This window comes from Comamonas sp. DB36 (genome assembly GCF_057914905.1).
Genome location: NZ_CP196631.1, coordinates 4,320,728 through 4,376,754 on the forward strand (window position 1 = coordinate 4,320,728; position 56,027 = coordinate 4,376,754).

At 66.0% G+C, this 56,027-nt stretch carries 50 protein-coding genes (2 of these 50 running past the window's edge); 23 read left to right on the forward strand and 27 right to left on the reverse strand.

The window, feature by feature from the left end; translation table 11 throughout:
- The 5 genes from ACSVDO_RS20225 to ACSVDO_RS20245 all read right to left on the reverse strand — a co-directional run.
- A protein-coding gene (locus ACSVDO_RS20225; protein WP_213297279.1) for an FKBP-type peptidyl-prolyl cis-trans isomerase crosses the window boundary here: on the reverse strand, window positions 1-386 show its 5' portion. It extends 85 nt beyond the left edge of the window; only the first 386 of its 471 coding nucleotides appear in the window; the start codon lies at window positions 384-386; the stop codon falls past the left edge of the window.
- Window positions 387-482: 96 nt separating this feature from the next.
- Window positions 483-1,544 carry a pirin family protein gene (locus ACSVDO_RS20230; protein WP_489594278.1) on the reverse strand — a complete coding sequence of 354 codons (1,062 nt, stop codon included), beginning with the start codon at window positions 1,542-1,544 and terminating at the stop codon, window positions 483-485.
- A 146-nt stretch (window positions 1,545-1,690) separates the two neighbouring features.
- Window positions 1,691-2,395, reverse strand: a complete 705-nt coding sequence (locus tag ACSVDO_RS20235; RefSeq protein ID WP_332538232.1) for a glutathione S-transferase N-terminal domain-containing protein — start codon at window positions 2,393-2,395, stop codon at window positions 1,691-1,693.
- Window positions 2,396-2,490: 95 nt separating this feature from the next.
- Window positions 2,491-3,057, reverse strand: a complete 567-nt coding sequence (locus ACSVDO_RS20240; RefSeq protein WP_489594279.1) for a DUF1439 domain-containing protein — start codon at window positions 3,055-3,057, stop codon at window positions 2,491-2,493.
- Window positions 3,058-3,244: 187 nt separating this feature from the next.
- The gene (locus tag ACSVDO_RS20245; RefSeq protein ID WP_442881509.1) at window positions 3,245-4,210 is read right to left on the reverse strand and encodes a Bug family tripartite tricarboxylate transporter substrate binding protein; all 966 of its coding nucleotides are present in this window, start codon (window positions 4,208-4,210) and stop codon (window positions 3,245-3,247) included.
- A 383-nt stretch (window positions 4,211-4,593) separates the two neighbouring features.
- On the opposite strand from ACSVDO_RS20245, the gene ACSVDO_RS20250 reads away from it, so the two are divergent.
- The gene (locus ACSVDO_RS20250) at window positions 4,594-5,664 is read left to right on the forward strand and encodes a porin (RefSeq protein ID WP_489594281.1); all 1,071 of its coding nucleotides are present in this window, start codon (window positions 4,594-4,596) and stop codon (window positions 5,662-5,664) included.
- A gap of 130 nt (window positions 5,665-5,794) precedes the next feature.
- Window positions 5,795-6,439 (forward strand): DUF924 family protein, encoded by a 645-nt coding sequence (locus tag ACSVDO_RS20255; protein ID WP_489594283.1) that lies wholly within the window; start codon window positions 5,795-5,797, stop codon window positions 6,437-6,439.
- 4 nt (window positions 6,440-6,443) lie between these two features.
- Here the strand turns inward: ACSVDO_RS20255 and ACSVDO_RS20260 are convergent, their stop codons facing one another.
- The 4 genes from ACSVDO_RS20260 to ACSVDO_RS20275 form a co-directional block, all read right to left on the reverse strand.
- Window positions 6,444-7,520, reverse strand: a complete 1,077-nt coding sequence (locus ACSVDO_RS20260) for an acyltransferase family protein (RefSeq protein ID WP_332538225.1) — start codon at window positions 7,518-7,520, stop codon at window positions 6,444-6,446.
- Between the two features lie 553 nt (window positions 7,521-8,073).
- Window positions 8,074-8,325: a hypothetical protein gene (locus ACSVDO_RS20265; RefSeq protein ID WP_332538224.1), complete on the reverse strand. Its 252-nt coding sequence runs from the start codon at window positions 8,323-8,325 to the stop codon at window positions 8,074-8,076.
- A gap of 113 nt (window positions 8,326-8,438) precedes the next feature.
- A complete protein-coding gene (locus tag ACSVDO_RS20270) occupies window positions 8,439-9,191 on the reverse strand; it encodes a tRNA-uridine aminocarboxypropyltransferase (RefSeq protein WP_489594284.1) in 753 nt (250 codons plus the stop codon).
- Window positions 9,191-9,796, reverse strand: coding sequence for a class I SAM-dependent methyltransferase (locus ACSVDO_RS20275; protein ID WP_332538222.1), 606 nt, complete (start codon window positions 9,794-9,796; stop codon window positions 9,191-9,193). Before ACSVDO_RS20275 ends, ACSVDO_RS20270 begins: the two co-directional genes overlap by 1 nt.
- Window positions 9,797-10,034: 238 nt before the next feature.
- Here ACSVDO_RS20275 and ACSVDO_RS20280 point away from each other — a divergent pair, with 238 nt between their 5' ends.
- Both ACSVDO_RS20280 and ACSVDO_RS20285 read left to right on the forward strand, forming a co-directional pair.
- The gene (locus ACSVDO_RS20280; protein WP_332538221.1) at window positions 10,035-10,625 is read left to right on the forward strand and encodes a ferritin-like domain-containing protein; all 591 of its coding nucleotides are present in this window, start codon (window positions 10,035-10,037) and stop codon (window positions 10,623-10,625) included.
- Window positions 10,626-10,748: 123 nt separating this feature from the next.
- Window positions 10,749-13,157: a penicillin-binding protein 1A gene (locus ACSVDO_RS20285; protein WP_489594287.1), complete on the forward strand. Its 2,409-nt coding sequence runs from the start codon at window positions 10,749-10,751 to the stop codon at window positions 13,155-13,157.
- Window positions 13,158-13,161: 4 nt separating this feature from the next.
- On the opposite strand, the gene ACSVDO_RS20290 is transcribed toward ACSVDO_RS20285, so the two are convergent.
- Complete coding sequence (locus tag ACSVDO_RS20290) at window positions 13,162-14,115, reverse strand: hypothetical protein (protein WP_489594289.1); 954 nt, start codon at window positions 14,113-14,115, stop codon at window positions 13,162-13,164.
- On the reverse strand, window positions 14,112-15,560 hold the full coding sequence (locus tag ACSVDO_RS20295) for a glycosyltransferase family 2 protein (protein WP_332538217.1): 1,449 nt from the start codon (window positions 15,558-15,560) through the stop codon (window positions 14,112-14,114). The genes ACSVDO_RS20290 and ACSVDO_RS20295 overlap by 4 nt, the downstream gene beginning before the upstream one ends.
- Before the next feature lie 327 nt (window positions 15,561-15,887).
- Between ACSVDO_RS20295 and putP the strand changes: the two genes are divergently transcribed.
- The gene (gene putP, locus ACSVDO_RS20300; RefSeq protein WP_489594291.1) at window positions 15,888-17,378 is read left to right on the forward strand and encodes a sodium/proline symporter PutP; all 1,491 of its coding nucleotides are present in this window, start codon (window positions 15,888-15,890) and stop codon (window positions 17,376-17,378) included.
- Window positions 17,379-17,421: 43 nt separating this feature from the next.
- Here putP and ACSVDO_RS20305 read toward each other — a convergent pair whose 3' ends face one another.
- The 3 genes from ACSVDO_RS20305 to ACSVDO_RS20315 form a co-directional block, all read right to left on the reverse strand.
- The gene (locus ACSVDO_RS20305) at window positions 17,422-17,571 is read right to left on the reverse strand and encodes a hypothetical protein (RefSeq protein WP_332538214.1); all 150 of its coding nucleotides are present in this window, start codon (window positions 17,569-17,571) and stop codon (window positions 17,422-17,424) included.
- Between the two features lie 69 nt (window positions 17,572-17,640).
- Window positions 17,641-18,378, reverse strand: a complete 738-nt coding sequence (locus tag ACSVDO_RS20310; RefSeq protein WP_332538213.1) for a tyrosine-protein phosphatase — start codon at window positions 18,376-18,378, stop codon at window positions 17,641-17,643.
- Between the two features lie 96 nt (window positions 18,379-18,474).
- Window positions 18,475-21,396, reverse strand: a complete 2,922-nt coding sequence (locus tag ACSVDO_RS20315; protein WP_489594293.1) for a DNA topoisomerase III — start codon at window positions 21,394-21,396, stop codon at window positions 18,475-18,477.
- A 119-nt stretch (window positions 21,397-21,515) separates the two neighbouring features.
- Between ACSVDO_RS20315 and ACSVDO_RS20320 the strand changes: the two genes are divergently transcribed.
- The 3 genes from ACSVDO_RS20320 to ACSVDO_RS20330 are packed head-to-tail and all read left to right on the forward strand — an operon-like array spanning window position 21,516 to window position 23,588.
- The gene (locus ACSVDO_RS20320; RefSeq protein ID WP_442881508.1) at window positions 21,516-22,034 is read left to right on the forward strand and encodes an SET domain-containing protein; all 519 of its coding nucleotides are present in this window, start codon (window positions 21,516-21,518) and stop codon (window positions 22,032-22,034) included.
- Window positions 22,031-22,858, forward strand: a complete 828-nt coding sequence (locus ACSVDO_RS20325) for a biotin--[acetyl-CoA-carboxylase] ligase (protein ID WP_332538211.1) — start codon at window positions 22,031-22,033, stop codon at window positions 22,856-22,858. The genes ACSVDO_RS20320 and ACSVDO_RS20325 overlap by 4 nt, the downstream gene beginning before the upstream one ends.
- Window positions 22,859-22,871: 13 nt before the next feature.
- A complete protein-coding gene (locus ACSVDO_RS20330; protein ID WP_489594295.1) occupies window positions 22,872-23,588 on the forward strand; it encodes an SPOR domain-containing protein in 717 nt (238 codons plus the stop codon).
- 62 nt (window positions 23,589-23,650) lie between these two features.
- Here ACSVDO_RS20330 and ACSVDO_RS20335 read toward each other — a convergent pair whose 3' ends face one another.
- Window positions 23,651-24,580 (reverse strand): N-formylglutamate amidohydrolase, encoded by a 930-nt coding sequence (locus ACSVDO_RS20335; protein WP_489594297.1) that lies wholly within the window; start codon window positions 24,578-24,580, stop codon window positions 23,651-23,653.
- A 215-nt stretch (window positions 24,581-24,795) separates the two neighbouring features.
- Window positions 24,796-25,761 carry a Bug family tripartite tricarboxylate transporter substrate binding protein gene (locus ACSVDO_RS20340; RefSeq protein ID WP_489594298.1) on the reverse strand — a complete coding sequence of 322 codons (966 nt, stop codon included), beginning with the start codon at window positions 25,759-25,761 and terminating at the stop codon, window positions 24,796-24,798.
- Window positions 25,762-25,901: 140 nt separating this feature from the next.
- Between ACSVDO_RS20340 and ACSVDO_RS20345 the strand changes: the two genes are divergently transcribed.
- Window positions 25,902-26,867, forward strand: coding sequence for a LysR substrate-binding domain-containing protein (locus ACSVDO_RS20345; RefSeq protein ID WP_332548735.1), 966 nt, complete (start codon window positions 25,902-25,904; stop codon window positions 26,865-26,867).
- Between the two features lie 4 nt (window positions 26,868-26,871).
- On the opposite strand, the gene ACSVDO_RS20350 is transcribed toward ACSVDO_RS20345, so the two are convergent.
- The 3 genes from ACSVDO_RS20350 to ACSVDO_RS20360 all read right to left on the reverse strand — a co-directional run bounded on the left by ACSVDO_RS20350 (window position 26,872) and on the right by ACSVDO_RS20360 (window position 29,734).
- Window positions 26,872-28,317 carry a sensor histidine kinase gene (locus ACSVDO_RS20350; RefSeq protein WP_332538203.1) on the reverse strand — a complete coding sequence of 482 codons (1,446 nt, stop codon included), beginning with the start codon at window positions 28,315-28,317 and terminating at the stop codon, window positions 26,872-26,874.
- A gap of 109 nt (window positions 28,318-28,426) precedes the next feature.
- Window positions 28,427-29,101: a response regulator gene (locus ACSVDO_RS20355; protein WP_159915342.1), complete on the reverse strand. Its 675-nt coding sequence runs from the start codon at window positions 29,099-29,101 to the stop codon at window positions 28,427-28,429.
- A 99-nt stretch (window positions 29,102-29,200) separates the two neighbouring features.
- Window positions 29,201-29,734: a MarR family winged helix-turn-helix transcriptional regulator gene (locus tag ACSVDO_RS20360; RefSeq protein WP_332538202.1), complete on the reverse strand. Its 534-nt coding sequence runs from the start codon at window positions 29,732-29,734 to the stop codon at window positions 29,201-29,203.
- Window positions 29,735-29,874: 140 nt separating this feature from the next.
- Between ACSVDO_RS20360 and recA the strand changes: the two genes are divergently transcribed.
- Window positions 29,875-31,023, forward strand: coding sequence for a recombinase RecA (gene recA / locus ACSVDO_RS20365; protein ID WP_489594301.1), 1,149 nt, complete (start codon window positions 29,875-29,877; stop codon window positions 31,021-31,023).
- A 53-nt stretch (window positions 31,024-31,076) separates the two neighbouring features.
- Entirely contained in the window at window positions 31,077-31,538 is a 462-nt protein-coding gene (gene recX, locus ACSVDO_RS20370; protein ID WP_489594302.1) for a recombination regulator RecX, read from the forward strand.
- A gap of 126 nt (window positions 31,539-31,664) precedes the next feature.
- Here recX and argC read toward each other — a convergent pair whose 3' ends face one another.
- Window positions 31,665-32,597, reverse strand: a complete 933-nt coding sequence (gene argC / locus ACSVDO_RS20375) for an N-acetyl-gamma-glutamyl-phosphate reductase (protein ID WP_489594304.1) — start codon at window positions 32,595-32,597, stop codon at window positions 31,665-31,667.
- A gap of 192 nt (window positions 32,598-32,789) precedes the next feature.
- On the opposite strand from argC, the gene sucC reads away from it, so the two are divergent.
- From sucC to ACSVDO_RS20400, 5 genes are all read left to right on the forward strand, one after another.
- On the forward strand, window positions 32,790-33,950 hold the full coding sequence (gene sucC / locus ACSVDO_RS20380) for an ADP-forming succinate--CoA ligase subunit beta (RefSeq protein WP_332549807.1): 1,161 nt from the start codon (window positions 32,790-32,792) through the stop codon (window positions 33,948-33,950).
- Between the two features lie 20 nt (window positions 33,951-33,970).
- The gene (gene sucD, locus ACSVDO_RS20385; RefSeq protein ID WP_332549806.1) at window positions 33,971-34,864 is read left to right on the forward strand and encodes a succinate--CoA ligase subunit alpha; all 894 of its coding nucleotides are present in this window, start codon (window positions 33,971-33,973) and stop codon (window positions 34,862-34,864) included.
- A gap of 304 nt (window positions 34,865-35,168) precedes the next feature.
- The gene (locus tag ACSVDO_RS20390; protein WP_489594307.1) at window positions 35,169-35,909 is read left to right on the forward strand and encodes a PP2C family protein-serine/threonine phosphatase; all 741 of its coding nucleotides are present in this window, start codon (window positions 35,169-35,171) and stop codon (window positions 35,907-35,909) included.
- A 113-nt stretch (window positions 35,910-36,022) separates the two neighbouring features.
- On the forward strand, window positions 36,023-36,619 hold the full coding sequence (locus tag ACSVDO_RS20395; protein ID WP_489594308.1) for an FHA domain-containing protein: 597 nt from the start codon (window positions 36,023-36,025) through the stop codon (window positions 36,617-36,619).
- A 212-nt stretch (window positions 36,620-36,831) separates the two neighbouring features.
- A complete protein-coding gene (locus ACSVDO_RS20400; RefSeq protein WP_489594310.1) occupies window positions 36,832-37,428 on the forward strand; it encodes a pilin in 597 nt (198 codons plus the stop codon).
- 83 nt (window positions 37,429-37,511) lie between these two features.
- Here the strand turns inward: ACSVDO_RS20400 and moaC are convergent, their stop codons facing one another.
- Complete coding sequence (moaC, locus tag ACSVDO_RS20405) at window positions 37,512-37,994, reverse strand: cyclic pyranopterin monophosphate synthase MoaC (RefSeq protein WP_489594312.1); 483 nt, start codon at window positions 37,992-37,994, stop codon at window positions 37,512-37,514.
- 123 nt (window positions 37,995-38,117) lie between these two features.
- On the opposite strand from moaC, the gene ACSVDO_RS20410 reads away from it, so the two are divergent.
- Window positions 38,118-39,656 (forward strand): M48 family metalloprotease, encoded by a 1,539-nt coding sequence (locus tag ACSVDO_RS20410; protein WP_489594314.1) that lies wholly within the window; start codon window positions 38,118-38,120, stop codon window positions 39,654-39,656.
- Here the strand turns inward: ACSVDO_RS20410 and ACSVDO_RS20415 are convergent.
- From ACSVDO_RS20415 to ACSVDO_RS20425, 3 genes are all read right to left on the reverse strand, one after another.
- Window positions 39,630-39,977, reverse strand: coding sequence for a phage holin family protein (locus ACSVDO_RS20415; RefSeq protein WP_332538345.1), 348 nt, complete (start codon window positions 39,975-39,977; stop codon window positions 39,630-39,632). The two genes, ACSVDO_RS20410 and ACSVDO_RS20415, sit on opposite strands and share 27 nt — an antisense overlap.
- Window positions 39,978-40,102: 125 nt before the next feature.
- A complete protein-coding gene (locus ACSVDO_RS20420) occupies window positions 40,103-40,546 on the reverse strand; it encodes a hypothetical protein (protein WP_489594317.1) in 444 nt (147 codons plus the stop codon).
- A gap of 109 nt (window positions 40,547-40,655) precedes the next feature.
- Window positions 40,656-41,396, reverse strand: coding sequence for a TerC family protein (locus ACSVDO_RS20425; RefSeq protein WP_489594319.1), 741 nt, complete (start codon window positions 41,394-41,396; stop codon window positions 40,656-40,658).
- 450 nt (window positions 41,397-41,846) lie between these two features.
- Here ACSVDO_RS20425 and ACSVDO_RS20430 point away from each other — a divergent pair, with 450 nt between their 5' ends.
- Window positions 41,847-42,272 (forward strand): DUF3717 domain-containing protein, encoded by a 426-nt coding sequence (locus ACSVDO_RS20430; RefSeq protein ID WP_332538348.1) that lies wholly within the window; start codon window positions 41,847-41,849, stop codon window positions 42,270-42,272.
- Between the two features lie 9 nt (window positions 42,273-42,281).
- On the opposite strand, the gene ACSVDO_RS20435 is transcribed toward ACSVDO_RS20430, so the two are convergent.
- Both ACSVDO_RS20435 and purB read right to left on the reverse strand, forming a co-directional pair.
- The gene (locus ACSVDO_RS20435) at window positions 42,282-42,842 is read right to left on the reverse strand and encodes a YaeQ family protein (RefSeq protein WP_332538349.1); all 561 of its coding nucleotides are present in this window, start codon (window positions 42,840-42,842) and stop codon (window positions 42,282-42,284) included.
- 232 nt (window positions 42,843-43,074) lie between these two features.
- Window positions 43,075-44,454, reverse strand: coding sequence for an adenylosuccinate lyase (gene purB / locus ACSVDO_RS20440; protein WP_489594321.1), 1,380 nt, complete (start codon window positions 44,452-44,454; stop codon window positions 43,075-43,077).
- A gap of 103 nt (window positions 44,455-44,557) precedes the next feature.
- On the opposite strand from purB, the gene ACSVDO_RS20445 reads away from it, so the two are divergent.
- Window positions 44,558-45,178 carry a glutathione S-transferase family protein gene (locus tag ACSVDO_RS20445; protein WP_332538351.1) on the forward strand — a complete coding sequence of 207 codons (621 nt, stop codon included), beginning with the start codon at window positions 44,558-44,560 and terminating at the stop codon, window positions 45,176-45,178.
- Window positions 45,179-45,596: 418 nt separating this feature from the next.
- Here the strand turns inward: ACSVDO_RS20445 and glnE are convergent, their stop codons facing one another.
- A complete protein-coding gene (glnE, locus tag ACSVDO_RS20450; RefSeq protein WP_489594323.1) occupies window positions 45,597-48,389 on the reverse strand; it encodes a bifunctional [glutamate--ammonia ligase]-adenylyl-L-tyrosine phosphorylase/[glutamate--ammonia-ligase] adenylyltransferase in 2,793 nt (930 codons plus the stop codon).
- A 110-nt stretch (window positions 48,390-48,499) separates the two neighbouring features.
- Here glnE and ACSVDO_RS20455 point away from each other — a divergent pair, with 110 nt between their 5' ends.
- The 4 genes in view from ACSVDO_RS20455 to ACSVDO_RS20470 are tightly spaced (at most 39 nt apart) and all read left to right on the forward strand, a layout consistent with a single transcriptional unit that may run on beyond the window.
- Window positions 48,500-52,618, forward strand: coding sequence for a YhdP family protein (locus ACSVDO_RS20455; RefSeq protein WP_489594325.1), 4,119 nt, complete (start codon window positions 48,500-48,502; stop codon window positions 52,616-52,618).
- Complete coding sequence (locus ACSVDO_RS20460) at window positions 52,615-53,430, forward strand: carbon-nitrogen hydrolase family protein (RefSeq protein ID WP_332538355.1); 816 nt, start codon at window positions 52,615-52,617, stop codon at window positions 53,428-53,430. Before ACSVDO_RS20455 ends, ACSVDO_RS20460 begins: the two co-directional genes overlap by 4 nt.
- A 39-nt stretch (window positions 53,431-53,469) precedes the next feature.
- Window positions 53,470-55,557 (forward strand): PAS domain S-box protein, encoded by a 2,088-nt coding sequence (locus ACSVDO_RS20465; RefSeq protein WP_442881646.1) that lies wholly within the window; start codon window positions 53,470-53,472, stop codon window positions 55,555-55,557.
- 4 nt (window positions 55,558-55,561) lie between these two features.
- Window positions 55,562-56,027, forward strand: the 5' portion of a protein-coding gene (locus tag ACSVDO_RS20470; RefSeq protein ID WP_332538357.1) for a response regulator transcription factor. The gene runs 164 nt beyond the window's last position; the window shows 466 of its 630 coding nt (coding positions 1-466); the start codon lies at window positions 55,562-55,564; the stop codon falls past the right edge of the window.

The window sequence follows — 56,027 nt, forward strand, 5'->3', positions numbered from 1 at the left end:
GTGAAGCGCAGCGCCATGCCGGCCAGCGGGTGGTTGCCGTCAAGCAGCACTTCGGGGCCCTTGATCTTCACCACGTGATAGATCTGCGGCTCGCCCTGGTCGTTGCTGCCGCGCAGCTGGCCACCGACCTTGACGCCCGGCGGGAATTCGGCCTTGGGAATGCTGCGCTTGAGGCTTTCGTCGCGCGCGCCAAACGCATCTTCGACGGCCAGGTCCACGGTCAGCGTGGCGCCCACGGCCTTGCCTTCAAGCGCTTCCTCGACCTTGGCGAACAGGTTGTCGTAGCCGCCATGCAGATAGGCCACGTCGCCGTCGTCGAGGCGCTTGCCCTGTGGATCAGTGATCGTGTAATGGATGGTGACCGCGGTATCTTTGCTGATGTTCATTGAAAAGTGTCCATTCAAAGGGCTGCGTCCAGCCCGGCGCTGGCATTGTCCCCGATTGCGCCGCGGCGTGGCGCAGCCGCCCGAGGACAGCCCTTCTCACTCTGCGGCGCTGGCGGCGGATGGGGGTGACTCATCCTCGGTCTGCCCGGGATAGCGCGCGAAACGCCGCGGCGCGCTGCCGTGCACCGGATCCTGTTCGGGCCAGGGCCAGCCGCCGAACTGGGTGTTGCGGTAGTCCTGCAGCGCCTGCATGATTTCCTGCTGGGTGTTCATGACGAACGGCCCATATTGCGCGACCGGCTCGCCCAGCGGTTTTCCCTGCAGCAGCAGGCATTCGACCGGCGTGCTGCCGGTATTGACCAGCTGCCAGTCCTGGCCCGCGACGAGCTCCAGCGCCGCATGCTGGTCGGCCAGTGCATGGCCGATCTGCAGCTGCTCGCCCGCGAAGAAATACAGCATGCGGCGCGTGCCTTCGCCGCGTGCCGCGGGCAGCGTCCAGGACGCGCCGGGCTCGAGCCGCAGCGTCCAGATCGCGAGATCGGAAGCCGCCTGCGCAGCCCAGGACTCGGGCGGCGGCGCGAGCGCGGGATCGGCGCCTTCGAGCGCGCCCGCGACCACCGTCACCGTGGTGCGCTTGCCGCCCGCGTCGGTATGCACCAGGCGCGGAATGCGCTCGTCCCAGAACATGGTGAAGTGCGGCGCGACCATCTTCGAGGCCGCGGGCAGGTTGAGCCAGATCTGGAACAGCTCCAGCGGATTGGGGCTGTCGGTGTTCAGCAGCGGAAACATCTCCGAATGCACCACGCCCCGGCCCGCCGTGAGCCACTGCACGTCGCCGCGGCCGAAGCGCGCCGCGGCGCCCAGCGAATCCGAATGATCGATCAGGCCCTTGCGCACCAGCGTGACGGTTTCAAAGCCGCGGTGCGGGTGGCCGGGAAAGCCGGGCACGCTGTCGCCGTGGTACATGCTCCAGCCGTCCTTGCGGCTGAAGTCGCTGCCCATCTGCCGGCCTTCGAATTCGACCGATTGCACGCCCATGCGGCCGTCGCCGGCGGGATAGCTGTCGTCATGGTGGGCACAGAAAAGGAAAGGATCGAGCGTGGGCCACAGCGGGCCCAATGGCTGGGCCTGAAGGACGGGATGGGTCGCGGTGTTCATGGGGCTCCTTGAATGCCAGGCCCGCAGCACATATGCCACCGGCCAAACTATAGATACGCCAATTAGATGCGACCACCCGGGGCAAAGAGAAGGGCCACGGATGGGACGGTGTGTCGCGCTAGGCGCGCCCCGCTGGCCGCGCGCCGCTAGCCGCGCGCCGGAATTTCCAGCCCGCGCTGGACGGCGGGGCGTTGCTGCCACTTGTCGAGCACGCGGCGCAGCTGGCCGTAGCGTTCCCAGCCGACGATGTCCGCGGCCTCGTAGAAGCCCACCAGGTTGCGCACCCAGGGCAGGATGGCGATGTCGGCAATGGTGTAGTCGCGGCCCATGATCCAGTCGCGGCCTTCGAGCCGCTGGTCCAGCACCTGCAGCAGGCGCTGGGCCTCGGCGACATAGCGGTCGCGTGGACGCTTGTCTTCGTATTCCTTGCCCGCGAAGCGGTGGAAGAAGCCGAGCTGGCCGAACATCGGGCCCACGCCGCCCATCTGGAACATCAGCCACTGCAGCGTCTCGTAGCGCGCGCCCGCATCGCGGGGAATGAACTGCCCGGTCTTCTCGGCAAGATAGACCAGGATGGCGCCCGACTCGAACAGCGCCAGCGGCTTGCCTTCCGGACCGTTGGGGTCGAGGATGGCCGGAATCTTGTTGTTCGGATTCAGCGACAGGAATTCAGGCGACATCTGGTCCTGGCTGTCGAAACGCACGGTATGCGGCTCATAGGCCAGACCGGTCTCCTCGAGCATGATCGACACCTTGACGCCATTGGGCGTGGGCAGCGAGTACAGCTGCAGGCGTTCGGGGTGCTGCGGCGGCCATTTGCGGGTGATGGGAAACGCGGACAGATCGGTCATGGGCATAGGGGCTGGGTTGCAATGAACAAACGACTGCCGGCAGGGCAGTCCCCTGGGACTGCGCCTGGCGCAGGCCCAGGTGCATGGTACGCGCCTCAGCGCGCCGGCGTCTTGCGGTCCAGCGCAATCTCCAGGCCCTGGGGCGTGACGCGCATCACGCCGGGCTGCAGGTCGAGCGAATCCATCAGCGCCTTGTCCTTTTCCTGCATCTGGTAGAGCACCATGTCGCCCAGCGCCTGCTCGGCAATGGAGTTGCCGTAGGTGTTGAGCATCTCGGCCAGCGCGGGCGGCAGGCCGTCGAGCGCGAGGCTGTGGACCTTGACGCGCTGGGCGCGCACCGTGCGATCGGCGGGCTCATAACGCAGGCCGAAATCGGCCTCCATGCGGCCGTCGTAGCCCTGCTTGAGCACCGGGCCCGAAAGATGGGCCGTGAACTGCGCCTTGATCAGGTCCTGCTGGGGCAGCAGCTGCAGCTGCGGCGCCTGCAACTGCAACTGCAGCAGTCCCGCGACGGGATAAGGCCGGGGAAAGCGCTGGGCCACGGCCTGCTGGAGCTTCTCCGCGGAAACGATCACATTGCGCGGCATGGACTTGCCCGAACAAGCGGTGGACAGCAGTGTGGCGGAGACCAGGGAACTGAGCAGGAAACGGCGGCGAAGCATGGCGAACAAACCCGTGAGAGAAGCGACGAAAACCGGCAAGGATAGCGCCCCCGCTGCGCGGAACAGGCGACTGTGGATGATTTTTCGTGCTTGAAACCCGCGCAAAGTTCCCCGCGCGCCGTAGTAACAAAAAATCCGCCAGGCCCCCAAGAGGGCCAGGCGGATCCGCGGGCTGCGTGGCCGGCGTTTATTGCGGCGCGATCTTGGCGGCTTTGATCACTTCACCCCAGCGCTTGACTTCCGAGGCGAGCAGCGCCGAAGCCTCCTGGGGCGTGCTGGGCTGGGCTTCCACATTCAGGTCGTGAAGCTTTTTCTTCACATCCGGCGAGTTCAACGCGGCGACGATCACCTGATTGAGCTTGGCAATGACCGGCGCGGGCGTCTTCGCCGGCGCGGCCAGACCGTTCCAGCTGCGCGCCACATAGCCGGGCAGGCCGGCTTCCTTGGTGGTCGGCACGTCGGGCAGCACGGCCGCGCGCTTGTCGCTGGTCACGGCCAGCGCGCGCAGCGCCTTGGACTGGATCTGCGTGAGCACCGGCGCGACGATTTCCACGGCCGCGTCGATCTGGCCGCCGCGCAGCGCGGTGACCACGGCGGGCGTGCCGTTGAAGGGAACGATCTGCACATCGACACCAGCCGCCGACTTGAACATTTCCGCGGTCAGATGCTGGGTGCTGCCGACATTGATCGAGCCCAGATTCAGTTTGCCGGGGTTGGCCTTGGCAAAGGCCAGCAGCTCGCCAAAGGTCTTGAAGCGCGAGTTGGCCGCAGTGACCACGGCCAGATCGAAGTAGCCCAGCGTGGAGACCGGGGCGAAATCCTGCAGCGTCTTGAACGGCAGCGACTTGAACAGGCCTTCGCTCACGGCCGTGCCGTTGGACATCAGCAGCAAGGTATGGCCATCGGGCTCGGCCTTGGCGACGGTGTCGCCGGCGACGATGCCGCCCGCGCCCGGCTTGTTCTCGATCACCACGGCCTGGCCCAGCGATTCGGCCATCTTCTGCGCCACGACGCGCGCGGTCACGTCGGCCACGCCGCCCGCGCCGAACGGCACGATGATGCGCACCGCCTTGGTCGGGAAACTCTGCGCGAAGGCCATGGGCGTAAAGAGCGCGGTGGCCACCAGGGCGCCGAGCAACTGCTTGAATTTCATAGCTGTCTGTCCGTGAATCGTTGAACAAGCCCGCTGTCCGCAACGCGCATCGGGGCGCGATGGACAAGGCTGAAAGCGCCGCCGAAGGTATAACGAAAGCGCATAGCGTTTGCCCAGCATTATTGGGCTTGTGTGAACAGAATTGGAAAAATTCCCACAAGTGAAAACCCTTGATTTTGGGGGTGGAAAGATATTCCACCTCTGAAATATGCAGGGCATCTGGAGGTCTCTTGCCTTTGTCACATGCGGATTCAGCATCGAATTCCATGGTCCGGCAGCTGTAAGCGGCATATCAGCTATGCCAATTTCATCTATCTCCAAGTAGAAAACGCCGACAAACTCCAACCCTGCTGTTACCCAAAATTACATCAAGGAGACACGACATGCACAAAATTTCAGCACTCGCGCTGTTGACCCTCAGCGCATCGATGCCATCCCTGGCGCAAAGCCAGAGCAACCTCACGGTCTACGGCATTCTGGATGCCGCCGTGCGCACGCAAAGCGGCCTGACCGCAGGCTATGCCGGCGCGCCCAACCGCACCAGCGTCGTCAACAGCGGTGTCGGCCCCACGAGCCGCTGGGGTCTGCGCGGCCAGGAAGACCTGGGCGACGGCCTCAAAGCCACGTTCAACCTCGAATCCACGCTGGGCGTGGACGCCGGCAGCTCCGGCTCGGCCGCAGGCTTCTTCGATCGCGCCGCCGTGCTGGGCCTGGCCGGCAACTGGGGTGCGGTGACCGCGGGTCGCCAGAACACGCTGGTCGCGGACGCCGTCATCCCTACGGACCCCATAGGCATGCGCTTCGCGGGCCTGAACCCCAACATCCAGGTCACCAGCCTCACGGGCCACCGTCTGGGCATCGAATACGGCGCGACCAATACCAACGCCGCTTCCAACCGCGTCAACAACTCTGTCAAGTACTCTGGCACTTTCGGCGGCCTGACCGCACGCGCGATGTACAGCTTTGGCGAATCGGCGGTGTCCAGCACGCGCCAGGATTCCAAGGGTCTGGGCCTGAACTACATGGTGGGCGGCATCGTGGTCACCAGCGCCTACACGCAGTTCCACGATGCCAACGGCCTGGAACTCGACGCTGCCAGCATCGGTGGCGCCTGGTCCACCGGCAACCTGCGCCTGATGCTCAACTACGGCCGCAACCAGGGCGATACGACCGGCACCACGCAAACCACCAACAAGGTGCTGTCGCTGGGCGCCAACTACGCGTTCAACAGCCAATGGAGCCTCAATGGCGGCTACTACAAGGTGGACCGCGAGCGCACCGGCCTGAACGACGACGGCTTCACGCGCCTGATCGGCTTCCTCGACTACAGCCTGTCGCGCCGCACCAAGCTCTTCCTCGAAATGGACACCACCAAGTGGAAGCGCAACTACCAGGGCGCAGGCAACAAGGCGCGCTCCAGTGGCGTAAGCCTGGGCGTCACCCACTCGTTCTGATCGCCGCCCGCAGACGGTTTGCGATGGCGCCCGGCAACGGGCGCCATCTTTGTTTTGGAGCATGACCTACGCCGACCGGCTGGCGCGGGCCGTCACAATGGAAGACCCTGCTGCTTACGGAAAACCGCCCATGTCTGACGTTTCTTCCACCGCCCTGCGCGCGGGCAACGACCCGCGCATTGCCGAAGTCCTGACCTACTGGCTTGGCGCCGCAGCGCCCACCGATGCCGATGCGCATGCGCGCCAGTCGCTGTGGTTCACCAAGTCGGCGGACACCGATGCCGAGATCGGCCGGAGATTTGGTCCTCTGGTCGAAGAGGCGCTCTCGGGCGCGCTCGATGGCTGGGCCAAGACCGCGCGCGGACGGCTGGCGCTGATCCTGCTGCTCGACCAGTTCACGCGCAACCTGTTTCGCGGCACGCCCAAGAGCTTTGCGGGCGACGCCCAGGCGCTGCAGCTGGCCCTCGACGGCATTCTTGCCGGCCACGACATGGCGCCGGACATTCCCAGCATGGCGCGCATCTTCTGCTACCTGCCGCTGGAACATGCCGAGGACGGGCCGCTGCAGGCGCAGAGCGTGGCGGCGTTCGGCAAGCTGCATGAACTCGCCGCCCCCGAACTGCGCGGCTTCTTCGCCGCAACGCTGGACTACGCGCTCAAGCACCAGGAAGTGATCACGCGCTTCGGCCGCTTTCCGCACCGCAACCCTATCCTGGGCCGCCCCAGCACTGCGGCCGAGAAGGAGTATCTCGCGCAGCCGGGCGCAGGGTTCTGAGCCTTCAGCCCGCGGTTGCCGCGACGCCGGGGCGTTGATCGGCAACCCGCTTGGGGCGGTCACGCCAGCGCAAGGCCCAGCGCTCTATCGTGTAGAACGACAGCGCCGACAGCGCCACCGAGATCGCCAGGCCGGCAACCACCACCACGGGCCAGGAGTATTCGGCGCGCAGATAGCGCACCACCGGATAGTGCCAGAGGTAGACGCCGTACGACAGCCGGCCCAGGTGCACCAGCAACGGCGCCTGGAACATCTCGTAGACCAGGCCGCGCTGCTGCTGCACCGCGACCAGCAGCACCAGCGCCGCGCATTCGACAACCGTGAGGCCCCAGACCATCACTGCCTGGTTGTCCCATTCAAGGCGCATCAGCAGGGGAATCGCCAGCGGCAGCCACATGACATGCGGCATGCGCTTTTGCAGCGCCTGTATCCATGACGGCTTTTCAATCACCAGCGCCGCCAGCAGGCTGCCGGCGAGCAGGCCCGAAGCGCGCGTGTCGAAGCGGAAGAATATTTCGTAGAAATGCTGGCCCTGGCCCACCCAGAACAGGCGCCACAGCGTGCTGAGCACCCACAGCAGCAGGATGGGCCGCCAGAGCTTTCCGGCCTGGGTCTTGCGCAGCAACAGCACCAGCAGCGGCGGCCAGATCAGATAGAAATGCTCCTCGACGGACAGCGACCACATGTGCAGCAGCGTCTCGGGGCTGTCGAAGAAGGCGATGCCGTAATCGGCAAGGTACAGCGCGGACACCAGCGCGTCCTGGTGGATGTCGTCGAGATCCGGCCACAGCAGCGGCGCGATCAGGCAATAGGCGGCAAGAAACAGCAGCAGCGCAGGCATCAGCCGGAAGAAGCGGCGCCGGTAGAAACGCCAGTAATCGAGGCGCTCGTTGCTCTGGAACTCCTGCAGCAGCAAGGAGGTGATCAGGAATCCGCTGAGGACAAAGAAAAGATCTACGCCCAGGAACGCGCCCTCGAACATCGGCACATGTGCATGGGATAGCAGCACCAGCACGATCGCCACGCCACGCAAGCCGTCGAGCGCGGGGTTGTAGCGCAGTTTGAAGTCTTGCAAAGCCAAACCGGAAATACCTTTCATCCATCCGGGCCTGGCCCGAATCATTCATTTGGGAAAGAGCATGCAAGCCGCCGGACGGCACTCAGGCACGCCCGACCAGCGCTGGCCGAGGCAGCCAGTGCAGAAAACAACGGCACAGGAGGAGACAGCGGTAGAAATCCGCGCAGCGTGCGCAGGCCCTGCAAATGCTGCGGCCCGCTCAAGCGGTGGCACAGCGTTGCAGCCGATGGATAACCCAGAGGGTACCTGGCCGGCTGAAAGATCAGCGTTTTTTCATTCTAACCACGGTTCTGCCTCAGAACCTTGCTAGCAAATTTAAGAGCAAGCCAAATGCCGGACAAGGGAAAAAAGCCTACAACGCATGTAAGAAATAGTAGGAACCCGCAGGCCTCACGGGCCAATGGAAAGCACCGAATGGGGCCGGCAGCCATCGCGCAAAACCGTGCAGATGTATCGAATGAAAAATGATGCAACGCGGGGCCTGCGGTTGCCGCCGTGCGGGCACGGGTGCCTGCGGGCACCCAAGCAGCATGGGCCTGCGGCCCATGCTGGACGTTCAGCGCTTGACTACCGACCAGCCCGCGTGCAGGTTCTGCTTGTCATTCTCATAGTCCCAGATCGTGCCGCAGCGGTCGCACTGGTAACGCGTGACGGTCACCTGGCCCGAAGCGCGCTCTTCCTTGCGGTTGCCATGCTGTGCCAGTTCGACATGGCCTTTGGCACGGCGCCAGTTTTGCTGTATTCCTTCGCAGGAACTGCACATGGGCTCGGGCGTGTTGGCGGGTGTGGAGGAGCGTTCTTGGGTCATGGGGCGGGGAATAAAAAGTGGCGGGAGTCAGCGCAGCGCACAACGACCCCAAGGGGCGTGATTGTGCCGCAAGCCCCGGCCCGAGCGCATGGCAGGGTGAAAGCGCGCCGCGCTCAGGGCGCGACCGCAGTCCCGTTCAGCGCGCGCAAAGCCCGGTGCGCCGCGCTGTCGAGGTCGGGCGCAAGCTGGTGCTTGGCCTGCAGGTAATGGTGGGTGAACATGTCGAAATAGGCTTCGAGCGTCTGCGCGGCACGCGTGTCGCCGCCCAGCTCAAGGCACAGCGCCGCGACTTCGGCGGTGCAGAAATGATCGGAGCGCGTCGAGCGCCGCAACTGGTAGCGCGACACCTGCTCGGCCAGCAGGCTCAGCACCGGGAAGCGCTCCAGATAAGGGCTCTTGCGAAACATCTTGCGCGCTTCGGGCCAGGTCGCGTCGAGCAGCACGAACAGCGGGCGCTTGCCTGCATCGGCCGCGGGCACCACGGCATGCACCACGCGCTCTGGCGCCACATACTCACCGGGAAACACCACATAGGGCTGCCACTGCGGATCGGCCAGCAGCGCCAGCAGCGCCGGGTCGACTTCGGTGCGCGCCCAGCCAAACGCAAACGTGTCCTGCACCACATCGGCCACCAGCCAGCCGGTGTTGCTGGGCTTGAGCGGTTCGATATCGGCCATCAGCAGGCACACGCCCGCCTGCGTGGGCTGGGTCGGGCGCAGTGCACACAGGCAATGGCTGGGACGCAGCCGGCAGCCTGCACAGCGCTCGCCGCGCGGTCCCCCGCGCGCCAGGAACGGCTTGACGCTGCGTGCCAGGCGCGCGCTGCGAAGACGCGAGACCGCGTGGGGCGTGACGTCCGGGGCCATCAGCGCGCCGCGCACTCGAGTTCGAACAGCGGCACTTCGGCGTCGCGCTGCAGCCAGATGCCGCCGCCCAGCTCGGTGAAGCCCTGCGACAGGCCGCGCCGGTACAGTTCCGCGCGATGGCGGAACAGCCGCGGGTCGGTCAGCGTCTCGTCAAGGATGTCGCGCTCCCAATCTTCATGCGACACCGCTTCGATATACAGTGCGCCCTGGCTCAGGGCGGCGAAGTTGTGCAGCGCGCGCTTGAGGTCGGCAGCGCTCAGATAGGGCAGAACGCCCTGGCAGATGACGAAGTCGAACGGCTGCTCGGCACGATAGTCGACCACCGAGCCGCGCTCCCAGCCAAAGCGCTCGCACAGATAGGCGCTGTATTCGACGCCATGGAACGTGGCCTGCGGGAAATGCCGCGCGATGATGTCGCGCCACAGGCCTATGCCGCAGCCGACATCGAGCACGCGCCGCACGGGCACGCGCAGGTATTTGAGGTAGCTGCAGACGAAGCTGCCCAGCCGCTCCATGTGCTGGGGGTCGACCACGCTGGTTTTCTTGTCGAAATAGTAGCGTTCGTAATACGCCTCGTCGAACCAACTGTCACTCGCAGATTTCACGCACTCTCCTCGGGCCATGCCGGCGCGCCGACAGCGGGCAAGACATTTGCCCCAGGGATTCGAGTATCGCGCAGCGCCCGGCCAGCGCGCTGGCGTCGGGTCTTTCCGGCGTGCGCGCGGCCGCGCGGCTCAATCGCGGTTTTTTCAGGGTTGGCGATGCGCAGTTTTCCCACAGACGGCCTCTGCGCCCGCTTTTAATCTGTATGCAAAGCCTTGCCGGCAGGAATGGAGACCCGACATGAAACAGTCCAGCTCGGCGCCTCGCGGTGCCTACCAGTCGCGGCAAGCCGCCGCTTCGGCAACGCGCGAGCGCCTGGCATTGGACCAGGCCGCGATCGAGGTCGCCAAGAGCGATCTGCAGGCCGGCGCCGTCACCCCGCATTTCGGCCCCTGGCGCGAAGAGATCATCGGCCTGCTCAATGACGCGCTGGCCACCGAATGGGTCTGCGTGCTGCGCTACAAGCGCCACCATTTCACCGCCGTGGGCCTGGCCTCGCCCGCGATTGCCAGCGAATTCCTGGTGCATGCGAACGACGAGGCCCGGCATGCCGACTGGCTTGCGCGGCGCATCGTGCAGCTTGGCGGCGAACCCGACTTCAACCCCGACACGCTGAGCCAGCGCAGCCATGCGAGCTACAGCGCGGCGCGCGAACTGCAGGCCATGATCCGCGCCAACCTGATCGCCGAACGCGTGGCCATCGAGGCCTACAGCCAGATGATCACGCTGATCGGCGACAAGGACCCGACCACACGCCGCCTGATCGAAGCCATCCTGGAGCAGGAACAGCACCACGCCGAAGAACTCGCGGACTGGCTGGCCCCGGCATAACGCCACGCGCGACAAGGCCAAAACGGCGCCGCCAGAGGCGCGGCCGCGCGCCTGAAGCAGCTTCGCCTTTTTTCAGCCACACTGCGCGCTTTGTATTCCCAGCAGCCTGGCCTGCTCAGCACTGTGCGTTTTTCCGTGAATGACTTGAAGCTGCCCGCCCGCGCGGCGGCCGCCTGGCAACAGGTGCAGGCCTGGCCGCACTGGCCCAGCCGCGAACGCCTGGCTGCGCTGCGCCGGCCCACGCGCAGACAACTGGCCTGGGGCCTGGCCGCCCTGCCCTTGCTGGGCCTGCTGTATGTGCTGATATTGATTCCGTTCACGCCCGGCATCAGCGACATCCGCAAGGCCAGGCTGGAGCAGCCGGCGCAGATCCTGAGCCAGGACGGCAAGGAAATCGCGGTCTTCAAGCGCAGCAACCGCGACTGGGTCGCGCTCGATCAGATTTCCCCGGCCGTGGTCAAGGCGCTGATCGCGACCGAAGACCACCGCTTCTACGCACACCATGGGCTCGACTGGCGGCGCACGGCGTCGTCGCTGGTCTACACGCTGGGTGGCGACCGCCAGGGCGGCTCGACCATCACCCAGCAGCTCGCGCGCAACCTCTACCCGGCAGAAATCGGCCGCGCGCCCACGCTCACGCGCAAGCTCAAGGAAGCGATCACGGCGTTCAAGATCGAGGCGCTGTACACCAAGGACGAAATCCTCGAGACCTATCTGAACACCGTGCCGTTCCTCTACAACGCCTATGGCATAGAGATGGCGGCGCGCACCTATTTCGACAAATCGGCCAAGCAGCTGAGCGTGCTCGAATCGGCGACACTGGTCGGCATGCTCAAGGGCACGAGCTATTACAACCCGGTGCTCAATCCCGAACGCTCGGTCGCACGGCGCAACACCGTGCTGGCGCAGATGGTCAAGCGCGAGGAACTCGACGCCGCGACCTTCGCCCAGTTGAAGAAACGCCCGCTGCGCATCGACTTCGAGCGCCAGGAAGAGCCCACGGGCCCCGCGCCCCACTTCGCGCAGCAGCTGCGCAAATGGCTCATTTCGTGGGCCGACAAGAACGACTACAACATCTACACCGACGGGCTGGTGGTGCACACCACGCTCGATGCGCAACTCCAGGCCTGGGCCAACCAGGCCGTGGCGCGCCAGGGCCGCACGCTGCAGGGCATTGCCGATGCGGGCTGGAACCAGCGCGGCGGCTGGAATGCCGACAACCCCCTGGTGCAGACGCTGGTGCGCGAGTCCGACGAATTCCGCAAGTCGGAACTCGAACCCGAGCCGGCCCTGCAGGCGCTGCTCAAGGACAAGGCCTTCATGCGCCGGCTGCGCATGCAGAAGACGCGGCCCGAGGCCGGCCTGCTGGCCATGGATCCCACGACCGGCGCGGTGCGCGCCTGGGTCGGCAGCCGCGACTTCGCAGTCGACGGTTTCGACCATGTGCAGCAGGCACGCCGCCAGCCAGGCTCGACATTCAAGCCCTTCGTCTACGGCGCCGCGCTGCAGCAGGGCCTGCACGCCGATGACAAGCGGCCCGACCAGGCCGTCGAAATCCACCTTGCCGGCGGCGAAGTCTGGCGCCCCAGCGATGCCGGCCCGCCCAGCGGCAAGGAAATGACGCTGGCCGACGCGCTGGCCTATTCCAAGAACACCATCACCGCCGCGCTGATGCAGGAAGTCGGCGTGAACAAGGTCGTGCAGCTCGCGCGCGCGCTGGGCGTGCGCCAGAGCCCGCTCGAGCCCGTGCCCGCGCTGGCGCTGGGCAGCAGCCCGGTGACGCTCAAGGAAATGGTCAGCGCCTACGGGACGCTGGCCAATGGCGGCAGCTACCGCGAGCCGATGTGGGTCACGCGCATCGAGAACCGCGACGGCGAAGTGCTGGCCGAATTCGTACCCACGGCGCCCGAACAGGCGCTGGACGGCAACCTTAGCTACACGCTGGTCGACATGCTGCGCGGCGTGGTCGACAAGGGCACGGCGCGCGCCATTCGCCAGCAGTACGGCATACGCGCCGATGTCGCGGGCAAGACCGGCACCACGCAGGGCAATGCCGACGGCTGGTTCATCCTGATGCATCCCGAGCTGGTGGTCGGCGCCTGGGCCGGATTCAACGACGGCCGCATCAGCCTGCGCAACGACCACTGGGGCCAGGGCGCGCGCAGCGCGCTGCCCATGGTCGGCGACCTGACCGCGCGCGCCTTGCGCGCGCGCGCCATCGACGCCCGAGCCAAGTTCACCGCGCCCGAGCAAAGCCACTGGTGGAGCGATCTGGGCGCGGCGCTGCGCACGCGCTGGGACAGCTGGTGGACTGCGGCCCAGCCGCAGCCCGAGGCATCGCCGCGCAAGCGCGCCGAGCCGGCACCCGCTCCCGTCGAGCCGGTACCGGCGCCCGATACCACCGCCGAACGCATCACCGTCGTTCCTGCGACGGGCCTGCCCATGCCGACGGAAACGATAGAGGAAAGCACGCCGCTGCTGCCGCTGACGCCGGGCAGCCTGGGCCAGCCGTGGACGGAGGACGGCCAGTAGGAGACTAGAACGGAATCCGCACCTGCGCCACAAAGCTGGTGTAGCGGTAGCCGTCTTCGGAGGCACGCAAGGCAGAAGCATGGTCCTGGCTGGTCTCGAAGCCGACTTTCCACTGCAGCGCAGCGCGCCGCGGTGACGACAGGAAAAGCCCTGCACTCCAGGCCGAATGACCGCGGCCGTCTATGGACTGGTGCCCGCCGTCGACATTGGCGCTGAGCACCACGCTGTCGTTCAAGGCCGTGCGCCACAGCAGACCCAGCGAGGCTTCGTTGAAGCGCTCGGGCGAGAAGTATTCGGGCCGATAGGGGTTGCTGTTGCGGTAGTGGCGCGTCTTCGCATAGGCATACCAGCCACGCTCCTCGTCGAGCGTGAAAGTCCAGCGCGTGCGCAGCAGGTCGCGCCGGTTGTCGTTCGAGAACCAGCTCGCGCCCGCGGCCACGCCCAGCGACAGGCGCGGATGGAACTGGTGGTCGAGCACCAGCATCGCCGCGTCGTAGTGCAACCCGCTCTCCAGACCGCGGCGCGAATTGACGACATCGCGCTCCAGGCTCACTCCCATTGCGGTCGCAGCGCTGACGTAATACATCGCATCGAGCATGCCCACGGTCAGCGAGTGGCCAGCCGTGCGGTTGGCGCCAAGCTGAGCCTGCCATTGGTATTGCGACGTCTGCTTGCGGTGCGTGACCAACAGGCTGCGGCCCGTGGCCGACCAGCCCTGCATGCGGTAGTCCTGCCAGCCCGCTTTCAGGCCCCAGCCCGAAGCCGCCTCGTACTGGGTCCAAGGCTTGAATTCGCTGAAACCGTCTGAATCGTCGCTGGCATCGACACCTGCCGAGACCGCCGGCAGCGGGGCTGCGATGCCCTGGGCGCCCGCCATCGCCGGCAGCAGGCCCGCGAGCCCGCCCAGCCACAGCGCCGCGCGCCAGTGCGCGGACTTCCTTGCGATGCGCTTGTTCATTTGGTCCCCCAGTTCTTGGTGCGGCTGAAAACCTCGCTCACATAGCCCCAGACACAGGCCGGCTGCAGGATGATGCTGTACAGCAGGGAGTAGACGACGAAGCCCACGGGATTGCTGCGCACTTCGAGGCCCTGCTCGGCAAACATCCGCGTCTGGATATGGAAGATCACATAGTTGAGCAGCATGGCCGCAGGCAGCACCAGCAGCGTCATCGGCCCGGCGATCCAGTAGATGCCGAACAGCGCCAACACCAGGCCGGGAATGAAGAACACGGTGTAGACCAGGTCCAGATAGGGAAACAGCAGATTCCACCAGATGAACAGCAGGCTCATGCGCCACTGGAACAGCATGGGCCAGTGCAGCTTGAAGGCTTCGATCAAGCCGCGCGACCAGCGCTGGCGCTGGCGGATGAACTGGCGCCAGGTGTCGGGTGCATTGGTGAACAGGCAGGCGTTCTCGGCGAAACCCACGCGCCAGCCCTGGCGCAGAATGCCCCAGGTCACGACGATGTCTTCGCCCACCGTATGCGGCCAGCCGCCCATGCCCTTGAGCACCGCGGTGTCATAGGCCGAGAACGCGCCCTGCGCGACCAGCGTGCCCTGGTACATGCTCTGCAGGCGCTTGATGGCCGCGATGCCGTGGAAATAATCCCATTCCTGCACCTTGGTCACCAGGTTGGCGCGCGAATTGCGCACCAGCACCGCGCCGGCCACGGCGCGCGTGTTCGGCGGATCGCTCACATACCGCTGCACCAGATGCAGCAGCGCGTTCTTGAACAGATAGCTGTCGCCATCCACGGTCAACGTGAGCGGCGTGTCCACCAGTTTGAGCGCGGCATTCAGGGCATTGGCCTTGCCGACATTCTTCTCGAGATGCAGCACCTGCAGCCAGGGATAGGAAACCGACTGCAGCTTGGCCAGCGTGCCGTCCGTCGAGCCATCATTGATGGCGATGACGCGGAATGCTCCGGGGTAGTGCTGGCGGTCTATGCTTTCCAGCGTGGCGAGAATATTCTGCTCCTCGTTGTACGCGGCCACCAGGATGGTGATGGCCGGCAGATCCTGCGGCGCGATATGGGGTCGCACCTGCGGTCGACGATCAAGCAGCAGGCTCACAATCAGAAACGCATTGATGAAGCCCGGAATCACGGCAATGCCGTAGATCGCAAGATAGGCCGGCACGGTGCCGACAATGCGCGAGAAATCCGCTATCCAGGGCTGGGCTATGGTGTGGGCGAAGACGCCCCAGCCAATGCCCAGCAGCAGGGCCACGGTGAATTTGGCACGGACCGGCAAATACCAGCGCGAGCGCGCGGCCGGTGGGGATTCGTCCGCAGGCCGCGGAACCAGCACGTCGGATTCCGGCAGGGCCGGGCCCGGGTCCTGGGGCAAGTCGGGCAGCAGGGCTGCGGGCATGCGGGACTGCGTTGTCGTTTTCGAATCCATGGCGTTCTACCTCCGCAAGGAAGATCAAGGACCCAGCAGATGGACTCGCTGGTCCGCCTATGAAAAAGGGTGTAACGCCCGCTGAACGCACGCAGTACGCCCGGAAATCAAAGATTCAATTGCACACACTGGCTTCATTATCAAATGATCCAAAAATCAAATTCATTTCAATTGTCAAATCGAGTCGATAGCTGATAGCAATCAGCAATCGCACTGAACCCGCGGCTTGCACGCGCGCGGGCATGGGCACGCGGCATTCACTGCCATGAGGGCCGGATGGGCAATCCCCACAATCCAATACCGCCCTCTTCCCACCAAGGAGACGCCATGAACGCGAATCTGCCCACCACCGTCACCTTTGCGGTCTATCTGCTGGCCATGCTGTGCGTAGGCTGGTTAGGCTACCGGGCAACGACCAATCTGTCGGATTACATCCTTGGCGGGCGCAGCCTGGGCAGCGTGGTCACGGCGCTGTCGGCCGGAGCCTCCGACATGAGCGGCTGGCTGCTCATGGGCCTGCCCGGCGCGGTGTTCGTTTCCGGCCTGTCGGCGTCGTGGATCGCCATCGGCCTGAGCCTGGGCGCCTGGCTCAACTGGCGCTTTGTCGCGGCGCGGCTGCGCGTCTACACCGAGAAAGTCGGCAATGCGCTGACCCTGCCCGACTACTTCACCAACCGTTTCGAAGACGCCAGCCATCTGCTGCGCATCGTCACGGCCCTCGTGATCCTGGTGTTCTTCACGATCTACTGCGCTTCGGGCGTGGTCGCGAGTGCGCGCCTGTTCGAAAGCATGTTCGGCATGGACTACCAGATCGCGCTGTGGGTGGGCGCGTTCGCGACCATGGCCTATGTGTTCGTCGGCGGCTTCCTGGCCGTGAGCTGGACCGACACCATCCAGGCCTCGCTGATGATCACCGCGCTGATCCTCGCGCCGCTGATGGTGGTCCATGCCGATGGCGGCCTGGCCGCAAGCCACGCGGCGATCGCTGCGGCACGGCCGCAGGCGCTCGACATGGTGGCTTCGCTCGACGCCATCGCCATCGTCTCGCTGCTCGCCTGGGGCCTGGGCTACTTCGGCCAGCCACACATCCTGGTGCGCTTCATGGCGGCGGAATCGGCCAGGACCATTCCCAAGGCCAGGCGCATAGGCATGACCTGGATGGTGCTGTGCCTGGGCGGCGCCGTCGCGGTGGGATTTTTCGGCATCGCGTTCTTCGCCCAGCGCCCCGAGCTCGCCGCAGGCGTCAACACCAATGCCGAAAGGGTGTTTCTCGAAGTCGCGAAGCTGCTGTTCAACCCATGGATCAGCGGCATGCTGCTGGCAGCCGTGCTCGCGGCGGTCATGAGCACGCTGTCGTGCCAGCTGCTGGTCTGCGCGAGCGCGCTGACCCAGGACCTCTACAAGGCATTTTTTCGCCAGGAGGCGGGCCAGCGCGAGCTGGTCTGGTTCGGCCGGGCCATGGTCTTCGCCGTGGCCGTGGTCGCCATCCTGATCGCCCGCGACCCGGACAGCCGCGTGCTGTCCATGGTGAGCTATGCCTGGGCGGGTTTCGGCGCGGCGTTCGGACCGGTGGTGCTGCTGAGCCTGGTCTGGCCGCGCATGACGCGCAACGGCGCGCTCGCCGGCATGCTGGTGGGTGCGGTCACGGTGCTGGTCTGGCAGCACTACCATTGGTTCAAGCTCTACGAGATGGTGCCGGGCTTTGCGTTGGCCACGCTGGCCATCGTGGTCGCAAGCCTGCTGGACAGGCCGCCTTCGACGCGCCAGCTCAGCCTCCACGCAGAGGTGGAGCGTGAGATTGCCACGCATGGGGGCTGAGGACCTTTCCTCTCGGCCCTTAGACAGGCATGGCAAACGGGGTTCAGCGCACCCGGCTCACGCCCACATCGATATCGCCAAACACCGTGATGCCGCTGCGGCTCGCGCCTTCATTCGCCGGACTGCCGCCCGCGCAGCCCGCAAGCCCTGCGGCCAGTGCCAGGGCGGCGCACCATCGCATGCAAATCGTCATGAATACTCCTTGAAACATGCACCCATGCTAACGGGCGCAGGCAGAAGCAGGTAACGGGATGTGCGCCGCTCAGGCCAGATAGCGTTCGGCCAGCTGGGCACGCGCCGCGCGGTCCATGCCCAGCACCTCGGCCAGGTACCGGTCCATGCCGCCATGGTCGCGGTCGACCAAGTCCATCGCGGCGTCGAGAAACGGCTCCTGCACGCGCCACAGCACTTCCAGCACTTCCTCGGGCAGACGACCGGCAACGGTGGCGGGCGGGCGCTGGTAGTACGCATTGGTCAGCAGATAGTCCTCCATCACCTGTTCGCGCGACACGCCCAGCGCGTGCAGGATCAGCGCCGCGGCCCAGCCCGTGCGGTCCTTGCCCGCCGTGCAGTGGAACACCAGCGGCGCATCGCTTTGCAGCAGCAGCTGGAACAGCCGCGCGAAGCGGTCGGCATTGACTTTGACGAAGCTGCGGTAGGTGTCCTGCATCAGGCCCACGGTATCGGCCGCGGTCATGCGGTGGCCGGCAGCGAGCAGCTCCTGGGTACGCTGCACCACGGTGGGCTCGACCATGAAGGCATGGCGCTGGAACTGCGGCCAGGCATAGCCTTGCGCGCTGATTTCGTTGACGCCGCGGAAGTCGACGCTGTGGCCGATCTTCAGTTCGGCCAGCGCCTGCAGGTCGGCGGCGGAAAGCCCGGCCAGATGGTCGGAGCGGAACAGCCGCCGCCATTGCAGGCTGCGGCCATCGGCGGCGGTATAGCCGCCGAGGTCACGAAAGTTGCTGCTGCCTTCAAGGCGCAGCACACGGTCCGGCATGCCGGGCGGAAGCGGGGAAGCGTTCGTAATGGCCATGGGCCACAGCGTAGCGCATTGCGCGCTTCGCCGTGTGTACCTTAGATGACTCGCGCGCCGTCAGGCGAGGTGTTTTCCAACGATGCCTGCCAACTCGAACATCGTGATCTGGTCCTTGCCGAACACCGGCTTGAGCTTGGCGTCGGCATTGATCGCACGCTTGTTCGTCGCGTCCTGCAGGTTGTTGGCCTTGACGTAGTCCCAGACCTTCTTGATGACTTCGGTGCGCGCGACCATGTCGCCGCCGATCACCGCTGCCAGCTCGGGGCTGGGAGTCAGATTGGACGCGACCTTGCGCGGCGCCTTGACGGCAGCCGTCTTGGTCGCTGCCACCTTCTTCGCAGCCGGCGCCTTCTTGGCGGCCGCGACCTTCTTGGCCGCCGGCGCCTTCTTCGCGGGCGCGCCCGCGGTCTTGCGCGCCGGGTACTTCGAGTCGCGCTTCTCGAACTCGAAGTTCACCTTGCCTTCAGCCGCATCCCAGACCAGGAAGGCCTTGAACGCGCGCCGCGTGCGGTTGGAGACGAACTTCTCGAGCAGGTCGGTCTTGCCCGTCGCCAGCAGCTTGACCATCTGCTCGCGCTCTATGGGCTGCTGCAGGATGATCTGGCCGCTCTTGAAGTCGCAGCTCGGAACCGTCTGGGCCAGCGTGGGCACGGCCTTGGAGCAGACATAGTTGCTGCCATGCTCGAACACCGGCGCGCCGCACTTGGGGCAGGCGCCCAGCGGCTGCTGGCTCGCGAAATCGACGATCTCGCCCGAGTCTTCGGAGTTCGCGTCGTCGCCGAAATCGAACTCGAGCTTGTAGTTGTTGCTCTCCTCGTCATGCACGATGGCCACTTCGGCGACGAACGGCCAGCCGGCCTTGGAGCGGAAGCCGTCCAGCGGGCCTATGCGGCGCTCGCGCAGCAGGGTTTCGGCTTCATGCGTCTCGAACGTGCGGCCTGCGGGCGACTTGGTGAACGAGAAGCCGCAGCCGGCCTGCTTGCCGTCGGCGCCCGTGCAGGCGTAGCGGCGGTAGTTTTCCTTGACCACGCCCGAACAGTTGGGACAGGGCGTGGAGAGCGTCGCGTAGTCGCCGGGAATGGTGTCGCGGTCGTATTCCTTGGCCTTCTTCACCAGGCGCTCGGTCATGGAGGCGATTTCCTGCATGAAGGCTTCGCGCGACAGCTGGCCCTTTTCCATCTGCGACAGCTTGTACTCCCACTCGCCGGTCAGATCGGCGCGCGACAGTTCTTCCACGCCCAGGCCGCGCAGCAGCGTCATCAGCTGGAAGGCCTTGGCCGTGGGAATCAGCTCGCGGCCTTCGCGCAGCATGTATTTCTCGGTCAGCAGGCCTTCGATGATGGCCGCGCGCGTGGCTGGCGTGCCCAGGCCCTTTTCCTGCATCGCCGAGCGCAGTTCTTCGTCTTCGACCTGCTTGCCTGCGCTTTCCATCGCGCCCAGCAGCGTGGCTTCCGAATAACGCGCCGGCGGCTTGGTCTTCAGGCCCTTGGGGTCGACCGCCTCGGCCAGCGGCTGCTCGCCGGGCTGCACGGGCACCAGGTTCTGGCCCTTGTCGCCTTCCTTCGCATCCTCGACTTCATGCGCGGCTTCCTTGCCATAGATCGCCAGCCAGCCCGGCTTGACCAGCACCTTGCCTTCGGTCTTGAAGTGGTGGTTCTCGACGCGGCTGATGCGCGTCGTCACCTGGTGCTCGGCGCTGGGGAAGAACACGGCCATGAAGCGGCGCACCACGAGGTCATAGAGCTTTTGCTCGGCCTCGCTCAGGCCGCTGGGCGCCTGCGTGGTCGGGATGATGGCGAAGTGATCCGACACCTTGCTGTTGTCGAAGATGCGCTTGGTGGGGCGCACGTAGTTGTTCGTGATCGCCTGCTGGGCGAACGGCTCGAGATGACGCATGCCGCTCTTGGCCAGCATCTCGAAGGTCTGCTGCGCCACGGGCAGATAGTCCTCGGGCAGCGCGCGCGAATCGGTACGCGGGTAGGTCAGCGCCTTGTGGCGTTCGTAGAGGCTTTGGGCGATCGACAGCGTGGTCTTGGCCGAGAAGCCGAACTTGCCGTTGGCTTCGCGCTGCAGGCTGGTCAGATCGAACAGCAGCGGCGACGCCTGGGTCGTGGGCTTGCTTTCCTCGGTCACCACCGCAGGCTTGCCGCGCGACGCCGCGGCGATGGCCTGGGCCTCGGCCAGGCTCCACACGCGGTCGGCGCGCATTTCGGCGTCGTCGCTCTTCTTCCACTGCGGGTTGAACCACTTGCCCAGATAGGCGCCGGCCCGGGCGCCGAACGTGCCGTGGATTTCCCAGTAGTCGCGGCTCACGAACTTGCGGATCTTCTCCTCGCGCTCGACGACCACCGACAGCGTGGGTGTCTGCACCCGGCCCACCGTGGTCAGGAAGAAGCCGCCGTCGCGCGAGTTGAACGCGGTCATGGCGCGCGTGCCGTTGATGCCCACCAGCCAGTCGGCCTCGGAGCGGCTGCGCGCGGCGTCGGCCAGGCCCTGCATCTGTTCGTTGCTGCGCAGGCTCTCGAAGCCCGCGCGTATCGCCTGGGGTGTCATCGACTGCAGCCACAGGCGCTGCACGGGCTTGCCCAGGGGCTTGTTGCCGCCCGCGTACTGCTCGATCAGGCGGAAGATCAATTCACCTTCGCGGCCCGCGTCGCAGGCGTTGATCAGCTTGGTCACGTCCTTGCGCTTGGCCAGGCGCACCACGGCGTTCAGGCGGCTCTTGGTCTTGTCCACGGGCTTGAGGTCGAAGTAGGGCGGGATCACCGGCAGGTTGGCGAAGCTCCATTTGCCGCGCTTGACGTCGAACTCCTCGGGTGCCTGGATCTCGACCAGGTGACCGACGGCGCTGGTCACCACATAGGTGTCGCTCTCGAAATGGTCGTCGTGCTTTTCAAACTTGCCTGCAACCGGGGTCAGTGCGCGAACAATGTCCTGCGCCACGGAAGGCTTCTCGGCAATCACCAGTGTTTTTGTCATTGTGTGTTCTCGTCATTTCAAGCGCCCGCCCTCCCAGGGCCGGCAAGCGCTCCTACAATCCATTCCTACGCGTGCACGCGCACGCGCATGTGTGCATATTCAAAGTATCAGAGATTCCAATGCCCCGCACCCAGCCCACCTCTTCCGCCAGCCGCCGCATCCAGACGCGGCGCTCCGGTGTCCACGGCAAGGGGGTCTTTGCCGTGCAGGATATTGCCGAGGGTGAAGTCCTCATTGAATACACGGGTGAAATCATTTCCTGGCAGCAGGCCCAGGATCGCCACCCGCACGACCCGCTGCAGCCCAACCACACGTTCTACTTCCATGTCGACGAGGACCGCGTGATCGATGCCAACTTCGGCGGCAATTCCTCGCGCTGGATCAACCACAGCTGCAACCCCAACTGCTATACCGACGAGCGTGACGGCCGGATCTTCATCACCGCGCTGCGCAACATCGCCGCGGGCGAGGAGCTCAACTACGACTACGGCCTGATGCTCGAGGAACGCTACACGGCCAAGCTCAAGGCCGAGTACCCCTGCTACTGCGGCGCGGCCAACTGCCGCGGCACGCTGCTCGCGCCCAAGCGCGGCTGGCGCCCGCCCATGCCCGGGGACGCACAGGAGCGCGCTGCATGAGCCTGCCTGCCAACCCCATACGCTGGCCCGCCGAGGCCCTCTGGCAGGCCGTGAGCCCGCTGCTCGAAGGCTTTAGCGTCGAGATCCTGCCCGAAGTCGATTCGACCAATACCGAACTGATGCGCCGTGCGCGCGCCGGCCGCTGCGAACCCATCCTGCTGGTCACCGAGCAGCAGACCGCGGGCCGCGGCCGGCTGGGCCGCCAATGGGTCAGCCAGATCGGTGATTCGCTGACGTTTTCGCTGGGCCTGCCGATGGCACCGGCCGAATGGTCCGGCCTGTCGCTGGCCGTGGGCGTGAGCCTGGCGCAGAGCCTGCAGCCGCAACTGCCCGCCGCGGGCGAGGACCGGCTGCGCCTGGGCCTCAAATGGCCCAACGACCTTTGGCTCGAAGGCGATCGCAAGCTCGGTGGCATCCTGATCGAAACCGCGAGCGGAATCGGCCTCTCGGGCCCCGACCGCTATGTGGTGATCGGCGTCGGTCTGAACGTGCGCGCGCCCGACAGCCAAGGCCTGTCGACCACGCCCGCGAGCCTGCGCGAAGTCGACGCCGCGCTCGACGCGCCCACGGCGCTGGCCCGTATCGTGCCGCCGCTGGTGCGTGCCTTGCAGGCATTCGCCCGGCATGGCTTCGCACCCGTGCGCGCGCAGTTCGCCGAACGCGATCTGCTGCTGCAGCGCGAAGTGAACCTGAGCGATGGCCACAGCGGCCTGGCCCAGGGCGTGGGCCCGGACGGAGCGCTGCTGGTGCAGACGGCCGAAGGCCTGCGCGCCGTGACCAGTTCGGACATCAGCGTGCGCCCCCGGCCCGCGCCCCTTTCCTGAGAGAAAGCCCGCCATGCTGCGCATTGCCCTGTTCATCCTGCTGCTGGCCAATGCCGGCTATTTCGCCTGGAGTCAGGGCGCGCTGACCAGTCTGGGCTGGGCGCCTCAGCAGCACAACGAACCCGAACGGCTGCAGCAGCAACTGCGCCCCGAAACGCTGCAGCTCAAGCCGCCCGCGGCTGCGGCAGGCGTTCCTGCGGCAGGCGTTCCCGCGGCGGGCGTTCCCGCGGTGGCCGCAACCGCGCCAGCGCCCGCCGAGGCGCCGCCAGCGCAGGAAGGGCCGGCCCAATGCCTGCAGGCCGGCATTTTTGACGATGACGCCTCGGACACGCTGCGCCGCGCGCTGGTGCTGCAATTTCCCGAAGGCAGCTGGAAGCTCGATGCCTTCACCCAGCCCGGCCGCTGGATGGTCTACATGGGCAAGTTCGCCGACAACCAGGCGCTCGAGAAGAAGCGCGCCGAGCTCGTGGCGCGCAAGCTCGACCATGACCGTGCGGGCGGAGCGCTGGAGCCCGGACTGTCGCTGGGCCGTTTCTCTAGCGAGGAAGCCGCGACGCGCGAACTGACCCAGCTGGTGCGCCAGGGCGTGCGCAGCGCGCGCGTGGTGCAGGAGCGCCCCGACAAGCATGGCTTCGTGCTGCGCCTGCCAGCGGCCACGTCCGCGCTGCGCGCGCAGCTTGAGGCGCTGCCGGCGTTCGGCGGCAAGCCGCTGCGCGCCTGCGCGTCCTGATCGGTACCGCAGACGAAAACAGCCCGGCGTCGCCGGGCTTTTTCATGGGCGCGACGGTTTGATCAGGCGCGCGGATCCAGCGCCATCAGATCTTCGACCAGGGCCTGCAAATCCTTGGTCAGGCGCAGGTAGCCGGCCTGGTCGAGTTCCAGCGTCTGCTCGTCCATGTAGATCTTGCGGTTGATCTCGATCTGGATGCTGTGGCGGTTGTCGGCGGGGTTGCCGTAGCGGCGCACCAGCTCCACGCCCTTGTAGGGGTGGTTGTAATCGACGCTGTAGCCGCGCGCGCGCAGGAAATCGCAGATGCGCTGCGACAGCCGCGGGTCGGCCGTGGTGCCATCGCGGTCGCCGATCACGAAGTCCGCATGCACCAGACCGGGATGCAGCGTCGCATGGCTGGCCGCGACCGCAGGCATCGAATGGCAGTTGATGTGGATGCTGTAGCCATGGCGCGCATGGGCGGCGTCTATGGCCTTGGCCACGGCCGCGTGGTAGGGCTTCCAGCAGCGCTCGATGCGCGCCAGCAATTCATCGACCGACAGTGCACGCTCATAAATGGGCACGCCCGCATCGGTGAATTTCCAGATCAGGCCCTTGCCCAGCCGGACCTTCTGCAGCACCACCTGGTCTTCGGTGACGGGCAAGGGCCAGTCGCCGGCAATCATGCCGGTGTCGATTTCCGTGGTGTCACGGTTGGCGTCGAGGTAGATGCGCGGGAAGTGGGCCTCGACCCAGCTCACGCCCAGTGAAGGCGCAAACGCATAGATCTTTTCGACATGCGTGTCTTCGGCCTGGCGCAGCGTGGCCAGCGGCAGGCACGAGCCGAAGTCGTCGGGATACCAGGTGCCGCTGTGCGGCGAGTCCAGCACCACGGCACTGGTGCCGGGAACGCTGGTCACCATCTGGGCCGGAGCGGGAGCATGGGCCACGCCCGAAACTCCGGGCTGGGCATGCTGGAAACGTTGGCTGATCAATTGCAAGACGGGATGCATAGGCAGACGAAAGGTGAGGGTGCCGTTCCTCTACAAAATGTCGAAGGAAAACGGCGTCAACTGCAGAAGGCCCGTCACAGCGTTTGATACTGGCGTGTCCCGGCAAAGGGACACCGAGCAAGGGCCGCCCCGCAGCGATGGTGTCGTCCCCCTCCACCGAAGGTTGAGAGGGGGGAGCGGGGGCCGGCCATCCGGCGTGAGCCGCTCAGGGGGTGTTAATCCAACTGAATCTTTGCGTAGGCCGCGACCTGCTTCATCTTGGCGATCTCGGTTTCGATCTGCTTGGAGAAAGCGGCCGTAGTCGTGCCCGTGGGGTACAGACCCTGGGCAGCCATGCGCTGTTTGACCACGTCTTCCTTGAGCGCGGCGGCAACGGCCTTCTGGATGCGTGCGACCTGGGCTGCGGGCATGGACTTGGGCGCGACCAGACCGAACCACGAAGGATCGTTGATGTCCTTGTAGCCCAGTTCGGCGTAGGTGGGGACTTCGGGCAGCACGTCCAGGCGCTCGGGCCAGCTCACGGCGATGGCGCGCACCTTGCCGGACTTGATCTGGGCCAGCGACGAAGCCACCTGGTCGAAGTACACGGGAACCTGGCCGCCGAGCACGTCATTGATGGCCGGACCCGCGCCGCGGTAGGGAATGTGCAGCATGTCGGTGCCGGTGGCACGCTTGAACAGCTCGCCCCACATGTGACCGATGGTGCCGTTGCCGGGGGTCGCGTAGCTGACCTTGCCGGGATTGGCCTTGAGGTAGGCGACGAGTTCGGCCATGTCCTTGACGGGCAGGGTCTTGGGGTTGATCACGATCACGCCCGGGGCCTTGACCATTTCGGTCACGCCGACGAAGTCCTTCATCGCGTCGTAAGGCATCTTGGTCAGCACGGCGGGGTTCACGCCGTGGGTCGACAAGGTGGCCACGCCCAGCGTCAGGTTGTCGGTGGCGCGCGCCACTTCGGACATGCCGATCGATCCGCCCGCACCCGCGCGGTTCTCGATGACCACGGGCTGGTTCAGGATGCGGCCCAGCACGTCCTGCAGATTGCGCACGACCATGTCGGTGGAGCCGCCCGGAGGGAAAGGCACCACGATGCGCAGGGGCCGGCTATTGTCCTGCGCAAAAGACATTCCGGGAACGACAGTTGTAGCGGCGATGGAGGCAATAAAGTGACGACGTTGCATGGTGGTATTTTCCTTTTCGATAAGAAAGATTAACGGAATTCGTGGCATAGACAAAGCAATACCTGTGCCTGTTGTTATTCCAAATTGGAATACATTCAAGCTATATGAGCATCCTCAGCCATTCTCTGTGAGCGACATCCATGACCAGTTTGCGCCGCCTCAATCCTCCCGTACATCTGTTGCGGGCTTTTTCCACTGTCGTGCGTTTTGGCGGGGTTTCGCGCGCTGCCGAGGCGCTGCACCTGACGCAGAGCGCGGTCAGCAAGCAGGTCCAGGAGCTTGAAAAATGGGTGGGCGTGACCTTGTTCGAGCGCAGCCGCAAGCGCCTGACGCTGACCCCGGCGGGCGAACGCTATGAACGCAGCGTGCGCGCGCTGCTGTCCCAGCTCGAGGCCGCGACGCTGGAGCTGATCACCAGCGATGACCGCCGTGGTGCGCTCTACCTGTCGGTGCTGCCCACCATTGGTGCCAAGTGGCTGATCCCGCGGCTGCCGCAGTTCCAGCAGCGCGAGCCCCAGGTCACGCTGCATTTCGTGCCCTATGTCCACAGCTATGACTTCGAAAGCCCCACGCTCGACTGCTCCATCCTGTTCGGCGACGGCCACTGGCCGGGCGCGCGCGCCCACTACCTGGTCGGCCAGCAGGTCGCGCTGATCGCGCCGCCCGACAACAGTCCCGGCGCGCTGCGCCTGCGCTCTCCCGAAGACCTCATCAACTGCACGCGGCTGCGCCATGTGACCATTCCCGATGCCTGGGCGCAGTGGAGCCAGGCGCATGGCGTGACCGGCATGCGCGCGCTCGACGGCCCGCAGTTCGACCAGTTCCAGAGCATCATCCGCGCCGTGATGGCGGGCATGGGCGTGGCGCTGGTGCCGCGCTGCCTGGTGCAGGACGAGATCGCCTCGGGCCTGGTCACCGAACCCCTGCCCGGCCATGGCTACGCCAGTCACCTCGGCTACTGGTTCTGCTATCCCGAAGGCCGTTCGCACCATGGCGCGCTGGGCACCTTCCGCAACTGGCTGCTGGAGTCGGCCGCGCAGTCGAGCGCGGCGATGATCGCCGCCAGCCAGGCAGGCCGTGCGGCCGCCGCGCCCACGGCAGCGTGATGGTTCAGCGCGAGGAAGGCTGCACCGGCAGCGCCGGAAAACGCACGCTGAAGCGCGCCCCGGGCGGGCTTTGCGCACGCGCCGGCTCGAGGTAGACCTGGGCGCCATGCTGGCGCGCGATCTCCTGCACGATGGGCAGGCCCAGGCCCGAGCCGTCGGCCTGCGTGCCCAGCGCGCGGTAGAACGGCTGGAACACCAGCGCGCGCTCGGCCTCGGGCACGCCCGGGCCGGTGTCTTCCACCTGCAGCAATATCACCCGGCCAAACGTGTCGGTCAACAGCCGCACCGTGACAACGCCGGGCTGCTCGGGCGTGGACGGCGTGTAGTTGATCGCGTTGTCCACGAGGTTGCGCACCAGCTCGGTCAGCAGCGTGGGGTTGCCTTCCATCCAGACGCCCGGCGCGCCCGGTTCGGCGCCGTCGTAGCCCAGATCCACGCACTTGTCGAGCGCGCGCGGCACCGAGTCGCGCACCACGTCGATCACCAGCCGCGCGAGATCGCAGCGCTGCTTGATCAGCGCCGCGCCCGTGCCTTCGACGCGCGCCAGCGCCAGCAACTGGTTGACGGTATGGCTGGCGCGCATGCTTGCGCGGCCGATCTGCTGCAGCGAGCGCTTGAGCTCCTGCGTGCTCGTGCCTTCGCGCTGCGCCAGGTCGGCCTGCATGCGCAGGCCCGCCAGCGGCGTCTTGAGTTGGTGGGCGGCGTCGGCCAGAAAGCGCTTTTGCGTGGCCAGCGATTCGTTGAGCCGGCACAGCAGGTCATCGACGGCATTCACCAGCGGCGCGACTTCGAGCGGAACGTCCTGGAAATTGAGCGGCGAGAGGTCATCGGGCTTGCGCGCGCGAATGCGCTCCTCGAGCCGGTGCAAGGGCGTGATGCCGCGCGCCAGCGCCATCCATACGAGCATCACCGCCAGCGGCAGGACGACGAACTGCGGCAGCATCACGCCGCGAATGATCTCGGTCGCCAAGGTGCTGCGCTGGTCCCGGGTTTCGGCCACCTGCACCAGCGCCAGCGGGCCTTCGCGCCCCATCGGCGCCCAGGTCGCCGCGAGCCGCATGTCGACGCCGCGCAGCTCGGCGTCGTAGAGCTGGACTTCGCCATAGCGCCGCTCGCCATCGGTCCACGGCGGCCGCGGCAGATCGGGTTCGCCCGCGACCAGCCGGCCCTGGGGGTCCAGCACCTGGTAATGCACGCTGTCCGCGGCACTGGTGCGCAGGTTGTGGCTCAGCGCCTGCGCCAGGCTGAACTTCGTCTGGCCTTGCTGCACCTGCTTGGCAAGCACGCGCACGTCGTATTCCAGCGCGCGGTCATAGGGCTGGTTGGCCAGGCCCTGAGCGACCAGCCAGGTCAGCGCCAGGCTCACAGGCCACAGCAGCAGCAGCGGCGTGAGCATCCAGTCGAGGATGCCGCCGAACAGCGAATATTGCTCGCGCTGGAAGATTTTCATGGGTGCAAGGGACTTGCGTGCTCAGCGCCAACGGCGACACCGCCGTTCGCCCTGAGTCCTGAGCCCGTCGAAGGACCGAAGGGCGTTTCAGGGCGTGGACTTCCCATATTCAATCCCGTATTTTCTCCAGGCAATACCCCAGCCCGCGCACCGTCGCGATACGTATCGGCCCATGCTCGATCTTCTTGCGCAGCCGGTGGATATAGACCTCGATCGCGTTGTTGCTCAGCTCCTCGCCCCACTCGCACAGGCGCTCGACCAATTGATCCTTGCTGACCAGGCGGCCCGCGCGCTGCAGCAGCACTTCGAGCAGGCCCAACTCGCGCGCCGACAGCTCGACCATCTTGCCGTCTATGGTCGCGACGCGGCCCGACTGGTCATAGACCAGCGGCCCGTGCTTGATGGTGCTGCTCGCACCGCCCATGCCGCGGCGCGTGAGCGCACGCACCCGCGCCTCGAGCTCCTGCAGGCTGAACGGCTTGGCCATGTAATCGTCGGCGCCGAAATCCAGGCCCTTGACGCGCTCCTCGACGCTGTCGGCCGCCGTGAGTATCAGCACCGGCAGGCCGTCGCCGCGCCCGCGCAGGCGGCGCAGCACTTCGAGGCCATGCATCTTGGGCAGGCCCAGATCGAGGATCAGCAGGTCGAACTCGCTGCTGGTCATCAGCACCGATTCGGCCTCGCTGCCGCTGGCCACATGGCTGACCACGGCGCCCGATCCGCGCAGGCTGCGCAGCAGGCCATCGGCAAAGACCTGATCGTCTTCTGCAATCAAAATGCGCATGCGGATGTCTCCCCTAGATAAGCGCAGCGGAACATGGCCGCCGACCGTTTTGAACCATTCTAGGGGTGGAGCATGAAGCGCCGCCAGGGGGTTTTCGCGCTATGCGGGTCTGCCGCTGCTGGCCGAATAGGCTTCGAGCCCGAGCGCGACCACGGTCGCGACATCGTCGCCGACCTCGGCGCGGAACTCCGCCTCGGCCTGGGCCACGGCCGCCTCGAAGGCCTGCAGCCAGCTCAGCCCCGTGGGCGTGAAGCGTATCCAGCGCGTGCGCCGGTCGCGCGCATCCGCTGCGCGCGTGACCAGGCCCCAGGCCAGGCATTGCTCGACCAGGTCGGCCATGGCCTGCTTGGTCATGCCCGCGCGCTCGGCCAGATCGGTCAGGCGGTCGCCGCCCAGCGACAGATGGCGCGTGATGTGGATGTGCGCGGCGCTGACCTGGTCGCGCGCCGCGAGGTTGGACAGCGCCAACGGCACTTCGACCGCATGCGCCATGAGCTGCATCACGCGCGCATCGAAGCGGCGCATCGAATGCCCCAGCAACCGGCCCAGATGGGTCTGGCGCCAGGCGTCTGAATAGGGGGCCAGGGGTGCATGCGGGACCGGTGGCGGTGTGGAACGGGAAGAAAGTGCCATGCTTTATTGTCAGGCAAACTGACTAAAAACCATCTATACACGTTGGTACAACGCCCATAAACTACTGTTCAAGCATCCAGCCTGGCAGTAACAACAGACAGTCGGTGCTATCCAAAATCATTGCTTTCTAGGAGTTTTTCATGGACGTCACCACTGTCAAGGGCACCAACCCCGCCATCGCCGCCAACACCGAAAAGGCCAAGGCCCTGCAAGCCGCATTGGCGCAGATCGAGAAGCAGTTCGGCAAGGGCACCATCATGCGCCTGGGCGAAGGCGAAGTCATCGAAGACATCCAGGTCGTGTCGACCGGCTCGCTGGGCCTGGACATCGCGCTGGGCGTAGGCGGCCTGCCGCGCGGCCGCGTGGTTGAAATCTACGGCCCGGAATCCTCGGGCAAGACCACGCTGACGCTGCAGGTCATTGCCGAGATGCAGAAGATCGGCGGCCAGTGTGCGTTTGTCGACGCAGAACATGCGCTCGACGTGCAGTACGCCCAGAAGCTGGGCGTGCAACTGTCCGACCTGCTGATCAGCCAGCCCGACACCGGCGAACAGGCGCTCGAGATCGTCGACAGCCTGGTGCGTTCGGGCGCGGTCGACCTGATCGTCATCGACTCGGTCGCGGCGCTCACGCCCAAGGCCGAAATCGAAGGCGAAATGGGCGACGCCCTGCCCGGCCTGCAGGCCCGGCTGATGAGCCAGGCGCTGCGCAAGCTCACGGCAACGATCAAGAAGACCAATTGCATGGTCATCTTCATCAACCAGATCCGCATGAAGATCGGCGTGATGTTCGGCTCGCCCGAAACCACCACCGGCGGCAATGCGCTCAAGTTCTACGCTTCCGTGCGCCTGGACATCCGCCGCACCGGCACCATCAAGAAGGGCGACAACGCGATCGGCAACGAGACCCGCGTCAAGGTGGTGAAGAACAAGGTCAGCCCGCCGTTCAAGACCGCCGAGTTCGACATCCTGTTCGGCGAAGGCATCTCGCGCGAAGGCGAAATCATCGACATGGGCGTGGAAGCCAAGATCCTCGACAAGTCGGGTGCCTGGTACGCCTACCGTGGCGAGAAGATCGGCCAGGGCCGCGACAACGCGCGTGAATTCCTGCGCGAGAACCCCGACCTGGCGCACGAGATCGAGAACCGCGTGCGCGAAGGCCTGGGCATTTCGCTGCTCGCCGGCACCGTGCCCGCCCCGGCCGCAGGCAAGCCGTCGAAGACCGACAAGGCGGCCGAAAAGGCGGAAAAGGCCGACAAGGCCGACAAGGCCGCGGCCGCTGAAGAGTAAGCATCGCGTCGACCGGACCGCATGCCGCGGTCTGGTCGGCGGCTTTTCAGACCATGGGCTTTGCCACTCTCTCCCTCAAGGGCCGCGCGCTGCGCCTGCTGGCCCAGCGCGAACATTCCCGACTCGAACTCGAGCGCAAGCTCGCGGCCCATGTCGCCGAAGGCGACGACCTCACGGCCATGCTCGACGAGCTCGAAGCCAAGAATTTCATCAATCCCGAACGCGTCGCGCAGTCCGTCGCCTACCGCCGCGGCAGCAAACTGGGCACGGCGCGCGTGGTGCAGGAAATGCGCAGCAAGGGCCTGGACGACGACACCGTGCGCGCCGCCACGCAGGAACTGCGCGCCACCGAATGGCAGCGCGCCAGCACGATCTGGCGCCAGCGCTTCGGCGCGCCGGCCGAAACCCCGCAGGACAAGCTCAAGCAGATGCGTTTTCTCGCCAGCCGCGGTTTTTCCGGCGAAGTGGTGCGCAAGGTGGTGGCGGGGCAGGTGCCGGAAGACGCCTCGGACTGAGGCGAGTCCCAGAGCCGGTCATCGTTCAGTCCCCCGTTCGTCCTGAGCTGGTCGAAGGATGAACGGCCTGCCCTCAGGTAAATCCAAGCAGCGGGCCCCTGGCGCGACCTAGGGGCCGCGCACTCCTCAGATTCCAAGCATGAGCTGCATGTTCTGCACCGCCGCGCCGCTCGCGCCCTTGCCCAGGTTGTCGAGGCGGGCGATCAGCACGGCCTGGCGGTATTGCTCGTTGGCAAACACGCGCAGTTCGAGCTTGTTGGTATTGGCCAGCGTGTCGGCGGCCAGCTTGCCGTCGTCCGTGGGCGCCAGCACCGACACCCATTGCTCGGGCGTAGCGGTGCGCGCGTAATGGCTGGCCAGCGCATCATGCAGGTCGGCGGCCTTGGGCGCGCCGGGCAGCAGGTCGAGATGCAGGGGCAGCTGCACCAGCATGCCCTGGGCGAAGTTGCCCACCGCGGGAATGAACAGCGGACGGCGCGTGAGGCCGGTGTAGCGCATGATTTCGGGCACATGCTTGTGCGACAGACCCAGCGCATAGGTTTCGTAGGGCGCCGCCGTGCCGGCCTCATAGGCTTCTATCATCGGACGGCCACCGCCCGAATAACCCGACACCGAAGGCAGGCTCACGCCGGCGTCCGCGGGCAGCAGGCCGGCATCGACCAGCGGACGCAGCAGCGCGATTGCGCCGGTCGCGTAGCAGCCGGGGTTGGAGACGCGCGCCGCTTTCTTCACGGATTCGAGCTGACCATCGCAGAGCTCGGGAAAGCCATAGACCCAGCCCGGTGCCGTGCGGTGGGCCGTGGAGGCATCGATGATCTTGATAACGCGGCCGGTCTCCTGCTCGATGGCATCGACCATGGCCGCAGTCTCGCGCGCGGCGTCGTCGTGCAGGCACAGGATCACCAGGTCCACGCCGGCAACCAGGGCACGCTTGGCGGCCGGGTCCTTGCGCAGTTCGGGGGCAATGCTGACCAGCTCTACGCCGGGCATTGCCTGCAGTCTTTCGCGGATCTGCAGACCCGTGGTGCCGGCTTCGCCGTCGATGAAGACTTTGGACATGGAAAACTCCTGCAATCGTTACCGGCCTAGAACTACGTGGGCAGCACTAAAGCCAGTATATGGGTTAGTAGTTTTACACCAGGGATGGTGCATCGCAGCATGATACATTCCCGGATTGCCATGTCCCACGCCCGCGGCCAGACAGCATTATGGCAACCGGGTAAACCACCATTCCTGAGAGAGAGACAGCTCATGAAGATTCATGAATATCAAGGCAAGGAAATCTTGCGTACGTTCGGCGTGCCCGTTCCGCGCGGCATTCCTGCATTCACCGTACAAGAAGCCGTCGAAGCGGCTCAAAAGCTTGGCGGCCCAGTGTGGGTCGTGAAGGCCCAGATCCACGCGGGCGGCCGCGGCAAGGGCGGCGGCGTCAAGGTCGCAAAGACCATTGAAGACGTCAAGCGCATCGCCGGCGAAATCCTCGGCATGCAGCTCGTCACGCACCAGACCGGCCCCGAAGGCCAGAAGGTCCGCCGCCTGTACATCGAAGACGGCGCCGACATCCAGCAAGAATACTATCTGTCGGCAGTGACCGACCGTGCCACGCAGAAGGTGGCGTTCATTGCCTCCAGCGAAGGCGGCATGGACATCGAGGAAGTGGCCCACTCCACTCCCGAGAAGATCATCACCGTGATGGTCGACCCCCTGCAAGGTTTCACCCAGGCCAATGGCGAAGAACTCGCCAAGGGCATCGGCATGCCTGCGGACTCGGTGGCATCGTTCATCGACGTGTGCCAGAAGGTCTACAAGTGCTACATGGACACCGACGCGTCGCTGGTTGAAATCAACCCGCTGAACCGCGACGGCAAGGGCACGATCACCGCCCTGGACGCGAAGTTCAACTTCGACCCCAACGCGCTGTTCCGCCACCCCGAAATCGTTGCCTTCCGCGACCTGGACGAAGAAGATCCAGCCGAAGTCGAAGCCTCGAAGTTCGATCTGGCCTACATCTCGCTCGACGGCAACATCGGCTGCCTGGTCAACGGCGCCGGCCTGGCCATGGCGACCATGGACACCATCAAGCTGTTCGGCGGCGAACCGGCCAACTTCCTGGACGTGGGCGGCGGCGCCACTCCCGAGAAGGTCACCGAAGCCTTCAAGATCATGCTGAAGAACCCCAAGGTCGAAGGCATTCTGGTCAACATCTTCGGCGGCATCATGAAGTGCGACACCATCGCCACGGGCGTGATCACGGCTTGCAAGGCCGTGAACCTGCAAGTGCCGCTGGTGGTTCGCATGAAGGGCACGAACGAAGTGCTGGGCAAGAAGATGCTGGCCGAATCCGGTCTGCCCATCATCTCGGCCGACACCATGGCTGAAGCTGCCACCAAGATTGTCGAAGCCGTCAAGTAATAGACCCTGGAGAGAGCAACATGTCGATCTATATCAACAAAGACACCAAAGTCATCACCCAGGGCATCACCGGCAAGACAGGCCAGTTCCACACTGAAAAGTGCCAGGAATACGCGAACGGCAAGAATGCCTTCGTCGCGGGCGTGAACCCCAAGAAGGCCGGCGAGTCGATCTTCAACATCCCAATCTACGGTTCCGTCAAGGAAGCCGCTCACCAGACCGGCGCAACCGTGTCGGTGATCTACGTGCCGCCCGCTGGCGCTGCTGCCGCGATCTGGGAAGCCGTCGAAGCCGACCTGGACCTGGCAATCTGCATCACCGAAGGCATTCCAGTCCGTGACATGCTCGAAGTGCGCAACCGCATGAAGGCCAAGGAAGCTGCCGGCGGCAAGAAGACCCTGCTGCTGGGCCCCAACTGCCCCGGTCTGATCACGCCCGACGAGATCAAGATCGGCATCATGCCCGGTCACATCCACAAGAAGGGCCGCATCGGCGTGGTCTCGCGCTCCGGCACGCTGACCTATGAAGCCGTGGCACAACTGACCGAACTGGGCATTGGCCAGTCGTCGGCTGTCGGCATCGGTGGCGACCCGATCAACGGTCTCAAGCACATCGACGTGATGAAGGCCTTCAACGACGATCCGGACACCGACGCCGTGATCATGATCGGTGAAATCGGCGGACCCGATGAAGCCGAAGCCGCCATGTGGTGCAAGGCCAATATGAAGAAGCCTATCGTCGGCTTCATCGCCGGTGTCACCGCCCCTCCGGGCAAGCGCATGGGCCACGCCGGCGCGCTGATCTCCGGTGGTGCCGACACGGCCGACGCCAAGCTCGCCATCATGGAAGAGTGCGGCTTCACGATCACCCGCAACCCGTCGGAAATGGCGCGTCTGCTCAAGGGCCTGATCTGATCTTCAAGGCTTGATGCCGCCTGGGGCCGCGCTCTTGCAGCGCAGTCCGCAGGACAAGGGATGGATGCTTTTCGCACCGTGATGGCGCGCAGGGCACCATCCTTTTTTCATGGGCACGCGCTACCATGGGCCCCCAAAAGTCAAAGGGTCATTGCCTCCCCCGGGACAATCGCCGGGTTCGCACCACTCCGATGCGTCCGCCCCGGCCCTTCCAACCCATCTGCCTGTGCTCCTGCGCTTTTGCCGCCCCTCTCCGCCACGACCGCAGTGGCGCTACGCATTTGCGCAGCGCACCGACCCGGGCATGGTGCGTCCGAACAACGAAGATGCCGTGCATATCGAGGTGGACACCGTCTGGTCCGTGGCGGTGCTTGCCGACGGCATGGGCGGATATCGCGCCGGAGAAGTCGCCAGCGCGCTCGCGGTGCAGTGCATCACGCAGTCGCTGCAGCACAGCGCGCTCAAGTCGGCGAAAAAAAGCCAGCCGCCGCGCATGGCAGTGGTGCGCCGCGCGCTCGAGCATTGCGTGCAGGCCGCGAACATATCCGTGCGCGCGCATGCGCGCGAACATGCCGATTGCCAGGGCATGGGGGCCACCGTGGTCGCGGCGGTATTCGTGCAGGACCGCCTGGTCCTGGCCCACCTCGGCGACTCGCGCGCCTATCTGTGGCGCGGCGAGACGCTGACGCAGCTCACCAGCGATCATTCCTGGCTGCAGGAACAGATAGACGCCGGCCAGATCAGCGCCGACGCCGCAGCGCAGTCCGGCCTGGGCCATCTGGTCACGCGCGCGCTCGGGGTCGCCGAATGTGCGCGGCCCACGCTGCACGAGCAGATGCTCGAAGCCGGCGACCGCATCCTGCTGTGCTCCGACGGCCTCAGCGACCTGCTGACCGCAGGCGAGATCGCAGCGCTGCTGGCCACGCCCGAGCCGCTGGCCCGGCAAGCGGAGCAATTGATAGCGCGCGCCAACGCGCTCGGTGGTCATGACAACATCAGCGTCATTCTTGCGAGCGTCGAGCCCGCGCCCGCGCCCGCGCGCTGACCGCGCTTCGCGTCCCGCCGCGCGGCCGGCCATGCCCCGCAAAACCCTCTAAACTTCCCCGTTGCCTGCCTTCACTCAAGGCGGCGCGCCCATCACCCGCAGGAGTCCCGTGCATGCCCAGCCTGGTCATTTCAATTGACGGAACCATCATCAAGGAAGTCGCGCTGACCAAGGAGCGCACCACGCTCGGGCGGCGGCCTTACAACGACATCGTGATCAGCAATCTGGCCGTCAGCGGCGAGCATGCGCTGCTGCATTGCGTGGACGGCCGCGTCACCATCGAAGACCTGCACAGCACCAACGGCACTTATGTGAACCAGCAGCGCATCACGCGCCAGGAACTGCAGCATGACGATCAGCTGCATATCGGCCAGTACCAGCTGAGCCTGCAGTTCACCCCCGAGGAATATGCGGCCTGGGCCGCGACCGCGGCTGCGGCCCAGCCCGCCTGCCTGCGCATTGAAGGCGATGCCGCACGCGAAGTGGCGCTGGTCAAGCCCGTGACCACCCTGGGCAAGCCCGGCGTGGCCGTGGCCGCGATCACGCGCAAGGCCACGGGCTTCACGGTCGCGCGCACCGAAGGCACGGACGGCAGCCTGCGCCTCAACGGCCTGGCCGTGGGCTCCGAGCCCCGGCCGCTGCAGCATGACGACCTGATCGAACTGGCGGGCACGCGGCTGCACTTCATCCTGCTACACCCCGCCACCTGAGGCCCTGCGCTGGGTCAAGAGTGACATCTTTTGGCACGATACCCACAGCCATGACAACTTTGTCATACGACCGCGGCAAACTTGTCAGAAAATGTTGGAATGTCGCTGGACTTGCAAGCAAAACTTGCCTGCGCAGAGGACAGATCACCGAACGCGCATTGGCACAACAATTGCTGATGTGGGTTACCTAATTTTTTACTCAGGAGCTTTACATGAAGCGTTCTATCCAGCAAGGTTTTACCTTGATCGAACTGATGATCGTTGTGGCGATCATTGGTATTTTGGCGGCCGTGGCACTGCCGGCGTATCAGACCTACATGCAAAAAGCACGCTTCTCTGAAGTCGTGCTGCAAGGTTCGGCCTGCCGCGCTGATGTTTCGGCGAAATACCAGACATCCATGGACCCCCTCAGCGCGACCAATCCAGGCCCAGGCGGCTGGGGATGTGAGATTCCTGCAGTGACTGGTGAAACGGTTGCCGGAAAATACGTGACTGAAGTCGCTACCAACGCCGCAGGCGCTGCGCGTCTGGAAATCGTGGTGGCGGCAAATAGCGCAGCCGAAAAGGATCTTGGCCTTCCCGCCGCAACGCACTACCTGTATTTCGTTCCTTTGACGAAGGACGGTGCAGAAATTACTACTGCTTTGCTGACAGCAACAGGAGCTAATAACCTTGCGGGCAAGCAGATCGGCGGCATGAAGTGCATGGCCGCAAGCGACGCAGCTGCTCAACTTAAGAAACTGCTTCCAGGCAGCTGCTCTGTCGCAACCGCTGCAATTGCAGGCGGAACGACTTTCTCCGCGCAATAAACGCTTTTGCTGCCGATTTACACCCATTTGGGTTAACCACCCGATGGCTACAACGGTCTGCCGAATTTCGGCAGACCGTTTTTTTATGACTGTGTCACCCAACTTCCCGACTTCCCCCCGTGCTTCTCCAGCACGCGCACGCCGGAGATGGTCATTCGCCGGTCCGCGGCCTTGCACATGTCGTAGATCGTCAGCAGCGCGATCTGCACCGCCGTCAGCGCTTCCATTTCAACGCCCGTAGGCCCCACGGTTTCCACCGTGGCGCGGCATTCGACGGCATTGTCGGCCTCAATCAATTCAAAATCGACAGCCACGCGCGTCAGCGCCAAGGGATGGCATAGCGGAATCAAATCACTGGTCTTTTTCGCGGCCATGATGCCCGCGATGCGCGCAATGCCCAGCACGTCGCCTTTCTTTGCGCTGCCCGAGGCGATCAGGGCCAGCGTTGCGGGCAGCATGATGATTCGGCCTTCGGCAATCGCTATGCGGTGGGTCGCGGCCTTTGCGGCGACATCGACCATATGGGCCTGGCCCTGGGCGTCGAAATGGGTGAGCGGAGAAGTCATGGTGCTGGGGTCGGGCAGCGCGCGGGGCGCCGTCCGACGGAACGTTAAGTCAATCAAGGCATCATAGTGGGGTGTGCCACAGCCACCGCCGAACCCCTCGGCGATGCCCCCAGGTTGCAAACAATGCTTTTTTCCCGACAAAAACCCTTGCGCATGCTGCTCGCGCTGGCCATCACCGGCGCCACGCTGCTGCCTCCGCCACTCGCGGCCCAGCTGCAGCTGCCCACGCTGGGCGACGGCGCGAGCATCACCACCAGCGACGAGCGGCGCATGGGCGACCGCATCATCCGCTCGCTGTACCGCGACCCCGACTATCTCGAGGATGCGCCGCTGCAGGAATATGTCGAAGGCATATGGAAGCCGCTGCTGGCCGCGGCGCGCGCGCGCGGCGAGCTGTCGCCCGAGCTCGATGAGCGCTTTGCCTGGCAGATCCTGCTGGGCCGCGACAGGTCGGTGAATGCGTTCGCGCTGCCCGGCGGCTATTTTGGCGTGCACCTGGGGCTGATCGGCGTGGTCGGCACGCGCGACGAACTGGCCTCGGTGCTGGCCCATGAACTGAGCCATGTGAGCCAGCGGCATATCGCCCGCATGATCGCCGGCCAAAGCCGGCATACGCCGCTGATGATCGCCTCGATGATCCTGGGCGCGCTGGCCGCGTCTAAGAGCCCCGACGCGGCCCAGGCGCTGATGATAGGCGGCCAGGCGGCCATGGTGCAGAACCAGCTCAATTTCTCGCGCGACATGGAGCGCGAAGCCGACCGCATGGGCTACGGCCTGATGGCGCCCGCGGGGTTTTCGGCCCAGGGCATGGTCGGCATGTTCGACAAGCTGCAGCAGGCCAACCGGCTCAACGACAACGGCAGCTGGCCCTATCTGCGCAGCCACCCGCTGACCAGCGAACGCATTTCTGACATGCAGTCGCGGCTGCCCGCGGGCCAGCCGCAGACCCAGCCCGCGCCATCGCTGGAGCACGGCATGATGGCCGCGCGCGCACGCGTGCTGTCGCGCCCCGGGGTGGATGTGCTGCGCCAATGGACGCGCCTGCCGGAATCGAGCGGATTTGCGGCGCAGCCGCAGGCCCAGCGCGTGGCCGGCCTCTATGCGGCGGTGCTGTCGCACATTCAATTGCAGGACTACGGTCCGGCGCGCGCCGGCTTGCCGGCGCTCACCCAGGCGCTCGCCGGCGATGGCGCAGGCCTGCGCCAGGCGGGCCTGCTCGCGGCTGAACTGGAACTTGCCGCAGGCCAGCCACAGGCAGCGCTGCAGGCGCTGGCACCGGTGACGGAAATCGACGACAAGGCCGACAAGCCTTCGCGCCCCGTGCTGCTGCTGCGCACGCAGATCCTGCTGCGCCTGGGCCAGGCACAGGCCATGGCCAGCCCGCTGCAGACCTGGGTCACACTCTATCCGCGCGATGCCGCGGCCTGGCAGGCGATCGCACAGGTGTGGCAGGCGCAGAACCAGCCTTTGCGCGCGCTGCGCGCCGAAGGCGAGGCCCAGGCCGCGCACTACGACTATGCGGCGGCGGTGGACCGCTTCCGCGCCGGCCAGGAAATGGCCAGGCGCGCAGGCTCGCAGAACGACCACTTCGAGGCATCGATCATCGACACCCGGCTGCGTGCGACGCAGGAGCTTTTACGGGAACAGACGGCGGAGCGCTGAATCGATCACCAGGCCCAGCGCCGAGTAGATCAGCGAGCCCAGAAAAGCGGCGCCAAAGCCGCTGACCTGTATGCCGTCGAGCACGCTGGCCGCGGCCCAGAACATCAGCGCGTTGACCACGAACAGGAACAGTCCCAGCGTGATCAGCGTGACCGGCAGCGTCAGCACCACCAGCACCGGCCGCACCACGGCGTTGAGCAGGCCTATGACCAGGGCCGCGATCATCGCCGCGCCGAAGCTGCGGATTTCCACGCCACCATAGATCGCCGCCACGGCAAGCAGCGCGGCGGCGTAGAGGAACCATTGGATGAGAAGTTTCATGCTGCCAGCATAGCAGCGCGGGCTTCGACAGGCTCAGCCAGAACGGCATGAAGCCCAGCCCGAACGGGATGCGGCCCAGGCCGAACGGATTTCAAGCCGCCCTTTACCGCGGAGGGCGGCGCCGATCAGGCGATGGCTTCGCCCAGCGTCCACGCCAGCAGGCTGCCTATGCCCGCGATCAGGCCCGACGTACCCCAGCGCTGCGGCGCGGGCTCTTCGCGCTTGGGACGGCGCGCGTCGACAACCTGCACCTGACCGTAGGTCTGTTGCAGTTCGGTCAGCAGCTCCGGCAGGGGCTGGCGCGCCAGCAGCTGAGTCACATCCGCCTGCGCCCCGGGTCGCTGCAGGCTAGGTGCGAGCTGGGCAAACAGCTTGTCGGCCCATTGATTGCGCCAGTTTTCGCGGCTGCGGTGGCTGGCCCACTTGCTTGCGCGGTGGGTGATGCGGGGCGCGCAGGCGACCAGCAGCCAGCGGGGGTTGGTGGCCTCGAACGAGGTCGCCAACGACGTGAGCAGCGGCAACGCGTGCGACGCGTCGTCCACATAGACAATGAAGGTAGTGCGGTTCAAGAGGACTCCGGTCTGGCTGCGCCAATGAAAAAGGCAGGCCTGGGAGGGCCTGCCTTGGCAAGAGAAAGGCCTGCGGCGCGGGCTGGTGCCTGCCGCAGACCCTGCCACATCAGGCGTGACCGGAGCCGTGGACGGCCTTGGGCTTGCGCGAAGCGACGTACTTGCCGATGGCCAGCACCAGCAGCGCGCCCGCGATCTGGGCACCGTACTGCAGCGCCTTGGTCTGCTCCAGCTTGGGCATCCACAGCCACTTTTCGGTGTTCGCGAAGACCGGATCGGACACCAGCATGCCGCCCGCAATCCAGCCCAGCAGCATGCCGCCGGCAGTGATGATCATGGGGAAGCGGTCCATCAGCGTGATGACCAGCTGCGAGCCCCAGACGATGATCGGGATGGAGATCAGCAGACCCAGCGTGACCAGCAGCATCTGGTGTTCGCCCGAGCTCTGCGCGGCACCGGCGATGGCGATCACGTTGTCCACGCTCATCACCAGGTCGGCGACGATGATGGTCTTGATCGCGGCCAGCAGCTTGTCGCTGCCCTGAATGCCGTCGTGCGCGTCTTCATCGGGAGCGAGCAGCTTGACGCCGATCCACACCAGCAGCAGCGCGCCGACGAACTTCAGGAAAGGCAGGGCCAGCAGCGTCATCGCGAACGCGATCAGGATCACGCGCAGGATGATGGCACCCGCCGTGCCCCAGATGATGCCCTTCTTGCGTTGCTCTGGCGGCAGCTTGCGGCAGGCCAGTGCAATCACCACCGCGTTATCGCCACCGAGCAGAATGTCGATGATGATGATCTGTCCCAGTGCAATCCAGAACGGCGTATGCGTGAGGAAGTCCAAATCCATAAAAACCTCGTAGTCGAATGCCATAAAGCGGCAGGAACCCGAGGCCTCTGAGCCTGGAACGGATTCCCCCGCGTCGGAAGGAAGCGGATGCGCGAACTCTCAAGCACTTTCCTGCGACAGCCAGAACCAGGAAGCTGGGCCGAAGGGAAATGCTTTGACAGACCAGCGCACCGGTCTCTCAAAGGTCTTGCTCGGCACCGTTTTGCACGGAACCCGCGAGGCCGGAAGCTTGCGCTTCGTATTGACGACCTCGGCGCACGCCCGATGGACCGGCACGCCGGACATCGCAACGAGAGCTACTCCCCTTCGAAGCTCGAGATTTGAACACATTTAGCGACGCTTTCGGCATAAACCTGTTTTTTTGCGGGAGACCTGGGCGCCAAAAGCCATGGCGCCGTAGCGTCGGCGACACGCAGCTTATGATCCAGGGCCGCATTGTTCGCACCCCCCATGGCAGGAATCCACATCACCGACATCGAGGCAGCCATCAACTACTGGCGCCACAAAAAACCGTCGCCCGACGGCGTACTGCTCGCGGCCGAAGCCCGGGCGCTGGCCGATGTCTATGCGCTGATGATCTTTCGCCATGCGAGCGAAGTCGACGCCGCCGAGGTGCCTTCGCATGCCCAGGCCGCATGGCTCGCCTGGTACGACACCACGCCCGACACCCCCTGCATTGCCATCTGCTCCACCAGCCAGGGCGACAACCTGTGCAAGGGCTGCGGCCGGACCTTCGAGGAAGTGCAGCTGTGGCCGGGCTTCGACCCGATAGAGAAACGCAGCGTCTGGCGCCGCATCACCATAGAAAACTCGGCCTGGCGCTTCAACCGCTACGCCGAGCGGGCCGCGGAAAACAAGTCGGGCCAGGGACGCTGAGCGGTCGATCTACTTCCAGCGAATCGGCTCGACCACCACGCTGCCCAGCTTGCTGCTGAGCGTGATGCTGCCTTCCTGGATCGTGGCCTGCAGCTGCATGCTGCGCTCGGCGAGCTGGGCCAGTTCGGGGGCGGTTTCGGACGGCAGGCGCCAAACCTGCAGCTTGGGCAGGCGGCTGAATTTGCTTTCAATGCCGCGCCACCAGACGTCGGCCGAGTGGCTGAACGGATACAGCAGCACCTGGTCAGACTTGCTGCAGGCCTTGGCAATGGGCTTGTCCTCGGGCTGGCCGACTTCGATCCACAGGCGCTTGCGGCCCGTGTAGTCGGTCAGCGAGACATCCGGGTCTTCGGGATCGGACAGGCCGGCGCCAAAGCTCAGCGTCGCGTCGCCATTGCACAGGTCGTTGAGCTGGTGGGCATTGAGCGCCAGCGCGACCAGGCGCGCCATCATGCGGTCGTCGGTCTCGCTCGGGTGGCGAGCCAGCGTAAGCGCATGATCGGCGTAATAGCCATGGTCGATGTCGGCAATCTGGAGATTGGCCTTGAAGATGGTGGATTTGAGGGCCATGGGCGCGCCGTTGGGGTCGAGAAAAAGAATTGATCCGGCAATGGATCAAACACAGGCTAAGCCCTGAAATGCCCTTCGACAGGCTCAGGGCGAACGGCGTGGGAGCACTCGCGGCCAACGGCGCGGGAGCAGGCACTCCAAACCGTTGGTCCTGAGCCTGTCGAAGGATGGACGGGCATTGCGACATTGAAACCCGGCGCATGCCCTCAGGGGCATGGACTCGGGGAGGAACTCAAACCCGGCGCGCGAGTTCGGCGGCCTTGCCGACATACGAAGCGGGCGTCATCGCCAGCAGACGGTCCTTGTCGGCCTGGGGGATTTCGAGGCCGTTGATCAGGCGATGCAGGTCTTCGGCCTGAACGGTCTTGCCGCGCGTGACTTCCTTGAGCTTCTCGTACGCGCCCTGCACGCCATAGCGGCGCATCACGGTCTGGATGGGCTCGGCCAGCACTTCCCAGGCGTTGTCCAGGTCTTCGGCGAGCTTCTCTTCGTTGAGTTCGAGCTTGTTGAGGCCGGTCATCAGCGAGGTGTAGGCCAGCGTGGCGTAGCCCAGTGCGACGCCGATGTTGCGCAGCACCGTGGAATCGGTCAGGTCACGCTGCCAGCGGCTCACGGGCAGCTTTTCGGACAGGTGCTTGAGCACGGCGTTGGCCAGGCCCAGGTTGCCTTCGGCGTTCTCGAAGTCGATGGGGTTGACCTTGTGCGGCATGGTCGAGGAACCGATTTCGCCGGCCTTCAGGCGCTGCTTGAAGTAGCCCAGCGAGACATAGCCCCAGATGTCGCGCGACAGGTCGATCAGGATGGTGTCGGCGCGCGCCACGGCATCGAACAGCTCGGCCATGTAGTCATGCGGCTCGATCTGGATCGAGTAGGGCTGGAAGGTCAGGCCCAGGCCGTTGGGTTCGGGGCTTTCGATGACTTTCTTGCTGAACGCTTCCCAGTCGAACTCGGGCCAGGCCGACAGGTGGGCGTTGTAGTTGCCCACGGCGCCGTTCATCTTGCCCAGGATCTTGACGCTGGCGATGCGGTCCACGGCGGCCTGCAGGCGCACCACGACGTTGGCCATTTCCTTGCCGACGGTGGTCGGGCTCGCGGTCTGGCCGTGGGTGCGGCTGAGCATGGGGACGTCAGCGTACTGATGCGCCATTTCGCGCAGCTTGAGCACGATGCGGTCCAGCGCGGGCAGCACGACCATGTCGCGGCCGACGCGCAGTTGCAGCGCATGGCTGGTGTTGTTGATGTCTTCGCTGGTGCAGGCGAAGTGCACGAATTCGGAAGCCTTCTCGAGTTCGGGACGCGCCTCGAACTTGGACTTGATCCAGTATTCCACGGCCTTGACGTCGTGGTTGGTGGTCTTTTCGATTTCCTTGATGGCTTCGGCGTCGGATTCGCTGAAGTTCTTCACCAGGCCCAGCAGATAGGCGCGCGCGCCAATGGACAGCGGCTTGAATTCTTCGAAGCCGGCGTCGGACAGCGCGATGAACCAGGCGATCTCCACCTGCACCCGGCGGTGCATGTACCCCTGTTCGCTCATGATCGGGCGCAGGGCGGAGAGTTTCGCGGCGTAACGGCCGTCGAGCGGGGAGAGGGCGGAAATGGTGGAAAAGCTCATGCCCTCAATTGTAGGGGGCATGCCAAATCCCATGCCGCGCATGGCTGCCGATAGAATCATCCAGCCGGCACTTGCCGGGTCCCGCGCCATGGAAATTCGCACTATGAAATTGATCGGTACCACCAGCAGTCCCTACGTGCGCAAAGTGCGTGTCGTGATGGCCGAGAAAAAGCTCGACTATCAGTTCGAGATCGACAACGTCTGGGCCGCCGATGCCGCGGTCAGCGCCAGCAACCCGCTGGGCAAGGTGCCGCGGCTGATGATCGAAGGCCATGAACTGGCGCTTTTCGACTCGCGCGTGATCGTCGAGTACCTCGACACGCTGTCGCCCGTGGGCAAGCTGCTGCCGCCCAGCGGCCGCGAGCGCGCCGACGTCAAGACCTGGGAAGCGCTGGCCGACGGCCTGCTCGATGCCGGCGTGCTCGCCCGCCTCGAAGCCACCTGGCCGGGACGCGGCGACGGCGAACGCAGCCAGGCCTGGATAGACCGCCAGCTGGGCAAGGTCGATGCCAGCCTGCAGGCGATGTCCAAGGCCCTGGGCGACAAGCCGTTTTGCTGCGGCATCCATATGACGCTGGCCGACATCGCCACGGGCTGCGCGCTCGACTGGCTCGCGTTCCGCTTCCCGCAACTGACCTGGCGCGACGACCACCCCAACCTCGCGCGCCTGACCGACAAGCTGGCATTGCGTGCGAGCTTCAAGGACACCGTGCCTGTCGCCTGAACGGTTTCAGCACGACAAACAAAAAATGGCCTCCTTGCGGAGGCCATTTTTCATCGAATAAAAAAGTTGCGAAGCATCCCGAAACGAATAAAGAGAGGGAGGGAGGAGAAGCGCTTCAGGGGGTCTATAAGGATCAGGTCCTCAAAGGCTTCGCAACAGTAAAAGGTTTGGTGCTCCAGGCTTTGCTTGTGCACGCTCAAAGTGATTGAGGATGAGTCTGCGCCAAAGTTCCAGCCAATGCAGCCCCAAAACTGTAACCAATCGCTAAAACGTCCCTGAAATTCTCACACCGCCGCATGCGCACCCGGCAGCGGCCAACGCTTTCGCCCAAAGCCTGCCCGAGCCACACAGGCCCGCACCCAGGCCGCAAAGCGGCACCGGGCGGGGGTGTAAGGCGCAGATCAATTAACGTTTGATTTCAAATATGGGCGCTGAGGCCGGGCGCGAGATCCCCGCTGTCGGGCGTACCGAACACCGCGCGCCACAGCGTCAGCACCGCATCGCGGTGCGCCACGGCGGTCTGCAGCTCGACCTGACCGCTGGACTCATCGAGCCGCGCCTTGTGCTGGATGCGGCGCAACGCGCGGTAGGCGTCGGCCGCGGCCAGGCCGACGCCAGGCGGCAGCAGGCCCGCTGCCTCGGCATGGCGCAGCAGTGTGATATTGCCGATGTTGATCAGCAGCTGCGGGTGCTCGCGCGAGCACAGCAGCACCAGATACTGCACGGCGAATTCCGCGTCGACCATGCCTCCGGGACTGTGCTTGACGTCGAACAGCTGGCCGCGCACCGGATGGGCGGCGCGCACGCGGGCGCGCATGGCGACGATTTCAGCGCGCAGCAGCTCGGGATTGCGCGGCGCGGAGATCACGGCTTCGCGCACCGCGTCGAAGCGTTGGCGCAGCGAATCGCTGCCGAGCACGAAGCGCGCGCGTGTCATGGCCTGGTGTTCCCAGGTCCAGGCGGTATTGCTGCCGCGCTGCTGCTGGTACTTCGCATAGGCGTCGAAACCCGTGACCAGCAGGCCCGAGCTGCCGTTGGGACGCAGCGCGGTATCGATCTCGAACAGGTCGCCTTCGCCGGTCTTCACCGTGAGCCAGTTGATCAGCTTGCGCACGAAGGCCGCATAGACTTCGGGCGCGCGCTCGTCGTCGTCGTCGAACACGAACACGATGTCGAGGTCGCTGCCATAGCCCAGCTCCTTGCCGCCAAGCTTGCCGTAGCCGATGATGCCGTACTGCGGCTCCTCGCGGTGGCGGCCCTTGAGGCGCGACCAGCACCATTGGCCGGTGACGCGCAGCACGCTGTCGGCGAGCGCGCTCAGGTCGTCAGCCACCTGCTCCACGGTGATCCGGCCTTCGACATCGCGCGCCAGCGTGCGGAATATTTCCGCATGGTGGGCACGGCGCAGCAGGTTGAGCAGGGTTTCGTCGTCGTCCTCGCCCGTGGTCTGCAGCGAAGTCAGGCGCAGCGCGAGCTCGCGCTCGAAGTCGGCGGCAACGAAGCGGTCGGTCAGCAAGGCATCGCTGGCGAGCTCGTCGATCACGCCCGGGTGCTGCAGCAGGTAGCGCGCGGGCCAGCGCGCCGCGCCCAGCAGGTGCAGCAGGCGCTCGTGCACGGCGGGGCGCTCGAGCAACAGCGCCAGATAGCTTTCACGCCGCAGCAAGGGTTCGAGCCAGTTGATCAGGCGCACTGCGGCTTCCTCGCCCACGCTGCCGTCGGCAACCCACTGCGCGGTGCGCTGCACCAGGCGGAACAGCCGCGCGCGCGTTTCCTCGCGCAGGCTGGTGACGCGCGGGTGGTCGCGCCACTCGGCGACGCGCGCCGACAACTGAGGCGGCATCTGCGTGAGCAGGTCATCGATTTCCTGCGGCGTGGCCACGGTCAGCGAACGCGGGCCGCTGCATTGGCCGTTGCTGCACTGCGGCGGCGCATTGCCGCCGAGCAGCGTGTCGAACTCCTCGGCCACCAGCTCGCGGTGGGCGTCGAGTTGGTGCAGAAAGCGACTGCAGTCGGGATAGCCCATGGTCTGGGCAATCCACAGCAGGTCGTCGTCGCGCGTGGGCAGCACATGGGTCTGCTGGTCGTCGAGGTACTGGATGCGGTGCTCGACCTGGCGCAGAAAGGTGTAGGCCTGGGCCAGCGCTTCGGCGGTCTCGGCCGACATCAGGCCAGAGCGCGACAGGCGCTGCAGCGCTTCGAGCGTGGGCCGGCAGCGCAGCTCGGGAAACTGTCCGCCGCGCACCACCTGCAGCAGCTGCACGGTGAATTCGATTTCGCGTATGCCGCCGCGCGAGAGCTTGACGTCGTTGGCGCGACCGGGATGGCCCGCGCTGCGCTTGGCCGCGTGCTCGCGGATCTGGCGGTGCAGCGAACGCAGCGCGTCGAACACGCTGTAGTCGAGGTAGCGGCGGAAGACGAAAGGCAGCACCACGCCGCGCAGCGCCTGCACTTCGGGCGAGCGCACGCTGTCGCGCGGCGCGACCACGCGGCTCTTGAGCCAGGCGAAGCGCTCCCACTCGCGGCCCTGGGTCTGCAGGTATTCCTCGAGCGCGGCCAGCGAGACTGCCGGCGGCCCCGAATTGCCGTTGGGGCGCAGCGCCAGATCGACGCGGAACACGAAGCCGTGCTCGGTGACTTCGCCGATCAGCGCATAGATACCCTTGACCGCGCGGCCGAAATATTCGTGGTTGGACAGCCGACCGCGGCCGTCGGGCAGGCCCGCGGTCTCGCCTTCGTGCTCGTAGACATAGATCAGGTCGATGTCGCTGGACACATTGAGTTCGCGCGCGCCGAACTTGCCCATGCCCACGATCCACAGCTGCACCGGCTGGCCTTCGGGGCCTACGGGCGCACCATGGCGGCTGTCGAGATCGGCGCGCACCTGGCTGCAGGCGCGGTCCAGCGCCACTTCGGCCAGTTGGGTCACGGCCTGCGTGACCACCGCCAGCGGCGCCTGCTGCGCGCAGTCGAGCTGCAGCAGCCGCTCCATCACCAACTGGCGCAGCACGCGCAGCGCGGCCGAGAGGTCCATTCCCTGGCGGGACAAGGCGTCGAGCGCCTGCTCCATGCCCGCGCGCTGCGGCACGCCCTCAGGGAAAATCCCTAGCTCCTCGGCATAGCGCCGGTGTAAACGTTGGTAAAAACGGGAATGCGCGAGGCGGGAATGGGCCTCGGGAGCGAGCTCGGAAGGAGAATAGTCAACGGTCTGCATGCGCAATACAGGAATAACGGTAAACCGGCTGCCAACCCTCTGATCCCCCCGGGAAGCCGCATCTTTGCGGCCCCAGCGGGTGATAATTCCTGGCACTGACCTGCCCACCAATGATCGAACCTCAACCGCACCCCTCACGCCTGCTTCACTGGATGGCTGGCGTTGCGCGGTGGTCATTGGGGTTGCTGCTGGCCTTCTGGCTGCTGCTCGCCACCGTGTGGGGGGTGCTCCATGGATTAATTGTGCCGCGAATCAGCGAGTACCGTCCGCAGCTCGAAAGCCTGGCCGCGCGCACCCTGGGGGTACCCGTGCGCATCGGTGCGATCACGGCGCGCAGCGAAGGGCTGATACCCGTCATCGAACTCGGCCAGGTCGCGCTGCTCGACGCGCGCGGCCAGCCCGCGCTGGAACTGCCGCGCGTGGTGGTGGCGGTGTCGCCGCGCTCGCTGCTGCGCCTGGGCGTGGAGCAGCTTTTTATCGACGCGCCGCTGCTCGAGGCGCGGCGCGACAGCGCGGGCCAGCTGTGGATTGCAGGACTGCCCCTGCCCGCGGCCAGCGAAAGCCAGGACAACCCCGCGGCCGACTGGCTGTTCTCGCAGACCGAGATCGCGATCCGCAGCGGCCAGCTGCGCTGGACCGATGAACTGCGCCAGGCGCCGCCGCTGGCGCTAAAAGACCTCGACTTCGTGGTGCGCAACAAAGGCTGGCGCCACCAGATACGGCTCGATGCCACGCCCGACAACGAATGGGGCGCGCGCTTCACGCTGTCGGCGCAACTGCGCCAACCGCTGCTGTCGGCCCACGCGGGCAACTGGCGGCGCTGGACCGGCCAGGCCTATGCGGATTTCGCCCAGCTCGATGTCGCGCGCCTGGGCCAGTACATCGACTTGCAGGGCGCGAGCGTCTCACAGGGCCGCGGCGCGCTGCGCGCCTGGGTCGACATCAAGCGCGGGCAAGTCGAGCAGGTCACGACCGACCTGGTGCTCAGTGCCGTTGAAACCCGGCTGCGCCCCGACCTGCCGCCGCTGGCGCTGCGCGCGCTGCAGGGCCGGCTGAGCGTGGCGCGCCTGCCCGGCGGCTATGCACTCAATGGCCAGGCGCTGACGTTCGAGACCGGCGACGGCCTGCGCTGGCCAGCAAGCCAGTTCTCGCTGCGCCACAGCCAGGCCGATGCCGCGGCCGCCGAATTCGGCGCGCTGGGCGAGCAGGGCGAGCTGCGCTTCGAACAGTTCGACCTGGCGATCGCAGCCCAGCTCGCGAGCCGCCTGCCCATCGCCGACGCCGCGCGCAGCCGACTGCTGGCGCTCGCGCCACGCGGCATTGTCAAGGCGCTGCAGGCGAACTGGCGCGGGCCCATGGACAAGCCGCTGCAATATGAAGTGAGCGGCGATGTCCAGGACCTCGCGCTGTCCGACCAACCCGCGGCCAAGGGCACGGGCGTTCCGGGTGTGGAAGGCCTGCAGGCGAAGTTCTCGCTCAACCAGCTCGGCGGCTCGGCCCAGCTCAGCATGACCGGCGGAGCGCTGCGCCTGCCGGGCGTGTTCGAGGAGCCGGTGCTGCCGCTGGACAACCTGAGCGGCGCGCTGCGCTGGCAGGTGCAGGGCGAACAGATCGAGCTGCAGGCCAGCGACATGCGCTTTTCGAACGCCGACGCCGAAGGCGAAGCCCAGGCCACCTGGCACACCGGGCGCGACGCGGCCAAGCGCTTTCCCGGCGTGCTCGCGCTCACGGGCACGCTGCGCAATGCCGACGGCAGCCGCGTGCACCGCTACCTGCCGCTGGAGATCCCCGCCGACGCACGCCACTACGTGCGCGACAGCGTGCAAAGCGGGCGTGCCAGCCGCGTGCAGTTCAAGGTGCAGGGCGATCTCGACAAACTGCCGTTCGAGCGCGGCGACGGCGAGTTCCGCATTGCCGCCGAAGTGCATGACGTCAACTATGTCTATGTGCCGCCAGGGCTGCAGTCCGCGGGTGACAAACCCTGGCCCGCGCTGACCCAACTGTCGGGCGAGCTGGTGTTCGACCGCGCATCGATGGCGGTGCGCAATGCCCAGGGCCGGGTCGCCGGCCACCCGCGCATGCAGCTGCAGCAGATCGAGGCCCGCATTCCCAACCTGTCGCATACGCGCGTCGAGGTCAAGGCCCGGGCTCAGGGCGAACTCGCCGAAATGCTGGGCTTTGTCGCCGGCTCGCCCGTGGCCGGCTTCACGCAGCAGGTGCTGGACCATGCGCAGGGCAGCGGCGCGGCGCAGCTGCAGCTGCAGCTCGATCTGCCCATAGACCACCTCGAGCAGTCGAAAGTCCAGGGCAGCGTCGCGCTCGCGGGCAACAGCCTGCGGCTGATGCCCGAAGTGCCGCTGCTGAGCCAGATACGCGGCAACGTGCAGTTTTCCGACACCGGCTTCTCGCTGGCCGGCGTGCAGGCGCAGGCGCTGGGCGGCCCGCTGCGTTTCGAGGGCGGCATGCAGGTGCTGCCCGCATCGGCGCCCGCGAGCCAGTCGCCACTGGCGCTGCGCGCCAGTGGCAGCGCCAGCGCCGAAGGCCTGCGCGCGGCGCCCGAGCTGGGCCTGCTGGCCGATATCGCAGGCGCGGCCCAGGGCCAGGCCGACTATGTGCTGGACCTGGGCGTGCGCCGCGGCACGCCCGAAATCACCGTCACCAGCAACCTGCAGGGTTTGGCGCTCGATCTTCCCAGCCCCCTGGGCAAGACCGCCGCCGCAGCCCTGCCCTTGCGCTTTGCGCACACGCTCGCGCCGTCCGCGTTGGTCGCCCCGGCCGCCAGCAAGGCCGAGCTGCCGCCGCTGCACGACGAAATCACGCTGCAATGGGGCGATCTCGCGAGCCTGCACTACGTGCGCGATGCCGGCACCACACCGGCGAAAGTGCTGCGCGGCGCGCTGGCCATAGGCAGCCCCCTGCCCAGCGTAGACATGCCCGCGCGCGGCGTGCACGCCCAGGTCGCGATGCCCGCGGTGGATGTCGACGCCTGGCAGCAGGCGCTGCAGCGCCTGAGCCCGTCCGAGCCGGCCGCCGCGGCGCAAACCTCGACGACCGCCGCATCGGCCGCCTCGCTGCAAAGCTATCTGCCCGACACCGCGACGCTCAGCGCCCAGAGCTTCACGGCGAACGGCCGCACGCTGCACGCGCTCAGCGCGCGCGGCACGCGCAATGGCGGCCTGTGGAACGCGACCGTGGAGGCGCGCGAACTCAGCGGCCAGATCGAGTACCGCGAAGGCCATGCGGCCGACCCCGCGGGCCAGGTCTATGCGCGGCTCACGCGCCTGGCGGTGCCGCAAAGCGCGGTCAGCGCGGTCGACTCGCTGCTGAGCCCGCAGCCGCGCAGCCTGCCGGCGCTCGACATCGCCGTGGACGCACTCGAACTGTTCGGCCGGCCCATGGGGCGCTTCGAAGTCCAGGCGCGCAACCGCGAAAGCCCGGGCAACCCCGCGCTGCGCGAATGGCAGCTGATCCAGTTCAACATCACCAGTCCCGAAGCCCAGTTGCGCGCCAGCGGCAGCTGGGCGCTGCAGCCGGGCCAGCCCGCGCAGCCGCGCACGGCGCTGCGCTTTGCGCTCGACATCGCCGACACGGGCGCGCTGCTGACGCGCTTTTCCATGCCCGGCGTGATACGCAACGGCCGCGGCCGGCTCGACGGCCAGGTCGCCTGGAACGGCTCGCCGCTCTCGCCCGACTACCACTCGCTCAATGGCCAGATGCACCTCGACATGGCGTCGGGCCAGTTCCTGCAGGCCGAACCGGGCCTGGCGAAACTGCTGGGCGTGCTGAGCCTGCAGGCCCTGCCGCGGCGCCTGACGCTGGACTTCCGCGATGTGTTCAGCAAGGGCTTCAGCTTTGACTTCGTGCGCGGCGACGTGCAGATCGCCCAGGGCATAGCGCGCACCAACAACCTGCAGATGAAGGGCGTCAACGCCGCGGTGCTGATGGAAGGCGAGGCCGACATGCACCGCGAAACGCAGAACCTGCATGTGGTGGTCGTGCCCGAGATCAACGCCGGCACGGCTTCGCTGGTCGCCACGGCCATCAACCCGGTCGTGGGCCTGAGCAGCTTTCTCGCGCAAATCCTGCTGCGCGGACCGCTGATCGCGGCCGCCACCAAGGAATTCCGCATCGACGGCAGCTGGTCCGATCCCCAGGTCAACCCCGTATCCTCCAAGCCCGAACCCCGCGCCAGCACCCCTCCCCCCACCCGGGGAGAAACGCCGCCATGAAAGTTGCCGCCCTGCAGATGGTGTCCACGCCCGACGTGGCCGAGAACCTCGAAGTCGCCTGGCAGCTGCTGCAACAGGCGCGCGCTGCGGGCGCCGAGCTCGCGGCCCTGCCCGAGTACTTCTGCGCCATGGGACGGCGCGACACCGACAAGCTCGGCTACATGGAGGCTTTCGGCCAGGGGCCCATCCAGGACTTCCTGGCGCGCGCGGCGCGCGAGCTCGACCTGTGGATCGTCGGCGGTACGCTGCCGCTGGAAGCCGACGACCCCGAGCATGTGCGCAACAGCACGCTGGTGTTCTCGCCCGGCGGCGAATGCGTGGCGCGCTACGACAAGATCCACCTGTTCCGCTACGACAACGGCCGCGAGCGCTACGACGAAGCCCAGGTGATCGCCGCCGGCCAGACGCCGGTGCGGCTCGACATCACCGACCGCAGCGGAGAACACTGGCGCCTGGGCCTGAGCATCTGCTACGACCTGCGCTTTCCCGAGCTGTACCGCGCCCATGCCCAGCGCGGCTGCGACCTGCTGCTGGTGCCCAGCGCCTTCACCCACACCACGGGCCAGGCCCACTGGGAAGTGCTGCTGCGCGCGCGCGCGATAGAGAACCAGGCCTATGTGCTCGCGCCGGCCCAGGGCGGCCTGCACCCCAACGGCCGCCAGACCTGGGGCCACAGCATGGCGGTAGACCCCTGGGGCCAGGTGCTGGCCGTGCGCGAACAAGGCCCGGGGCTGGCGCTGGCCACGCTCGACCGCCAGCACATCGCCCATGTGCGCGCCCAGCTGCCCGCCCTGCAACACCGTATTTTGTGATTCCTGCCGATGAGTGCTCCGACGCCCCTGCCCGACGCGATGTCCTTTCCGAGCTACCCCGAGGGCAGCCAGGCCGGCGCCGAAGCCGAACCCGCGCCCCCGCGCTGGCCCTGGCGCCGCTGGCGCAGCGCCTGGCGGCGCTGGTCGCTGTGGACCGTGCTGGTGGTGCTTGTCGTGAGCATGCTGATCACGCTGGTCTGGCTCGCGGGCCGCTACGAGGCGGTGCAGGTGCAGGACCGGCTGGAACGCGATGCCGCGAATGCCGTGGCCGATGTGCGCGCCGCGCTCAATCGCAACCTGCAGGACCTGCAGGCGCTCAGCGCCCAGTCCAGCGATCCGCAGGAATGGCGCGCGCGCGCCGCCGAAGTGCTGCAGGTGCGCCGCGAGATCCTGCGCATCGAATGGCGCGACGCGCGCGTGCGCCTGCAGTCGTATGCCGAAACCCCCTACCGGCCCACGCAGTGGGAAGAAGGCCTGCGCGACGACAGCCAGTCGCATGCGCAGATGACCTGCGCCAATGCGCGCCGCCTCAACGGCCCCGCGTATTCACCCAGCTATTTCCAGCTGCTCAATGAAGGCCTGGGCTCGGAAATGATGGAAGTCTGCCTGCCGCTGTCGCACAGCGGCCGCGTCGACGGCTTCATCATCGCCACCTATTCGCTGCAAAGCATTCTGGTCAACCAGGTCAGCAAGAACCTCGCGCACAGCCAGGAAGTCTCGTTCACCGAGCCCGACGGCACGCGGCTGGCGCTGGTCGGCGCGGCCTGGCGCGGCACGCGCGTGTTCACGGCCCAGCAGATCCTCGATCTGCCGGGCAACATGCTGGTGCTGCGGCTGGACCACTGGCACCGCGCGCCCAGCGTGTTCCCCAACGTGCTCACGGCCCTGGTCACGACCATGTCGATCGCACTGGGCACGGTGCTGGTGATCCTGGTGCGCGACAACCGCCGGCGGCTGCGCGCCGAGCGCGACCTGGGCGAAGCGCTGGCGTTTCGCAAGGCCATGGAAGACTCGCTGATCACCGGCCTGCGCGCGCGCGACCTCAAGGGCCGCATCAGCTATGTGAATCCCGCGTTCTGCGAGATGGTGGGCTTTACCTCGGAAGAGCTGCTCGGGCTGAACTTCGCGCCGTATTGGCCGCCCGAGCTGTCGCAGGAATACCACCAGCGCCAGCTCAAGCGCCTCGCGGGCAAGGCGCCGCCGTCACGCGAAGGCTATGAAACGGTGTTCATGCGCAAGGACGGCACGCGCTTTCCGGTGCTGATCTTCGAAGCGCCGCTGATCAGCGCCCAGGGCCGGCACACGGGCTGGATGAGCGCCTTCCTCGACATCAGCGAGCAGCGCCGCATGGAGGAGCTCTCGCGCGCATCGCAGGAGCGGCTGCAGGCGACGGCGCGGCTGGCGACCGTGGGCGAGATGGCCTCGCTGCTGAGCCATGAGCTGACCCAGCCGCTGATGACCATCGCCAGCTATGCGGCGGGCTCGCTCAACATGCTGGGCCAGCACGAGCCGGCAAGCGACAATCCGGCCGCGCTGCGCCAGCAGCTGCAGGACCTGCGCACCGCGATGCAGCGCATCGCCAACCAGGCGGAGCGCGCGGGCCGGGTCATCAAGAGCGTGCGCGACTTCGTGCGCCGGCGCGACCAGTCGCGCGAGCAGGTGCACGCCAGCGAACTGATCGACGCCGTGCTGCCGCTGGTGCGCATGCAGGCGCGCAAGCTCGGCGTGCGCGTCATCACCCAACTGGACAACGACCTGCCGCCCGTGCTGTGCGATCCGACCATGATCGAGCAGGTGCTGCTCAATCTCGCGCGCAACGGCACCCAGGCCATGGACGGCATCGAAACCCAGCCGCGCGAGCTGACGCTGCGCGTGCGCCACAGCACCAGCAGCGCGCATGCGAGCTGGCTGGAATTTTCCGTGATCGACTGCGGCAGCGGCATCGATGAAGCCGTGTCCGAACAGCTGTTCACGCCGTTCTTCACCACGCGCGAGGAAGGCATGGGACTGGGGCTGAGCCTGTGCCGCACCGTGATCGAGCAGCACGGAGGGACGTTGCGCCACAGCCCCAACCTTCCGCGTGGTACGGTATTCAGTTTCACGCTGCCCGCTCCACCTCAGAATTGATCCCATGGAACCCGTACAAAACGCCACCGTCTACATCGTGGACGACGATGCCGATGTGCGCGAGGCCCTGGCATGGCTGCTGCGCTCGCGCCGCCTGCTCAGCGAGTCCTTCGACTGCGCCGAATCGTTTCTCGACATGCTGCAGTCGCAGTCGCCCGCGCGCCATCCCTGTTGTCTGCTGCTCGACATGCGCATGACGGGCATGAGTGGCCTGGCGCTGTTCAACCAGCTGCTCGCCGAAGGCCAGCTCGCGGCCATGCCGGTGATCTTTCTCACCGGCCATGCCGACGTGCCCACGGCCGTCGACACCGTCAAGCGCGGCGCCTTCGACTTCTGCGAGAAGCCGTTTTCCGACAACGCGCTGGTCGACCGCATCGAGCAGGCGCTCGCGGCTTCCGATCAGCACCTGTCGCGCATGCGCGAGCGCGACGCGCTGCGCAATCGCCTGACCGACCTGACCGAGCGCGAAC

Bases quoted from the DNA above. Each gene is read 5' to 3' on its own strand.
- ACSVDO_RS20230 (WP_489594278.1), bottom strand. From the start codon at position 1,544: ATGAACACCGCGACCCATCCCGTCCTTCAGGCCCAGCCATTGGGCCCG.
- ACSVDO_RS20235 (WP_332538232.1), bottom strand. From the start codon at position 2,395: ATGACCGATCTGTCCGCGTTTCCCATCACCCGCAAATGGCCGCCGCAG.
- ACSVDO_RS20240 (WP_489594279.1), bottom strand. From the start codon at position 3,057: ATGCTTCGCCGCCGTTTCCTGCTCAGTTCCCTGGTCTCCGCCACACTG.
- ACSVDO_RS20245 (WP_442881509.1), bottom strand. From the start codon at position 4,210: ATGAAATTCAAGCAGTTGCTCGGCGCCCTGGTGGCCACCGCGCTCTTT.
- ACSVDO_RS20250 (WP_489594281.1), top strand. From the start codon at position 4,594: ATGCACAAAATTTCAGCACTCGCGCTGTTGACCCTCAGCGCATCGATG.
- ACSVDO_RS20255 (WP_489594283.1), top strand. From the start codon at position 5,795: ATGTCTGACGTTTCTTCCACCGCCCTGCGCGCGGGCAACGACCCGCGC.
- ACSVDO_RS20265 (WP_332538224.1), bottom strand. From the start codon at position 8,325: ATGACCCAAGAACGCTCCTCCACACCCGCCAACACGCCCGAGCCCATG.
- ACSVDO_RS20270 (WP_489594284.1), bottom strand. From the start codon at position 9,191: ATGGCCCCGGACGTCACGCCCCACGCGGTCTCGCGTCTTCGCAGCGCG.
- ACSVDO_RS20280 (WP_332538221.1), top strand. From the start codon at position 10,035: ATGAAACAGTCCAGCTCGGCGCCTCGCGGTGCCTACCAGTCGCGGCAA.
- ACSVDO_RS20290 (WP_489594289.1), bottom strand. From the start codon at position 14,115: ATGAACAAGCGCATCGCAAGGAAGTCCGCGCACTGGCGCGCGGCGCTG.
- ACSVDO_RS20295 (WP_332538217.1), bottom strand. From the start codon at position 15,560: ATGGATTCGAAAACGACAACGCAGTCCCGCATGCCCGCAGCCCTGCTG.
- putP (WP_489594291.1), top strand. From the start codon at position 15,888: ATGAACGCGAATCTGCCCACCACCGTCACCTTTGCGGTCTATCTGCTG.
- ACSVDO_RS20305 (WP_332538214.1), bottom strand. From the start codon at position 17,571: ATGACGATTTGCATGCGATGGTGCGCCGCCCTGGCACTGGCCGCAGGG.
- ACSVDO_RS20310 (WP_332538213.1), bottom strand. From the start codon at position 18,378: ATGCCGGACCGTGTGCTGCGCCTTGAAGGCAGCAGCAACTTTCGTGAC.
- ACSVDO_RS20315 (WP_489594293.1), bottom strand. From the start codon at position 21,396: ATGACAAAAACACTGGTGATTGCCGAGAAGCCTTCCGTGGCGCAGGAC.
- ACSVDO_RS20320 (WP_442881508.1), top strand. From the start codon at position 21,516: ATGCCCCGCACCCAGCCCACCTCTTCCGCCAGCCGCCGCATCCAGACG.
- ACSVDO_RS20325 (WP_332538211.1), top strand. From the start codon at position 22,031: ATGAGCCTGCCTGCCAACCCCATACGCTGGCCCGCCGAGGCCCTCTGG.
- ACSVDO_RS20330 (WP_489594295.1), top strand. From the start codon at position 22,872: ATGCTGCGCATTGCCCTGTTCATCCTGCTGCTGGCCAATGCCGGCTAT.
- ACSVDO_RS20335 (WP_489594297.1), bottom strand. From the start codon at position 24,580: ATGCATCCCGTCTTGCAATTGATCAGCCAACGTTTCCAGCATGCCCAG.
- ACSVDO_RS20340 (WP_489594298.1), bottom strand. From the start codon at position 25,761: ATGCAACGTCGTCACTTTATTGCCTCCATCGCCGCTACAACTGTCGTT.
- ACSVDO_RS20345 (WP_332548735.1), top strand. From the start codon at position 25,902: ATGACCAGTTTGCGCCGCCTCAATCCTCCCGTACATCTGTTGCGGGCT.
- ACSVDO_RS20350 (WP_332538203.1), bottom strand. From the start codon at position 28,317: ATGAAAATCTTCCAGCGCGAGCAATATTCGCTGTTCGGCGGCATCCTC.
- ACSVDO_RS20355 (WP_159915342.1), bottom strand. From the start codon at position 29,101: ATGCGCATTTTGATTGCAGAAGACGATCAGGTCTTTGCCGATGGCCTG.
- ACSVDO_RS20360 (WP_332538202.1), bottom strand. From the start codon at position 29,734: ATGGCACTTTCTTCCCGTTCCACACCGCCACCGGTCCCGCATGCACCC.
- recA (WP_489594301.1), top strand. From the start codon at position 29,875: ATGGACGTCACCACTGTCAAGGGCACCAACCCCGCCATCGCCGCCAAC.
- recX (WP_489594302.1), top strand. From the start codon at position 31,077: ATGGGCTTTGCCACTCTCTCCCTCAAGGGCCGCGCGCTGCGCCTGCTG.
- argC (WP_489594304.1), bottom strand. From the start codon at position 32,597: ATGTCCAAAGTCTTCATCGACGGCGAAGCCGGCACCACGGGTCTGCAG.
- sucC (WP_332549807.1), top strand. From the start codon at position 32,790: ATGAAGATTCATGAATATCAAGGCAAGGAAATCTTGCGTACGTTCGGC.
- sucD (WP_332549806.1), top strand. From the start codon at position 33,971: ATGTCGATCTATATCAACAAAGACACCAAAGTCATCACCCAGGGCATC.
- ACSVDO_RS20390 (WP_489594307.1), top strand. From the start codon at position 35,169: ATGGTGCGTCCGAACAACGAAGATGCCGTGCATATCGAGGTGGACACC.
- ACSVDO_RS20395 (WP_489594308.1), top strand. From the start codon at position 36,023: ATGCCCAGCCTGGTCATTTCAATTGACGGAACCATCATCAAGGAAGTC.
- ACSVDO_RS20400 (WP_489594310.1), top strand. From the start codon at position 36,832: ATGAAGCGTTCTATCCAGCAAGGTTTTACCTTGATCGAACTGATGATC.
- moaC (WP_489594312.1), bottom strand. From the start codon at position 37,994: ATGACTTCTCCGCTCACCCATTTCGACGCCCAGGGCCAGGCCCATATG.
- ACSVDO_RS20410 (WP_489594314.1), top strand. From the start codon at position 38,118: ATGCTTTTTTCCCGACAAAAACCCTTGCGCATGCTGCTCGCGCTGGCC.
- ACSVDO_RS20415 (WP_332538345.1), bottom strand. From the start codon at position 39,977: ATGAAACTTCTCATCCAATGGTTCCTCTACGCCGCCGCGCTGCTTGCC.
- ACSVDO_RS20425 (WP_489594319.1), bottom strand. From the start codon at position 41,396: ATGGATTTGGACTTCCTCACGCATACGCCGTTCTGGATTGCACTGGGA.
- ACSVDO_RS20430 (WP_332538348.1), top strand. From the start codon at position 41,847: ATGGCAGGAATCCACATCACCGACATCGAGGCAGCCATCAACTACTGG.
- ACSVDO_RS20435 (WP_332538349.1), bottom strand. From the start codon at position 42,842: ATGGCCCTCAAATCCACCATCTTCAAGGCCAATCTCCAGATTGCCGAC.
- purB (WP_489594321.1), bottom strand. From the start codon at position 44,454: ATGAGCTTTTCCACCATTTCCGCCCTCTCCCCGCTCGACGGCCGTTAC.
- ACSVDO_RS20445 (WP_332538351.1), top strand. From the start codon at position 44,558: ATGAAATTGATCGGTACCACCAGCAGTCCCTACGTGCGCAAAGTGCGT.
- glnE (WP_489594323.1), bottom strand. From the start codon at position 48,389: ATGCAGACCGTTGACTATTCTCCTTCCGAGCTCGCTCCCGAGGCCCAT.
- ACSVDO_RS20455 (WP_489594325.1), top strand. From the start codon at position 48,500: ATGATCGAACCTCAACCGCACCCCTCACGCCTGCTTCACTGGATGGCT.
- ACSVDO_RS20460 (WP_332538355.1), top strand. From the start codon at position 52,615: ATGAAAGTTGCCGCCCTGCAGATGGTGTCCACGCCCGACGTGGCCGAG.
- ACSVDO_RS20465 (WP_442881646.1), top strand. From the start codon at position 53,470: ATGTCCTTTCCGAGCTACCCCGAGGGCAGCCAGGCCGGCGCCGAAGCC.